Genomic DNA, 57,671 nt, shown 5'->3' with positions numbered 1-57,671 from the left:
ACAAGATATAATTTTGACATTTTCTACTAACCAAATCCTACAGACCTTACTAATAGTAATAGCTATATCTGTGGTTTCAATTGTGTTGGCCATTCTCCCTTTATTAAAAATGAATATCTCAAAAATTTTAAGTGATGAAAAATAATTTCCTTTACGCGCTATTTTTGCTCATTTCTACGAGTGCTATGGGTCAGGTAGACCTTACATGGGATGACCTAGCCAAAATAGATTACACCGAAAAATATTTTCCGGCCTATGAATCAGACTTTCTATACCCAGAATTCAGTAAAGAAATAGTTAATCTTCAGGGCAAGGAAGTATCAGTTTCAGGATATTATTTAGACATAGACCCAAACGGTGAATTGATTATTCTATCTAAAAACCCATTGGCCTCCTGTTTCTTTTGTGGCAATGGCGGACCGGAAACGGCAATAGAAATACAGTTTAAATCCAAACCCGACTTTGAAACAGATGATGTGGTGCTTATAACTGGCACGTTAAAACTGAATAAAGACGATGTAGAGCACTTTAATTACATACTTACTGATTGCTCCGGTTTTCAATTGAAATAATCAGCCTCTTTACAACTAATAAATATAAAAATGAACAGAAGAAAATTTTTCAGAAACGGATCACTGGCCACTTTAGGAACAGCTTTACTACACCCAATTAGTGGTGCGGCCAATACTATTAAATATGATAGTAAAAATAAAAAAGCTAAGAATATTATTGTAATCGTAAGTGATGGAATGAGCACTGGCACCTTAAATATGACTGACCTGTATCTATCCAGAAAGACAGGTAAATGCTCAAACTGGTTACAGCTTTACAAAGACAATAAAGTAAGTAGATCCCTTATGGATATGGCTTCCGCCAGTTCTATCGTTACAGACTCAGCAGCCGCTAGCTCTTCTTGGGGAGGTGGTGTTCGCATTGCCAACGGTTCGTTGAATGTAAGTCAAAATGGAGAAGAACATTTACCCATTTGGCAAAAATTTAAACAAGCAGGTAAGAAAGCAGGTTGTGTTACTACTGTGCCCATCACCCATGCTACTCCTGCAGGTTTTTGTATAAATTCTAAATCTAGAAATGCCCAGGAACAGATAGCGGAAAAGTATTTAGAGTATAAATTTGATGTAATGATGGGTGGCGGAAACAATTATTTTGCTCCCGAGAAGAGAAAAGATAAAAAAGACATGTATGAGGCTTTTGCATCAAACGGATATGAAGTAGTCAAAACAAGAAACGACATGTTTTCCGCTTCAATTGACAAGCCTATATTAGGGGTTTTTCATGATAACGGACTTCCATATACTATAGACAGACAAAATAGTAAAGAGCTACTTCAAAAAGTGCCTACGCTTGGCGAAATGACCCAAAAAGCTATTGAGGCAATGAAGGACCACCCTAAAGGCTTTGTACTACAGGTAGAAGCAGGAAAAGTAGACTGGGCTGCTCATGGTAATGATATTGCCGGACTTATTTATGACCAGACCGCTCATGATGAGGCCATTCAAATAGCAATGCATTTTGCGGAACAAGATGGAGAAACATTAATTATTATTACCACCGACCACGGTAATGCCAACCCTGGAGTTATCTATGGAACTGAAGCGAATGATAATTTTGATACCATTCAAAAATACAAACATACTAATGAATGGATTTTAAACGGAATAGGTAAAGAGACTTCCATATCCCAAGTAAAAGAAAGGGTTAACTATGCTAATAATTTTGCAATTACCAATGAAGAATGCGAACAGCTATTGAGCTATTATGCCAACCTAAAAACAGAAGATGGGCTTTACAACCCCAAACATCTTCCTTTTAAGATTTTGGCTAAAATACAAGAACAGCATAATTCTGTGGGTTGGATAAGTATGCAGCATTCTGCTGATTATGTAGAACTGGCTTTGTACGGTCCCGGAAACCATCTATTAAAACCTTTTATAAAGAACACAGACCTTCATTACCTAATGCTGGAAGCGGCAGAAATTGAAAATAAATTCTAAAAATCTTTTACTACGTCTCAAAAAATAGTGCGCAATCATTATACTGATTGTACTAATCTAGGGGTGTATTTTAAGTTATTAAAAACAAAAAACCTTTCTGATACATCAGAAGGGTTTTGTCGTTAAAAAGATTCGAACCTGCGAGCTCCGCGTTACAAATGTGGCGAAATAACCAGCCTACACTAGATCCTCTTAAAATTATTATCTTCTTTATTCAATACTTGAAAAAACTTACTACCACTATCCTTTAGTTGCAGCTTTTCTTTAGGCATTTCTAACAATACTTTCTTTAATTACTTTTTCAAGTAGAGAAGGTTTACTACCTGGACCAATACTGAGTAGTTTTGAACCCGTTATAGGAATTCCATTAAAAGGTCTTATATGTACTTCTCCATTTGGAATCCGTTCAAAATAAGTAAAATCGGTTGCGTCACCAATTTTAGTGCAACCTTTTACTCTAAGAATACTTTTAGGCAATGCTGAACAAATAGAATGGATGCACATTGCGTTGGGTAAATCTGGCAAATCAACGGAGCACGAAGCCCAATGCGCTTTTTGGTGGTCAAACTTTTGTGCTGTGTTTTTAGATGGTAATAATTCTGGAAGCAATAAAACGTCCAGACTGTCCATACTAACTACTTTTGCAAGAGGGTTCAATTTTTTTAATTCATTAATTACTTGAGCTTTTCGGTTTTCACTTACGTTTTTAAGATGTGTTAAAACCAATAATGAAGAAACCTGAATTTGATTCGCTTCAAGCTCATTATGTTCGCCTCGCTTTTGCCAGTTTTTAATATCTACAACTGAAATTTGAATAGGAGGTAAAAATCTATCATTTAATCCAACACCCAAAAACTCCATTAAAGAACACGCATCAGATGTTCCGTTAGCTTCAATTAATGTAATTCCGTTTTTTCTTTCAGGAATTCTATTTACCGTATTTCTAAGATCAACGATACCGCTACAACAAATACAACTACCGCTTAAAGGCTTAATACTATTTAATTCAATTAGTTTAGCAAATTGCTGAGCATCCATATTTGCATTTTCATAATCGTTTAGAATAACAAATGAATACCAGCCGTTGTTAGAAAAATTTTCTACCAAATGTTTTAGTAATGTAGTTTTACCTGCTCCTAAAAAACCAACAACGGTAATAATAGCTTCCATTTTTTTATGCTTTAAATCTATAAAATTTGATGCCTTATTATAAAGTTTTGTTGCTGTTTTAAAGTGCTTGTTGATTTATGATATTTAAAAATTCTTTTCGGGTTGATTTACTTAAAAAACAGCCTCCATATTCTAAAGTAGTTGTAAAACTATTTTTATCTTTTATTCCTCTTGAAGAAACACAAAGATGTTTTGCGTTTATAACTACAATCACATCCTTTGTTTCTAATACGTTTTGTAAATCATTTAAAATTTGAAGAGCAAGCCTTTCTTGAACCTGCGGGCGATGTGAATAATAATCTACTAAACGATTAATTTTAGACAGTCCAATTACTTTTTTCGTTGGAACATATCCTATATGGGCATGTCCAACAATAGGTAAAAAATGATGTTCACAAGTTGAGTCAATGGTTATATTATGTTCTACAAGCATTTTCTTGTAACCATACTTATTTTCAAATGTAGAAAGTTTTGGTTTGTTAACTGGATTCAGTCCATAAAACAGCTCTTTTACATACATTTTAGCAAAACGAAATGGAGTTCCAGATAAACTATCGTCAGTTAAATCAAGACCCATTTCCTGCATTATCATTTTAAAATGATGTTGTATATTTTTGATTTTTTCAATGTCTGATTTCTCAAAGGCATCAGCTCGTAAAGGGGTTTCTATATTTGCAGAAAAGTGATTGTCTCCTACTATTTCAATTTGTTCTTTATCCTTCATTTACACAACATTTACTAGTATTACAATTACAGTATTTTTTATTATAAAGGTGTAGAATCACTAAAGCAAATGCAGGAACATAAATAATAGTTTCTGCTAAGGAAAATAATTCTAATTTTTCATTAACTATCACCAGTAATAAGATGAACCAACTTAACCACAACATGGGTTTAATCCACCTAATTGTTGTTGTTTGTGTAGTCCAGTAGATTGCAAAAAAGGATATAATTAAGAAAATAGTATCCATTAATTTCCACCATGTAGGTGGTGTACTGCAACAAGATAATGAACTGGCTTGAGCAATAAATAAAAATGGAGTGGCAATGCAATGAACAAGACACAAGGTACTGGCTAGAGTTCCTAAGATATCTGATTTCTGTTTTATAAGTATCATTTGTAATTTTTAACACAACTGAGTTGCAAATATAGAAATAGCATTTGTTAATGCAACTCTGTTGCGTTATATTTGCTTTATGGGTATCATTAGAAAAACGAAATCGGTTGAAGTTTTACTTAATGAATTTAATGATAATGCTTCAGGAGCAATTTCTGCTATTGCTTTAGTAGATCGGTTAGATTCAAAATTTAATAAAACTACTATTTATCGTGTTTTAGATAAATTAGAGGAAGATGGCATTTTACACTCATTTTTAGGTAAGAATGGCTTAAAATGGTATGCAAAATGTAATGGTTGTTCGGCAGCTAAGCATAGTGATATTCATCCTCATTTTCAATGTCTAGAATGTGGAAAGGTAGATTGTTTACAAGCACTTCATATTACTATTCCCAAAATCCCCAACAGGAAAATAGAGGTTTCTCAATTATTAATACAGGGGAAATGCGAAGAATGTTTTGTATAAGGTTATTCTCTAGTAAATGAGACTTATTTTATTACTATTCCCATTCCACACACATTACACTCCCCTCCTACCGTCGCTTCGGGCAAAGAGTATTCCATTACCTTTTTGAAGAAAACTTTCATAAAGAAAAAAATCAATCAATCAATGAAGATGATAACAACCTTGCCCGCGCACCATCTCGCTCAAAAAAGAAAGATTCTCAATCTTTATTTTTATGCCGTAATCAAAGCTCAAGTTATCCCGAACTAAATGCGGGACAGGCAATAACGCTGAACAATGTTGTATTATGGCGAATAGCTAATAGGGTTCTCTTCTGTTGTTTTTCGGTGTAAATCGCCTATTTCTTTTTGCTTGACTTACTTGGTTTTAACGAAGGTTTATTACCAGGTGTATTCTTGTTGTCTCTTCTTCTTTTATCAAGGGTGCCATCTTTCTTTTTGGGCTTGGGTCCGGGTTTAATTGCTTCAACTTTCATTTCACGTAAACTTCAATGATTCATGTTTTACCCAAAAATAATTGAAACTACGGAGGGTATTTTACGGGATCCTGTAATTGATTAAAATTTAAGTGCTTAACATAGGATATACTCCCCTCCTATCCTTCGACTTGGCCCACGACAAGCTCGTCGGTCAGTTGACAAGGGGTTATTCGCAAGATTCTTATAGGTGCCCATGAATACCAGGCATTTCTCGCTGGCATTAGAACAATGGATATAGTCCCAATAGCGGCTATGGGGATACTCATAAAAAAGAGGCACCCTCTTTCTTTTTTGGTTTAAAAGGCCCCTTTACGGACCGCTTCGTGCCAAACAAAATCATCTAATTCGTATTCGCTACCGTCAATGGTTTGAATATTCATTTCTAAATAAAGTAGATAGTCATCACTTTTGCCGGGATGGCTGCAATCTACGTAGCCTTCCCGATCCGGAAAGTTCAGTATAGGGGCATAAGTAAAAACCTCTCCGGGGCCGGGAACAAATGCTGATCGTACTACCAGCCTTAGGGTCGTCTTTGTCGCCTCGACACTTTCGGTAATTTCCATGGCTTCCCCTGTACTCGAATCCGATGAAGTACTGCGTAAGACTACCTGCTCGAAATAACTCGCAGGTAAGTCGTTCATCGTCTTCGTTGCAAATTCTATGATCAGGTTTCCAGAGGCGTCTTTTTCCACTTTGTCGATATTTATCGAAATAAAGGTGTCGCCAAACTGGTCACAATTGTCTTTCCAACAACTAGATACTACAAAGGCAATTACTAACAAAATGAACATATTTTTGGTTCCCATACCTATTTTTTTTGATGATATATCCTTTTATGAAAATGAAGGAAGAAGGTTAACGACCGAGGGCTACCTATACGCGCATTTACCTGATTTGCCCCACCAATCAAAGCCCGACTTATCCCAAAACATATTCGTAACGGGCCATAGACGGCGCGACTTGTACGGCTGTAAAGCACAACATGGTAAGGCCTTTTGCCGTATGGCTTCGTCAAGTGGTTTGGAATGCCGCTTGTGTAACCAATGTTACCGAAATGACACACAATTACGCTTATATTTATGAAATTCCTAAAATCATACTACAAATGAGCACACATCATCAAATTCTTATCATTGGTGGCGGTACCGCCGGAATTATGGTAGCCGCACAGTTAATAGAACAAAAAAAGGCCAAGGATGTCGCCATTATCGAACCGTCGGACACCCACTATTATCAGCCCGCTTGGACTTTGGTAGGTGCCGGGACCTATGACTATGACAAAACGGCCCGGCCCATGTCGTCCGTCATGCCGAAAAAGGCCACTTGGATCAAGGACAGGGCAACGGGTTTCGACCCCGAAAACAATACGGTACATACAGCGAAGCAAGGTGATTTTACCTATGATTATCTGGTGGTGGCCCCGGGACTGGCCTATGATTTCAGTCTCGTCCCCGGTTTGGGGGATGCCATCGACAAAGGGGTGGTCTGTAGCAATTACACCGATCCAAAACACACTTGGGAGGTCATTAAAAACTTTAAAGGGGGTACCGCGCTCTTTACGCAGCCAACAACCCCCATTAAATGTGGCGGGGCGCCCCAAAAGATCATGTACCTGGCAGAAAGCTATTTTCGAAAGAGCGGTGTACGCCCGAAAACGGATGTGCTATTTGCCACCTCAGGTACGGTAATTTTCGGGGTCAAGCAGGTGGCCAAAACCTTAATGAAGGTGGTGGATAGAAAGGACATCAATTTAAGGTTCTACCATAAACTGGTTGCCGTAGATGGCGAAAAGCAAATTGCTTGGTACGAAATGGGAAAGGATATTACCGCGGGCGGATGTGTCGTCATGTCCGGTGAAGACGACAGCGAATGCCTGGACGAATCGTTTCAATACAATTACAAGGATGTAGAGGTAAGCCAAGACGGTGATCGGTACGGCATTCACTACGATATGCTGCATACCGCCCCTCCCTCCGTGGCGCCCCAATTCGTAAGGGAGTCCCCTTTGGTAAACGAAGCGGGTTGGGTCGACGTCGATCCCAAGACCATGCAGCACAAGAAATACCCTAATATTTTCAGTTTGGGGGATGTTTCTTCCCTACCAACGGCCAAAACGGGTGCCGCCATTCGCAAGCAGGCACCGATAGTCGTCGACAATATCGATACCTTGATCAAGACCAAGCACAAGGGCAATAAGTCTTACAATGGGTATTCTTCATGTCCCTTGGTAACCGACTATGGAAAAATGGTCTTGGCAGAATTTGACTACAATAACAATTTTACTCCAGACCCAAAACTCAAAAACCTGTTGATCAAGGACAGCTCAAAGGAACATTGGAGGCTTTGGATGCTCAAAAAATACGGTTTGCCCTATCTGTATTGGAACAAGATGATGAAAGGCAAGGATGTCTAATGGCACCCCATTTCTTGGAAAAAAGAACGGACTGGGTTAAAAAATCCCTTGGCGGCATTGACGAAGCCCTCCATAGGGATTTATGGATGCCCGGGTTGGGCCCTCCCCTCCTACCTTGTTCGCACCATAAGCCGGCCCGTACCGAAGCAGCCCGATAAATCGTTCCGGCAAGAAGGCTAGGTTCGGGCGGGCTGTGCCATACCCGATGAAAAACACTAGTCCAAAATTTCATCTATCGTCATGATATTGTCATCAGGAACACGGTCGATCATTTTGTTATAAGGATCGATCCCCGCTTTAAGGGGTTCCTTATCGGTTATAAAGGTATGCGTTGATTTTCCGGGTTTCACCCATGTCTGTGCTACTACCAAAGGCGATTTAACGGTCATGCCCTGATCGTTTTCAATATCATTGTCAAACACTGCTAAATCGAGTAAATTAGCTTTGTTGCCTTCTGATAGTAATTTACCATTTCCATCAAAATAATTCTTAGCACTTTCTACAGTTATAGTCACTTCATACTTATCATCAGCTAGTTTTTTATAGTTAGCATCAGTAACCTTATTGGAATACAATGTTATCTTTTCAAAACTGTCCTCCAAATAATATTTGAGCGAATCCGGAGTCACCGATTTCATATACCCATACCATTCTATGGTTGTTGTAAACGGGGCTTCAGCCCTAAAACGCGCTGCTTCGGTATAGGCTTTGAACCCTTTGTTTAAGTTGGCCTCACCTATTAAATCTTGAAGTCCGTACAGTATCAATCCTCCTTTTTGATACCAGACATAGGCTTGACTGTCATTGTCCAAAAGCGTTTTTTCAAATTTACTTTCATTGGCCCTGCCTCTTAAATAGGTATCCAATTCATCTTTAAGAAATTTTTGCATGGCATCATCACCATATGCTTCCTTCATTACCATAAGTGCCGCATATTCCGCCATGGATTCTGAAATTTGATTTGCACCTCGCGTCGCCGATGGAGAAATTTGATGCCCCCACCATTGGTGTGCCACCTCATGGGAGGTGACGAAATAGAGGTAATCGACATCATTGGGATCATTAAAATCGCCCACCCAGGCGAAACTCTCTGAAAAAGGAACGGTATTGGGAAACGATTGGGCAAAAAATTGATACCGGGGAAACTCCAGGATACGAAGTTGTTTATATTGATAAGCTCCAAAATTTTCTGAAAAATAATCCAAGGAGTGTTTTACGCTCTTTACGAAGCGATCAATATTGTAGGTATGCGTTGGATGGTGGAATATTTCAATAGTCACTTTTTCTCCGCCTTTACCTGTCCAAACTTCGCGATGTACCTTATACGCTGCAGAGGAAATATTATAGAAAAAATCCAGTTCTCCCGTCATTTTATACCGGTAATAGTTACGACCGTTTTCTTTCCATTCTTTTTGTAACTGGCCGGGCATTATGGCAATTTGATCGGGAGCGGTACTCACAGTGCCTTCAAAAGTTACATAATCCGCATCATCGGTAAAGAGCAAATTGCTTGTTCCCCATGCATCCGTTTGTTCCGGATACTGATAGTCTTTTATGGGCAAACCATACTTTTTACGATCTTGGTCACTGGTTAATTCCTCTTCCGGACTGTACCCGAAAGATGGAAAATAGTCATTATTTAAAAATGTACCATTATAGACAATATCCGAACCGTAACCTTCATTGGGAAAACCTTGGTAAGAGGCCGCTACCTCTAATGCCAATGTAAGGGTGTCCTTAGGTTGCAAGGGGGTGTCAAAGGCATAGATTTCATAGCCGTAATCGTCATAACGCTTTCCCAGTTTGGGGACCTTGCCGTCTATGGTAAATGACTTCACTTCTTTCTTAAGCAGGCCTTCCGTCCCCCAGTTTAAGTGGAGGGAGTCAATTACTTCCTCCGTTTTATTTACCATTACATACCTGGCTTTGATGGTGGCAGAACGTTCTTCGGGCACTAAATCCGCATCAACCGTAACATCGATAACTTTGGGTTGCGCTATTTTGTCATATTTACTTAGGTTTTTTTCATAATCGGCTGATTTGATGGTACCTGCCTTAACCGTTCTGTACTTATTGAGCGTTTTGGTATTGTAATTTATAAATGCGCCCGAACCAATAAATACGGCCAACAGGGCCAGGCCCATACCCATAGTCCTTAGGTTTAGTCGTTCCTTTACCAATTGCCACCTTGCTTTTATGCCTGAATCCGTGCCGCGTTTCCAAAAGAGGTAACCAATGACCGTTAAAACGCCCCCACAGGCCAACCAATACATCCTAAACCATAACAAGGCTTCTCCAAAATGCCCAAAACCGTTCATATCGGAGACGATATAACGTGGGGCGTAACTATAGAGGTATAGATTATTATCAACCTCGGCCAAACTATTTAAACCAAAAAGCAAGGCCCATATGGCAATGGCAATGACATGGCCCATAAACTTTTTTGTGACCAATGAATGCACAAAAAAGGCCAGCATAACAAATGTGATGTACTTTGGAAATTCTATTAAATACAAGTCGGTGAAGTACTTGTCAAATTCAAAATTGAAGTAGCCCTTTATAACCTGGTTGAGCATTCCACTGACCAAAACCATATTTACAAGAATAAAACTCACCATCACCAATGCCAAGAATTTTGAACCATAAACAATGCGATTGGGTATAGGTAATGAGCCGAAAATTTGATCGTAGTTGACATTGCGTTCCCGATGTAACACTTCGCCGGTCATAAACACGATAAGGATGAATATGAGAATGATATAGGTGAAGTCCTTGACTTCCAACATATAATAAGTAAGCGGCAAAGAGGGTGTTCCGTAGGTAGGGAAGCCAAACCAAGCATCAAAAAACAAGAATAAAACCGCGGCAATAAGTATGGCCCTGAAAAAATTATCCCTAATGATATTTTTAAACTCGATTCCCGCCAACCGAAACAACAATTTGAAGTTCAATGCTCCGGAAAACACCTTTGCCACACGAGGTATTTTCGTTAATGCAGCTGAGGCTTTGGGCGTATCTAAATTGTCGTTTTTCTTTTTGGAGGTATAATTCTTGTTCAAGAATCGCTGAAAGTCGAATCTAAACAAGGTGTAGAAAAGGGTCATTAATCCTACCCCGACCCAAATAATGCGATTCCATAACAACATGCCATTAAAAGGAACCGTCTGGGTATTTTGTTCTTCAGGCGTCCAATATTGAATGGTATTTTCGTAAGTCCCAAGGCCAAATGGATCTATTAAACTTACCAGATCCTTGTTTTCTATGTCTTGCGTAAGTGTTATGGTAACGAGGTAGACAATAAAAAGAATAGCGCCACCCGCATAGGCTAACATTACCTTTTTGGTTAGACTCACCAAGGCGAAAAAAATACAGCCTGCGAAGAAAAAGTTCGTCCAGTACAAGATCAAGGTAGGTTGCACATAATGCCACAGATTAAAATCGGTAAATCGCTCCGCTTCCTCATAGCCCGCATACGGGCCGATAAAAAAACCGATGATCAAGCCTAGGTGCAGCCCGAGACTGACGAAAAAAAGTACGGACATAGAGCCTAAAAAACGACCTAGCAAGTACCCCTTTTCGCTTACGGGAAAAGAGAAATAATAATTTTCCGTTTTGTGCTCAATATCCCTATAAACGGGGACTCCCATAATCGCACTTGAAAGCATAATACCAAAAACACTAATAGTGGACAGCACGGTTGCAATGGCCACTGGCGAGTTTACAAAAACCTTTTCCGATGCAGGGCCATTACCCCCGATAGCCACAAAAAGTCCGAAAATTATCAGGATTCCAAAATAGGCCCAAGTTGCCGGGCGACCTAATCTATATTTGATTTCGAATAGAAAAATTTCTTTAAGCATAATTGAATGATTTAAGTGAATGAATGAAGCAATTATGCAGAAACAGTCTCCATACGAGATGTAATTTCAGCAAAGTAAACGTCCTCTAAATTGGCCGGACTAGCTTCAAAGGAAGCATCTGGCTTATCATCACTTAAAACATGGATTATAGTTTGCCCCGCTTTTAGATGCGTAGAAATGACCTGCATCCCAGACTGGTAGCTTTCCAGTTCTACCTTCTCAATAGCTTTTTTCCAAACGCGACCTTTAACGGCTTCGGTCAAAACAGCCGGATTGCCCTTTGCAACAACTTCACCAAGACAAATAATGGCCATATTGTTGCATAAATTGGAAATGTCCTCAACGATATGTGTCGATAGAATTACAATGGTATTTTCACCAATTTCACTCAATAAATTATGAAACCGCACACGTTCCGCAGGGTCGAGGCCGGCCGTGGGTTCATCTACAATAATTAAACGGGGATCACCGATTAGGGCCTGGGCAATACCAAACCGCTGTTTCATACCCCCGGAATAGGTGCCTAAGCTTTTGTTCCGCACATGCCAAAGATTGGTTTTTGTCAGTAAGGATTCTACCAAGTCCTTACGCTCACCTTTACTTGACACCCCTTTTAAGGAAGCAATATGGTTTAACATGTTGTACGAACTCACTTTTGGGTATACCCCGAACTCTTGGGGAAGGTATCCAAGAATTTTTCGCACCTCGGACTTATCATTTAAAATGTCTATTTCGCCAAGTGTAACGGAGCCGGAATCGGCTTGTTGTAATGTTGCCAAGGTGCGCATTAAAGACGATTTACCTGCACCATTTGGGCCTAGTAGACCAAACATTCCTTGGGGAATGGTCAAGGTAACATCTTTTAAGGCTTGAACGCCATTGGAATACGTTTTACTTAAATTCTTGATTTCTAACTCCATGTTTTTCAATATTGGTTGGTTTATTATGGGTACTCGATGCATTGGTTTCAGGGGGTTGAAAAATTCATTCTTCGATTACGGAATGATTTTTCTAGTATGCACGAAAAAAACTATAAAGGGGGAGCTAAAACTACGTTTACCATCAGTGCTTTTAACCGATGTTAACGCGACTGATCGAATAGTTACTTTTTCTATTCGATTAAAATAAATATTTTAATTACAATAAACGCAAATGGAGTTAAGTTTTTCGCTCCACAAGAATGATTTACTTGAGGAGCATCGAATATCTATATCGATATTTTAGGTCAATTGTAGGTTTTTACCATGAAGTTAAAGATTATTAATCATTCCTTTAGCGAGGGTTTGACTATAAACCCGATCCACATAACTTGCCCTTCCCGCCTACCTTAGCATTTTGTTCACAAAAAAGCCACACCCGTATTTTGCAAGGACACATGTCGATAGTCGGCGTAATGCCTTGTTTGCCCCTTGTAACAAAAGTTACGCTCCAAAAAAAAGTTGGACGATACCTTTGCCTAAAATTTGGTACTTTTTGCAAAATCACTCTTTTTGAACAACACTAAAAAATTTTAAAAAATGAAAAAGCAATTTTTAATCATCGCCTTATTCGCCTTAAGTTTAACGACTTCAGTGTCGGTCAATGCCCAAGTGAAAAGTGTACAAGAGATAGAAAACTCGATCAAAAACGATGGTAAATATGCCTTATTGGTCCAAAATTCCAATCATTTTATGGCATCGGTAATGACGGGCGAGGAATATAAGAACAAGAGCAAGGCTATTCAATTTGAAATTGTATTGATCGGAAAGGTCGTAAAGGACCTGGCTACCAACAAGGAGTTGGCGCCTTTGGTCGAAAAAGCCCAAAAACTAGGAATCCGTATTGTAGTCTGTGAATTTGCCATGAATAAATTGGGCGTCAAAAAATCGGACTATCCTTCCTATGTGGAAACCACTTCCAATGGATTTACCTATTTCTTCGGCTTGCAGGAAAATGGGTTTAAAACGATAAGCCTATAAAACAAGTGCCGGGAAAACGTTTTTTTAAGTCCCCTTTCCCTTGGAAAGTAACCGTCCAATAAAGGCCAAAGACACTCCCCAAGACTCCGAGGCGGCCCGATTTATCATAAAAAAGGCCCACGAACAGCAGGAAGGCCGGAAATTGCAGTTGGTGATCCTGGGTTGCGGTAGATACGCCGGTGTCTAAACGCATTTTCGCCAAAAAAAGCAATCATCGACCGATTTGTCTCGGTTTAATAATACAACCTAAAATCAAGTAATTTACAGGTAGTGTAATGCCTTTGGTGGAGCTCTTCTACCACATCGAACATATTATCGTCTTCCTTAAACAAATTGAAGAAGGCCTTGTCTAGATTGACACTGCTTATTCCCTTATAAGCATTGCCATAGCCAGAAATTGCTTTGGCGTTGGTGATATCCAAGAAATACTGAGCTTCGTCTTCGTCCAGGTCTAGGATTTTTTCATTGGAGAAATGTAGAATCTTCCCTTTTAATCGGCCTTCAAACAGCTCTGCAATTTCCTGTAAACTGTAGTAGTAGCCATTCAGGCAAATACTATTGGCTTCCCCCGCCATGACCAAATAAATAATTTCGTAGTCTTTAAAATTATGGTCATCCAAGACCAGGGCATTTAAGCTCGATTCGAGCCCTTCAATGGTATCACATGTTTTATAAATGCTGGCTACCCCGTATTTCATGGCCAATTGCCCCAAGTTTTCCTGTGTTTCGGTAAGCTTGTCCGTTTCTATCTCTTGAACCGCTTCCAAACAATAGATGAAATAATCGGTATCTATATTTTGTTCTTGGGGTAATTGTCGTCTTTTCTCTAGCAAGTCTCTTTAATTATGTAAAGTGTATGAGGCACAAAATTAAGGGAACTCTTTTATTCCCTTTAGCGTTTTCAGATAAAATACATGCTAATTATGGTTAAACCTTTAAAGCGATTCCTTGTGCCTAAGATTCTGATATTCGGTAAAAACCACCATCTAAAGCATAAGCTTAGTTTACATTATCATTTTAATTCCTATAATAATAATCAGATTTTTCTGTTAAATTAGCATAAAAACTATCCTTATGGTTATATCTATTGTGCTAATTGGTATTGTATGTATCTTGGTTTTCTATGTCATTTCGGTGTATAATGGATTGGTTCGGAAGAAAGTAGAAATGGAAGAAGGCTGGAGCAGTATCGATGTTTTTCTAAAAAAACGATATGATTTGATTCCGGGTTTGATAGAAACCGTAAAAGGCTATGCCAGTCATGAAAAAGAAACCTTTGAAAACATAACCAAGGCTCGAAATCTAGCTCAAAGCGCTTCTTCGGTCGATGAGCTGGGTAAGGCGGAAAGTGTTTTGAAAAATTCTATGGTCAATCTTTTTGCCATCGCCGAAAATTATCCGGATTTAAAGGCCGATCGAAATTTCCGAGAACTACAAAACGAGCTGACCTCATTGGAAGATGATATTGAAATGGCACGTAGGTATTACAATGCCACGGTAAAAGAAAACAATATCGCCATAGATAGTTTTCCGTCAAATATCATTGCCAATATGTTCACTTTTAAAAAGGGTGAGTTTTTTGAAGTTGAAAACGCGGCAGAAAAAGAACCGGTTAAATTCTCTTTCTAATTTTGGAGAAAAGAAATATCTACGCTACCTACGATGTGTTTCCAAGCGCAAAAGGTGCTTCTACCCATATCAGGGAGATGATCTTGGTTTCGTCAGGGCAATGTGATCAATTACAACTATTCTGTTTACGGGGCAATAGCTCCTACCCTGCCGTACAGACGGAGGGCAATATTTTTATAAAGCGTTATTACAACGAAGAAAAGCTGAACTATCTAGAAAAGGCTTCCCTTTTTTCCCAGCAACTATTTATCGATATCCAAAAGCATAAGGAATCTATTCAAATAGGTCATTTTAGGGATGTTTGGAGCGGCATGGGATTGATCGCCGAACCGAGTATAAAAACCATCTTTGAGGTCAATGCCCTAACATCGGTGGAACTCCCTTATAGGTATCCTGATCTAACCCCTTCCTTTCTACGGAAATTAAAGGAGCTGGAGTTGCAATGTTTACACAAATCGACCGTAATCATTACCCCTTCCGAGGTTACCAAAACTTATTTGGAAACCAATTTTTCGGTCGATGCCGATAAGATAAAAGTGATACCGAACGGGGCACATATACCCGATTCCTTTGAAAGGCCAATCGATGCCCCAGATCAATACCTCATTTATTTTGGGGCCATACAACCTTGGCAAGGTTTAGAGGTTTTGCTTAAGGCAATGACTTACTTAGAAGATTTTAAAGACCTAAAACTGGTCATTTGTTTGGCCGTAAAGGAAAAAGCCTTTAAACCTTATAGAAAACTATTGGAAAAACTAGGTTTGGAAAACCGCGTTATTCTAAAGTCTCGATTGCCTAAAAAGGAGTTGTACAACTATATACATTACGCAGAGGCCTCCATAGCCCCATTAAAAGCATGTGACAGAAATATTACACAAGGTTGTTGTCCGCTTAAGATATTAGAGAGTATGGCTTGTAAAACAATGGTAATCGCTTCGGAATTACCTGTGGTTTCCGAGTTGGTCACCGAAGAAGAAGCCCTACTTTTTGAGCCCGATAGAGAACAAGATCTGGCCCGGTGTATCCGGTTTATATTGGATGAGCCGGAAAGAAAGGAAAGCTATATAGCCAGTGCCTTTAAAAAGGTTCAAGGTGATTTTTTATGGGAGGATCAAAAAGCTAAATTGAAAAAAGTTTACCAAGATTTAATGCTCTGATATGGACAGACAAGGCAATGAATTAAATAAGGAACAATATATAGGAGCCCCTATAGAAAGAGCCCATTTGCACAGAGGTTTTAATTCTAAAAAAACACCTGTTAAATGGATTCGGTTTTTTAGGGCTTGTGTATTGCAAAGGGAAATAGCCCAAGAGAAAAAGAAGAAAAAAATAAAAAAGATATGGTTTATCTTTTTGGGTATTTTCATAGGTACTTTTATAACCTCTCCGCTAACGAACATTTCCCCTGCTTTTAAAATACTACCCGTCACGCTGGGTATGCTGGTGTTTCCCGGTTTGATAGTGGCGATTATCATGACCTATAGAACGAACAAAAAATTCAAAAGGAATTTCGCGGAAGGTTTTGACTTTTTTGCCGATTACTTTTCGGCCCTGTTTACCTTAATCGAAGAAGATTTGCAGGTAGAATCAAAAATAGCCTTAGAGGCCAACTTAAAACATACGATAACAAAGGAAAACCTTATTAAAAACGAGGCCTATACTAGCGAAACTAGGGGATTTATTAAAGGGGAAGAAGAGCATTATGAACGGGTAATAAGTAAAGGGTCGTGTTTGTTGTATGACGAATCGTTAGTCTTCTTTCAATTTACCGAAAGAACGAGAAAACGGATTATCCTAAAAAGAGGTAGTAGCGGTAAAAGAAAAACCAAACACAAGTATAGGGCGGCATATCCGTTTACCATTAAAATGAAGATACCTAAACACAAATACCAATTGAACCCGTCTGTCGATACGAAAGAAATAAGTTTTGTTGAAGATGATGCCTATTATGTTTTTAAAGTAAGCCGAAAATTCGATGTTAAAAAGGAAAACCCTGAGCAATACAATCCCTATAAGCAAAGTAGTATTACTGCTTTTGCGGTAGATTATTTTTCCTTGGAAGTCATTAACCTCATTAATACTTGCTACAGTTGTGTAACCCCTAGCGCTTAATTTTTATGGAAGAAAAAACAACACGTTGCGAAGAATTTACAGGGCTTTTTGTGGTTCGAAACTGTGAAAGTTACGCAACCATAGTCTGTGATAAATGCAAAAAAAATGTGTGTAATACACATGCCTTTAAAGCCAACCAAATTGTCAACCCGGGAAAAGAACACGCGGTCTATAAAAAAAATAATTCCATTTTATGCATTAGTTGTTTTGTAGAGTTCGATGCACGACTTACCAATGATATAGAACTCTATTCCAAGGACAGGTCGGTTTGGAGAAGAAAAATGATACATCGATTCCATGCCGAATACCCATACATGGTATTTTTGGCCGAAGATTACGGTAGTTTATTCGATAGGAGCTCTACTATATTTTTACATGATGATTCTGATGATGGATCTTATTTTGACAGTTAATGAATGTACTGCTTATCACTCAAAATTACCCACCGAATAAAGGTGGTATGGCCGTTTCCTGTGATCGATTGGTGCGCAACTTCAAAAGAAACGGAATAAGGGTGCATATCATCCATTTTTCGAACAGAAAGAAGAAATTCAGCACACAAACCATTGTTAACGGCACCTATTCCGCCGTACCGATTGAAAGCTCGGAGGAGTTTACCTTATCTTTAGCTGCCGAATTCATTCAGCAACTCCCCTTTTTAGACACGCTTAGCTATATTGGCATATTTGGGGGAAACCTGCCTATTAATTTAGGGCCTGTTTTATCTAAATGGATACATAAACCTTTGATTACCTTTATTAGGGGCAATGATTTTGATGAAGGTATTTTTTCGAAAAAGAGAAGCCATTTATTATATGCCCTTGAAAACTCTAGGTATATATTTACGGTAACTAGGGAGAAAAGGGAAAAGATAGACAGCCTTGTATCGCATAACAACACCTATTTTACTCAAAACGGAATCAATACCGCGTATTGGAAACCCGCTAAAAGCCACTTAGAAGGTATTGAAGGTTTAAAAAAGTCGTTCAATTCTAAAATCCCGATTGCTTTTATAGGGCAATTGAAAGCCAAAAAGGGAATTGTCAATTTTGTAGAAACCTTCGCGAAATTCCCTTATAAAAATGATTTTGTACTGTGTTTAATAGGTGACGTAAGCGAAGAAACCAAAACCTATATCCTTAATTTAGACATCAACGTTCGGTTTTTTTCTTTCGCGAACCAGAATGAACTGATATTGTTTTACAATGCCATCAATATCGTGGCCGTACCCTCTTTTTATGATGGAATGCCGAACGTATTATTGGAAGCTGCCGCCACTAAAAATATTGTGATCGGTGCCAATGTCGGGGGGATAAAAGATGTAATCAGCCATAAGAAAGACGGGTTCTTATACGATCCTTTGCAGTCAAATGAACTGTTAGACGTTTTATTGCAAATACATAAAATGTCCCCTTCCGAAAAAGAACGGATGTGTGAGGCATTGTTCCAGAAGATTAATACGGACTACACCGAAGAAATAGAAATATCAAACTACATAAACATTTTAAAACCATGAGAAAAACACACCTACTTTTTGTACTGACCCTATTTTTGCTGGTAAGTTGTAAAACAGAAACCAAGAACCCAACCGAAGCGACCATAGACAGCACTACAAGCACGTCTGTCAGCGCAAGCACAGATAAGCTTGATATTACTATTACAACCGCTGACGGAGCTGTATTGGGCGGATTTGACCTGTCTCCCATAAAAATCGTTGCAGACAACACAAACTATACTTTTAAAAGTAAACCTGACAAGCATAAGTTCTATGCCAATGGAAGAATGAAGTATGAGGTAAAATTCAAGGAAGAAAGTTTAAAATTACGCGACGAGGATTCCGAATTACTGTGGAAGGTTAAAATATACCCGGACAAGGTGAAAATTTCAGATAATGAGGAGAATGAAAATGCCTTTGAAGTAAGACCTTATGATGATAAGATCAAGATAAAGCGTGATGGTGAGGAATTGTATAGGGTGAACCTAGAAGGAAATATTATTAAAGTAAATGACAAGGAAGCTTATCAACTTTCTTCGGCCCAAGAGAGTTATGTCTATGCTATTTTGGCCATAGAAGAGATACCTGCTGAGCATAAATTGTTCATCATAGCCGAATTATTAAATAAGATATAGTGTATTTATTTTATGTGTACGGTGCCGGCTTCGGGCATATAAACAGGGTCCTTAATTTTATATACACGCAAGAAATACCCTTGAGGAAATGTGTGCTATTGACGAATTCTGTTTTTAATGATCGGGTGCCAAAAGCCATACAAACCCTACACAAGGAAGATGGTTTTTTTAAAGACCAGGTGAATTTCACCCTTTTTTTACTTGACTGTATAAAATCGTATAAGATAAACACATTGGTGGTTGATGTTTTTCCCGCAGGTTTTTACGGAGAACTTGAAAAAAGCATTCCCCTTCTTAATTCAATACAGACCATATTACTGGCCCGAATTTTAAACGAGGGTTACTTTGAAAAATATTCGTGTCCGGTTTATGAAATTGTATACACACTTGAAAACGGAATTGCCTTAGCGGATTATCGTTACAAAGAGGTAATTCCGTTTACTTTGCAGATACGGCCGAGAGAAGGCTCAGAAGCCTTAAAGCTTAAACGGCCGTTTTTTTTGGTCATGCATTCTTCACCCCTCGAAGAGGTTTTGCTATTGTACAAACAGGCCTTGTTATATCGCACCGATGAATATATTTATATCCATTCATTTGCGGAAATCCCAAAAGATCGGATGGGTGAAAACACCAGTAGTATAAATGGCGTGGGTATTGATGAAAAGACTTTGGAAAACGCTGCCAAAATTTTTACGGGCTGTGGTTTTAACACTATCCTAGAAACCGAAAAGTATAGAAAAAAACAGCATATCCTCCCTTTTAAAAGAAGGTATGACAATCAGTTTAAGAGAAAACAACTGCTTTAAAAAACGGGCATTTGCCGTCCCGTTGAAACCATGTTTTATTTTTTGGCCTACCCTTACGGTATCGGTCATTGACAACAAAGGAGTTTTTCTTTCTTCCGGTACAGGGTCAATGGCCTTTTTTAATAAGCAGTAAACCAAGGCACATCAAAAATCGAGTATGGTAAAATAACACGTTCGGTCTACATAGCTATACGTCAAAAATGTACTTCCTTCCTTAATTATTGAAAAGCTAAATGTTGTTGTTGTCTGGGCCGTTACGTAGATGTTAATACGATCGGATCCTGTTTCTAAAAGACTTAATTGGATAGGATAGTCTGCGCTTGATCTGGGGGTAGACATCGTAAAAGTATATCTGCCCGTGCCATTTTTAACGGCACTGGAAATACCATTTGCGTTATATGTGTTTGAAGCGGGAATCAGTATTCCATATGCTTTAATCGGGCTATTGTAGTATGCCCCTCCATCTGAACCTACCGAAATACTGTTATTGGTGTTGGTGCTCACCAGGTTTACGGCTTGTGAGGTGCCGTCTTCACTATTGTGGGTAATAACCCCTGTGCCTGTATTCTGGGCTATTGACGTTTTTGTTTCCATACTGCTGATCGGTAATTTTTTTAAATTACCATTGGTATCTACCGTCACCAATTCATCTGATCCGGCACCTGCGGGCAGGGTCCGTATTCTTGTCGTGCCGTTTACATCTAATTTTGTAGATGGTGAGGCCGTTCCAATACCAATTCTGTCATCGTCTCCGCTGATCACTAACGTATTGGAATCGAAATTGAGGTCGAAATTACTCTGGGTAATATCTCTATTGTCATTTAATGTTCCGTTATCGGAATATATGTTTTTACCGGGGGCAGTTGCCAGTTCCGCCAAAGCGGCTTCTACATTTGTAGCGGTGTAATTTCCGGCCGTATCCTCAATGCTCACCTCAGCTGCATTCTGTAACTCGTTGGTAGCGCTCAAATCGTCGTCGGCAGCAATATGGTTGTTGATCAGGGCGGTGTTCGCGGTGATATCGGCAGACTCTTCCAATGCGGACAGGTTGGCGGAGAAGTTCGTTGTTCCTTCATCCACTCTCAAAAGGGTGCCATCAAAGGAAACATTGGTAATATCATCGTCGACCAGTGCTGCTAATTCCGTATCAACATAGGTTTTTACGGCCAGTTCTGTTGGGAACTTGGTATTCGTTACATCCGCCAAATTGATATCCGTGGATTTATTGGTGCTATCTTCCTTTTTTGCCAAGGCATCAAGGTTTATCGTTAACCAAATCGTACCATTATATACTTTTGTTACGTCGGCCACCGTATCGAACCAAATATCGTTTTGCAATGGATCGCTTGGAGCACTATCGGCGGTAGTAACAACGGTATTTCTTACGCTTACTTGAGTTCCCTTATGATTAATGGCCATAGTTTCTTGGGCATACACTGTGGTTTGTAGAACCAAAATGATGATAAGTGTACTCAAACGATATGTGATACGCGATATGATACCGATTTATTTATCCGTATAGGTTGATGACGAGTTATTGATTTTAGAGCCTTAAATCAGATGGTAAGACCCTGATCTTATCGAACGAACTGTACCTCTACAATATCACCTGCGTAAACAGACCAATCGTTTGGAACTGTAGTGTTTGGTACCAATGTAACGGTAGATGCCGCAATGGTGTAATCTACATTGGCAATTAATTTGGCTCCGTTTCTGTATACCCACACTTGACTGAAAGCAGGCAAAACGGGACTGCCGGTTAAAGGATACGCTACTTGGGCAGCTGTAGCCGTAAAACTCTCTTGTCCGCTTTGAAGTAAATCTGAAGCCAATAATTTTTTGGTTGCCCCTGTAGCTTCGTCCCTTACCAAAATAGTATACCCCGTACCTGTGCCATGGTCAGATTCTGTAGTGGCGTCCGTGGAAGCGGTTTCCGTGGTGATCAATTCTATGCCGTCAATGCCAAAAATAGTTCCGTTGGCGTCTATAAAAGTATCATCCGTAAGTGTTCCGCCCAATTGCCAGGTTGTTGTAGTTACGTCATCTGTAGTATTGGAAAGCATGGTTATACCGTTTTTGGATTGTAGGTACTTAATGGTTCCCTTATTGTCCACTACCCGTACGGCACCGCCGGTAACCGTAGTTCCGGGAACAATATCTCCCTGTTTGGCCGTGTCTCCGGTAGTTTGTTGTGCGTTAGTTAGCCCGAAGGTCATTAAAATAAGTGCAAACACCCCTGTTTTCAAGGCCTTGCGATACGTAGCGTTTTTCATAATGTTGATTTTTAAAAAGTGAATATTACTATTGAATTATACGTGTGTAAATAATTATCTAAAAGAATTGAACGATTCTAATTTCGTCGTTTTCATAGCATATAACATTAGCTTCCAGTTTTATAAGATTGACTCCTAAGGCGTCAAAATCGATTTTGATCCCGTTTCGGTAAACGGCAATCTTTTTTGAATCGGTAATCGCAAGTGGAGTGGTAAACTCTTGTTGCCCATCGACTGCGATGATCGTTAGCTCTTCCCTTTGTAGAAATGTATTGGACGCAGTGCTATGCAATACTCCCGTTGTCTCGTCTACGGTAAGAATTTTTACGTTGTTGTGGGCCGCCTCAGAAAGCCCTTCAATAGCCAAGGTGTTGCCCGTATTGGTTGTGATGACCGTCGGTCGCGTTAAGGTTCCGCCCAGTTCTATACTATTTGAAGAAGAAAGGGTAAGGCCATTTTCAACGCTGTAGATACCATTTTCTTTCCACAGGCTACCGTTATATGCAAATATATTTCCAGAGATACGGTCTACGTAAATATCCCCCGCTATAGGGGTGTTCATAGAGACACTACTTGGTGGCCCATCCCCGCTTGTGGGGTTCGTATTGGTTAAAATCCACTCTAAACCGTTCCATATGTGTACTTTATGTGACAATTCCTCGATCCAAATATCTCCCGCAAAATTATTTATGGGGCTTGAGGAAGCGGTAGTTACAAGCACTCCTGAATTACAAAGGTTCTTCCATATGACTCCGTCGAAAGCAAATATGCAATCATGATCGGTATTATAGACCAAAGCCCCTTTCAGTGGGGCCATTGCATTCATTTGGGCATCGGTAATGCGTGTAGGAACGAATGCCTTGGTCTGGCTATCCAATTCTAATATAGATGCTTCATCAATGGTGCTAATATTATCGCCTATTTTCACCTGCCCAAACGTGAGGAACGTATAAAATACCAGGGCTATGAAAATGACATATTTCATAAATGGAAGTGTTCTAGGGAGTTATATAAAGTGAAGGTAAAAACAAAACCGACCGCGTAGTATTTTTTGTTGCGATTTGGTAATAAATGGAGGTTAAACAGGGTAAATATGTTGTAAGAAATTCCCTAAAATGCTTCTAGGAGATAACTTCGACCTAGTTCAGTATGCTATCTTAGTCTATTGAATTTTATTCCTTTAGGCCCACTCTACCCTGTCTGAACCAAAGTTTTAGGCACTTCAATTGGTTGCCTATTGAATAAAAGTGTAACTTTGTTAACCAAATGGTTAAACTGGATAATTAAATGGCAAGAAAAAAAGACGAAAACACCGAAGCTAGAATTTTAGAGGCTGCTAAAACCGTGTTCCAGGCCAAGGGAATGGACGGCGCCCGCATGCAGGAAATAGCCGATAAGGCGGGAATCAACAAGGCGATGCTCCATTACTACTACAGAAATAAGCAACTGCTCTTCGAGGCCGTCTTTACCCATGCCTTCTCCTTATTGGCCCCACAATTGAAGGCCATCCTTGACGATGATTCCCCCATCGAGGAGAAGATCAGGCACTTTACCTCCAACTATATTTCCTTTATCGTCGACTATCCCTACATCCCCAACTTTATCATTCAGGAACTCAATAGGAATCCGGATTTTATCCTCAAACTCAAGGACAACCCGAGCTTTCCCAACATCGATAAATTTAAAAAACAGGTGGATGAGGAGGTCAAACAAGGCCTCCTAAAGCCCATTAATGCCGAACAATTGTTCATCAATATAATGGCTTTAAACGTCTTTCCCTTTGTGGCCAAACCCTTGCTCAAGGCTTTTACCAATACGGGGGAAGAGGCCTACCGGCAACTTTTGGAAGCCCGAAAGACCGAGGTGGCGGACTTTATCATCCATTCCATTAAGACTTCCTAACATGAGACACCTTATAATCCTCTTCGCCATTTTAAGCACCGTGCCCAGCGTGGCGCAACAAAGCATATCGCTCGAGGAATGTTATCGGTTGGTAGACCGCAATTATCCCTTGGCCCAACAAACCGGCTTGCTCGAGGTGCAAAATCAATTGGAATCGGAGGCAGTGGCTACGGCCCAATTGCCCCAGATCGCCCTGGATGCTTATGCGACCTACCTGTCGGACGTAATCGAGTTTCCCTTGGCCATGTCGGGCATAGAACCCCTGAACAACGACCAATACCGGGCTACGGTTTCGGTCAACCAATTGATCTACAACGGTGGGGCCACAAAGGCTTCGCTCGACCTCAAGTCGGTACAGCTAAAGGCCAAACAGAAAGAAGTGGAAGTCGGCCTGTACCAACTCAAAAAACAAATCAACCAGCTTTACTTTTCCGTTTTGTTGGCGCAGGAGTCCAAGGCCTTGTTACAGGCAAAGGAAAAGCAATTACGGGCCAAACTCAAGGAAGTGCGATCGGGTATCAAATACGGAGTGCTCTTACCGGCCTCGGACAAGGTGTTGGAAGCCGAACTGTTAAAGCTGAAGCAGCAGTTTCAAGAGACGGAAAGCAATAAAAGGGCCTTGGTCGAAACCCTTTCGAGCCTCATCGGGAAGCCCTTGAATAGGGAAACGGTATTTGAAAGTCCCCTTGTAAAAACGGACCTACAAACCGATGTAAACCGGCCGGAACTCGAATTGTTCGAACTTAAAAAGAAGGAAATCGAAACCTCCGAAAACGTGCTTTCCAAGCAAAATGCGCCTAAACTATTGGGCTTTGCCACTGGTGGCTATGGGAACCCCGGACTGAACATGCTCGATAATTCCTTTCAGGAATTTTATACGGTCGGCGTTAAATTGAATTGGAAGGTCTTCGATTGGAATGCCAACAAAAGGCAACGGGAGGCCTTGGCCATTAATAGGGATATTGTAGAAACGGAAAGCGAAACCTTTAAACTGAACACCTCCATCGAACTGAACCGACAACAAAGGGAAATCGAAAAAATCGAAAGTTTTATAGCCTCGGATCAAGAGATCATACAGCTTAGAAAGGAAGTGCTTGAATCGGCCGATTCGCAACTTAAAAACGGGGTGATCACCGCATCGGCATACATTACGGAGCTAACCCATCTATACGAAGACGAAAACACCTTGATACGGCATAAGATCCAATTGGAACTGGCCAAGGCCAATTACAAGGTCATTAAAGGATAATACATACAGAAATGAAAAAGTTCAATTACATACTCGGCCTGGGCCTTGCGGCCACTACCCTATTCTCCTGTGGCGATTCCAACGGAAAGGCAGACGGTTACGGCAATTTTGAGGCTACCGAAATTACCATTTCGGCCGAAAACAACGGCAAACTGATGGCCTTTGATATCGATGAGGGCGATGTGCTTCAAAAAGGACAGTTGATCGGTTATATCGATACCATTCCGCTTGCCTTAAAGCGGGAGCAACTGGAAGTGTCCAAGGCCGTGGTCGCCTCAAAGTCGAAGGGCGTACTCTCGCAAATAGCGGTTTTGCGTTCCCGATTAAAAACGGCACACACCAACAAGGCACGAATTGAAAACCTGATCAAGGACAATGCGGGTACCCAAAAGCAGTTGGACGATGTTACCGGGGAAATCGACGTGATCCAAAACCAGATCCGGAGCATCGAGATCCAGAACGCCCCCGTAGTCAACGAACTGAAGTCCATTGACGTACAGTTAAAGCAAATCGATGACCAAATTGAGAAAAGTAAGATCGTCAACCCCATCAACGGCACGGTCTTGACCAAATATGCAGAACCCAATGAAATTACGGCATTCGGCAAGCCCCTCTATAAAATTGCGGACCTAAGCACCATGCAATTGCGGGTCTATATCGGCGAGCCCCAATTGGAAAGCGTAAGGATAGGACAAAAGGTGACCGTTAAAATTGATGCCGAAGATACCATGAAGTCCTACGACGGTACCATTAGCTGGATCGCCTCGGAAGCGGAATTTACCCCCAAGATCATCCAGACCAAGGAAGAACGGGTGGCCTTGGTCTATGCCGTTAAAGTAGACGTCGCCAATGACGGTAGCCTAAAAATAGGCATGCCTGCCGAAATGTGGATATCCGATAAACCATGAGCATTAGCCTTTCCCACATATCAAAATCGTACAAGGGACTAAAGGCCTTGGAGGCCATTTCCTTTGAAGTGAAGGCGGGCGAGCTGTTCGGACTCATTGGTCCCGACGGCGCCGGAAAGACGACCTTGTTTAGAATCCTGACCACGCTTTTGCTCGCCGATGAAGGCAGGGCAAGGGTCGCCGGCTTTGACGTGGTTTCAGATTATAAAAAGATCCGGAACAGCGTCGGCTATATGCCGGGGAAGTTTTCGCTTTACCAAGATTTGACGGTCGAGGAAAACCTGACTTTCTTCGCTACCATCTTCGGAACGACCATAGCGGAGAACTACGACCTGATCAAGGAAATCTACGTGCAAATAGAACCTTTTAAAGACCGTAGGGCCGGAAAGCTTTCCGGGGGAATGAAACAAAAATTGGCCCTGTGCTGTGCGCTGATCCACAAACCCGAGGTGTTGTTCTTGGATGAACCTACTACGGGGGTGGACCCGGTTTCGAGAAAGGAGTTTTGGGAGATGCTAAAGCGGCTGCAGCAAAAAGGCATTACCATTTTGGTGTCGACCCCGTATATGGACGAGGCCGCCCTTTGCGATCGGATCGCACTGATCCAAGGCGGGAAAATTTTGCAGATCGACACGCCCCGGGCCATTGTAAGGCACTACCCCAAATCCATTTATAACGTTAAGGCGAACAAGACCTATCAACTTATAAAGGCCTTAAAGGCCTATGAAAACAAGCACAGCGTCTACCCTTTTGGGGAGTTTGTGCATTACACGGACAAACGGGACGATTTCAATCCCTCGGAATTGAAGGAATACCTGGAATCCAAATCCCTATCGGACGTGGTCATAGAAAAGACCGAGGCCACGATTGAGGACACCTTTATGGAACTAGCGAAATGAAGCAGGAAAAAGTCATACAAGTAACGGACTTGACCAAGATGTTCGGCGATTTTGCCGCGGTAGACGCCATCAGTTTTGACGTGTACAAGGGGGAGATATTCGGTTTTCTGGGGGCGAACGGCGCGGGAAAGACCACGGCCATGAAGATGTTGATCGGTATTTCAAATCCCACATCGGGCCAGGCCAAGGTGGCGGGATTCGACGTGTTTACCCATGCCGAGGACATCAAGAAGAACATCGGCTATATGAGCCAAAAGTTTGCTTTGTACGACGATTTGACGGTTAGGGAAAACATTCGGTTTTTCGGAGGCATTTACGGCTTGTCGAGAGAGCGGATCAAACAAAAATCAAATGCCCTGATCGAGGAATTGGGATTGCAAGGGGCGGCCAATAAGTTGGTGGGTGCCCTACCCTTGGGATGGAAGCAAAAACTATCCTTTTCTGTGGCCCTGATCCACGACCCCAAAATCGTGTTCTTGGACGAACCTACCGGAGGCGTAGACCCCATTACCCGGCGCCAGTTTTGGGAAATGATCTACAAGGCGGCCCATGAAGGAACCACCGTTTTTGTAACCACACATTATATGGACGAGGCCGAATATTGCGATCGGGTGTCGATTATGGTCAATGGAAAAATAGAGGCCTTGGACAGTCCGAAGCAACTAAAGAAACAGTTTCAGGCGGCGAACATGAACGATGTATTTTTAAAACTGGCCAGGGGATGAAACGGTTCATAGGCTTTATAAAAAAGGAATTCTACCATATTTTCAGGGATAGGCGCTCCCTGTTCATCCTCTTCGGTATGCCCATTGCCCAGATTTTACTGTTCGGTTTCGCCATCACCAATGAGATCAACAATGTCGACATCGCCATTCTCGATTATTCAAAAGATGCCGTTACGGAAGAGATCATTAATAAGATATCCGCTTCAAAATACTTTAGTATCAAACAGCTTATTGAAAAGGAATCGGATATTGAAAGTATCTTCAAGCAGGGCAAGGTAAAGGCCATCTTGAATTTTGAAAAGGATTTTAGCAAGAACCTGATCAAAGACCATAAGGCCACGATACAGATCATAACCGACGCCACCGACCCCAATACGGCAAACACCATTACTAATTTTGTAAATGCCATTCTTCAGAAGTACCAAAAATCCTTGAACAAGGATGCGGTGATCGCCTATCAGATCGTACCTCGGTCACGCATGGTCTATAACCCCGAATTAAAAAGCGTGTACATGTTCGTGCCCGGGGTCATGACCATTATCTTGATGCTGGTCTCGGCGATGATGACATCGATTTCCATTACCAGGGAAAAGGAATTGGGTACTATGGAAATCCTCCTCGTTTCCCCCCTCAAGCCCATTCAGGTGATTGTGGGCAAGGTGTTTCCCTATATTTTCCTTTCCGTAATCAACGCGGTCGTAATCGTGGTACTGAGCATTTTTATTTTTAACATGCCGGTACAGGGAAGCCTGTTTTTATTGGCCATGGAGAGCATCCTGTTCATTATTTCGGCCCTGGCCCTGGGCATATTGATTTCAACGATTTCGGCCACCCAACAGACGGCCATGATGATTTCCTTAATGGGACTCATGCTTCCGGTAATCCTGCTATCGGGCTTTATCTTTCCCATTTCCAGTATGCCCGTGCCCCTTCAAATCATCAGCAATATCATTCCCGCCAAATGGTTCATCATCATCATTAAGGGCATCATGCTCAAAGGGGTCGGCCTTGAGTTTATATGGAAGGAAACTTTGATCTTATTGGGGATGACGGTGTTCTTCATCGCCTTGAGCGTAAGGAAATATAAAATCAGGCTAGAGTAATGAAGACCATCCTATACATCATACAAAAGGAGTTCAAGCAGATCTTTAGAAACAAGGGGATGCTTCCGATTATTTTTGTAATGCCCGTATTACAACTCGTCATTTTATCGAATGCCGCCACTTTTGAAGTCAAGAACATCAAATTCGGGTATATCGATGGCGACCACAGTATTACATCCCGGGCCTTGGTCGAAAAGTTCAATGCATCGACCTATTTTGAGGTATTGACCGATTTTCCTTCGGAAGCCCGGGCCAGTGCCGCCATGCTAAAGGGAGAGGTCGATGTCGTGCTAAACATTCCCCCACATTTCGAACGGGATCTGCAAAACGAAAAGTACAAGGCCCTGGGCGTCACTATAAATGCCATCGACGGTGCCGCGGCCGGTGTCGAGAACGTATACCTTACCCAGGTCATCCAAACCTTTAATCAAGGGCTAAGGGTCGATTTGCGGCAAATTACGGACCAACAGGTGCAGGCTATGGCCATAGAAACCATTCCCCTGTTCTGGTATAACGAGACCTTGAACTACAAAACCTTTATGGTACCGGGCATATTGGTCCTCCTGGTCACCATGATTACCCTCTTTCTCTCGGGAATGAACATTGTACGGGAAAAGGAAATCGGCACTTTGGAGCAGATCAATGTAACCCCGATCAAAAAAAGACAGTTTATCGTTGGCAAACTCTTTCCCTTTTGGGTGATAGGCATGGGCCTGCTGACCGTAGGCTTGCTTATTGCCAAACTCATTTTTGATGTGCCCATGTTGGGGAGTTTACCCCTTATGTACCTCTACACCTCCATTTATATTTTGGTAGTGCTGGGCATTGGACTCTTCATTTCAAATTTTACGGATACCCAACAACAGGCCATGTTCATCGCTTGGTTCTTTACGGTGATCTTTATTTTGATGAGCGGATTGTTTACGCCCATTGAAAGCATGCCGAAATGGGCCCAGGCCCTTACCGAATTCAATCCCATAAAATACTTTGTGGAAGTCATGCGTATGGTGATGCTGAAGGGCTCGGGATTTATGGATATTCTTCCCCAGCTATTAAAAACCCTGCTCTATGCCGTAATTATGAACGGATTGGCGGTTTGGAGTTATAGGAAAACATCGTGATTGGGCCGTATGTCTAAGCTAGAGCACTGTCTCTTGGTCCAGCCAACGTTGCAAAAGGCTTTCGTTATGGGAAATAGGCACAAGGTAAAAGGTGTCGAATTTTTTAAAGACCCGTGATTCTTGGAGGGTCTCCATACAAACCGATACCGGGGCCAGATAGTTGGAATGGATCAGAAACAATTCGCCCTCCCTTTTTAAGAGGTAGCCTACGTGTCCCTCATCAAAACCTATAAAATAGAGTCCCTCTTGGGTCAGCCTATCGATCTCTTCATGGGCTTTTTCCGGGGTATTCTGTACCACCTTGTTGATCGCCGAGCCACAACTGATCATTTTGGCCTCGTCAATAGGTGATTTTTGGGCCAGTTTATAGCGATCGAGGTTTAGGCCCATATCGCGTAAGGTGGTGGATATAAAATAACCACAGGCAATCTTTCCTTCCTTGGGTATGGTCGTATGTCCCCCAAAACTCCAGGGCGTGCCGTACCAATGGGGAATGATCTTGTCTACCAACTGATCGGTAAAGGCGGTTTTTATGGTTTCTAGGGAAACCGTGCCCTGACGAAGTCCTTCCTTTAAACGCAGACGAAGCTGGCCTGCACTTATCTTGGTATGGGTATACGAGGCGACGATACTGTCCGAAGCTGTTTTATCAAGCTTCCTAAAATTCTTTGTATTCGCAGTGGACAAGACCGTTTCGACGGTAAATCCGTAGCTCGACACCTTTTCCGCCGTAGGGGGCATTTCGGAGGCAAGTCCTAAACCAAGAAGTAGGGAAAAAAGGAACATGTTCTTATATTGTTTTTAGGTGTCGGGGCTTATTAAGATAACGTATTAATTGGTAGTACATTACACCTGGGGTGTTAATTTTTTCCCCCTATGATGCGGAATACTTAGACATTGAGGTTTACGGCCCACCAAACATCGTAATCCCTGGGGATCAAGGGTCGATAGCTTTGAAAGCCCTGATCGGCTATTTTAAGTCCGACAATTTTATTGTTTTCGTCGCGTACATAGTCGATAAAGATAAAGGAATGGCCGTATGGGTCCAGTTTTTTCACGTCCGTACCTTTGACCACTTGCTCGTAGTCTTCCTTGTACCGCCATACCTGCATGGGCGCCCCGGGTCTTAACTCCCCGTCCCAGATACCGGTCGAATCGACCAAAGTTCCCATGCCCGCATAGGCAAGGGCCCCTGCGTTGCCCTTGCCCCGATAGGCTTCCGGAAGGCTTTTCCAATCCCTATCGGTATCCGAGGCCGAGACATACAGTAGGTCGAATACCTGTTTCGGACGATACATTTTTGTAGCCATACGCTCGGGCAGGTCTTGGTAAAGGGAATGGCCGTGGACTTGCCTATAGGCTTCTTCAATACGTCGCTTGCTGACGGCAAGGCAATGCCCTCCGGGCTCCTTGTTCTTGCTGGCCAGGTAATTTTCCACGATTTTTTGGGCAACGGGACTCGCACTTTCAAAAAAAGCCTTCCAGGCGGCCTCCTTTAATTTTTCGGTAATGTTGTCCTTTGGGAGCAGGGAATCGAGCTCGGAGGGTGTTGGCCTTGTTTCTAAGCTAATATACTCGTGAACATGAAAGCCATAGTCTTGTGCCACATCCGCCCCGGGATTGGCATGCACCTCCACGGTTTTTTCCATGGGCTCTTGGGGGGCGGGCTCTTGCCCATGCCGTTTGGTCGATGTACAGCCCCATCCCACAAGGCCGGCACACATTAAACCTATCAGGCGAACACTGAAATTATTCCCTAAGGTCTTTCTGGGTATTTCCTTCATTTTCAAGCTTCTGTTCACGTTGGCAATCACCGTATCGAGCACTTCCTCCCCTTGGTCAAGAAAGGGATTTTTTGTCCTGTCATTCCCACTGTAAAGGTAGCACATTTGCCTTGGAAAGGATAATCATAATTTAAATCGATTACCTTGAAAACAGCTCTATTCGGCAATACCTGCAAAAACCAGCACCGTCTCTTTTCGACGGTACCCTTTACTTGTTTTCGTCCAAACCTTGTTATTCTCGGCCAGACCTGCTTTCCTGCCCCAGTTTCTTTTGTAGTGCCTTAACGTTCAAGTCCTTGAGCAGGGTGATCAAGTTGGGAAATCGGGACTTGTGGTAGCCGAAGCGGTCTTCGGTAAATTCGGCAATGGCCCGTTCCTTGCTCCAGTTGTCGAAAACCATCCTATAGGCCGCAACGATGGCCCCGGTTCTATCGGAACCGTGCCAGCAATGGACAAGAAGGGGTTTCTCCGCTCGGTCTATGAGGGATAAGGCCGTAAAGACATCTTCTTCGTTCAAGAGGGCGGCTTTTAAGGGGATACGGTCTAAATGCAGGTCGCTGTCCTTTAGTTTCTTTTCGTTCGTTTTGTGGCGCCTGAGGTTCAGTATTGATTTTATGCCCAGGGCCTCCACCTCCTTCATCCCTTTTTTTGAGGGTTGCTCCGAGCGGTATAAACCATCACTTACTTGGTATAAGTTATGAAAGTGATTGGAATCTATTTTTTCTGACACTCCCTCTTGAAGTGCTTTGTTGGGCAAGGAAAATGCCAAGGATATCAGTGAAAGGAAGATAAAAGCGGATACTTTATGCATTGTACTGTACTACAAGAATAACAAAGATAGGCAAGCTAGGAGAATTTTATTTAAACCCACCCGCCTATTTTTGATGCTCCCATGGTGTTTTATAAAAAATCCAGTTCCAATATTTCTTTAGGGCCGGATTTCAATATGCCTATTATATGGCCTCTTTGGCTGCAGGACTTCCGAGCAAATTATTGGCCTTTTTGGACTTTTCCATCCGTAGTCCGAACAAGGGGCGTAAAACCGCAATTCTCCGGATCAAAAACTCGTAGAGGACAAAGCAGACCGTAAACGTAAAGACGGTAACGGCAATGAACTGTACTATCGGATGTATATCCAAGGGCAGTATCAACCAAGCCCCCAAATACAGCACGAACATATGGATGATATATACCGGGTAGGCCGCCGGGCCCAAATAGGCCAACAGTCGGCCGGGCCTGTTAAGGTAGTGGAAGAAGAGTCCGAAAATGCCGAATATCCAACAGATCGATTCCAAGGCCATTAAATAGCCTGGGGCTTCCATAGCATATTCGATATAGCGTAGGGCATAGAGTGCACTCGCGATGGCCAAATAGGTCCATTTCCATTTTTTCAAGGTAGTCCAGAACGGACTGCCGATATAAACGAACAGGTACCCGAAAAAGAAGGCCAGAGCCCCTAAAAAGAAACCGTGCCAAGTTTCGGCATAGAGGGAGTAAATCTGCGGCTTTACCCAAATAGCCTCCAGCACAAAGAAAAGGGAAACGGTCAAAGGTCCGACCGCGGTACCCATCAATTTTTCCAATAGTTTTTTAAGTCTTGCCCCACGATGTTTCAATACAAGAAAAACAGGTAGAAAAATAAGGACATAGACAAAAATATGGCCCAAAAACCACAGGTGGCCCGTATGGGGATAGTAACTCAAAGGCTGCTTGTAGAAGGTTTGAAAAAGATACATGTGCAGGGGCGAAATGGCGATAATGCCGAACAGGAAGGGCACAAGGATTCGTTGGCTACGTTCCCCGATCAGTTGTTTCCAGTTGCGCTTCCGCATGGCGAAAAAGAGTCCCATTCCCGATACAAAAAACAGAATCGGAATGCGCCACACATTGAGCATGGTCATGGGAATCCACAATCCCTCAAGTGCATTTTCGCTGCGCACGAAGCCAACGAACATGGCCCAGGGCTGAAAAACGATGGCGATATGGTAGATCAATAGCAAGGCTATGGCGATGACCCGTAGCCAGTCTATATCGTAACGTCGAAGGGTTTTCATGACTGTCGTTTTTTGAATTGTTATTTCTTATTGTAGCATTATAGCGATAACGGGACGTGCCTTTTCAACCTCGGCCAAGTTTAAATCCAATCCAATAGGCCCCAGTTGCTGTTGCATCATTTCATAGATGGGCTTCATGTCCTCAAAAGGTCCGGAGACGGATTCCTGGGCGGTGGCCCCATAGTTGTTCTTTACCGTTTTGTCGGCCTTGGCATCTATAAGTAATTGTACTAGTTCTACCCTGCCGAAAAATGCGGCTACGTGAAGGGCGGTGGAGCCGTCATTATTTTTTATTTCCAGATCGGCACCGGCATCGATAAGAACCGTGGCGATTTCCGTCTTATCAAAAGTAATGGCCGACATCAATGGGGTGGCACCACTTAGGGCATCCTTTTCATCAAGATTGGTGCCGGCTTCGATATGTTGTTTAACGGCTTCGAGGTTGCCGGTTACCACGGCCTGTGTTAGGGGAATCTCGGGTGCACTTATTTCGGTCTTGCCCATGGCTTTGTCGTTGGTCTTCTGCTTTTGTTGTCCACAGGCGGAAAAGCACAAAGCTATAATAAGTAGTATATAGCTCATTTGTTTTTCGGGTTTGTTCATTGATGTTTTCATGATTTCAATTTTTAGTGATTTATAATTTATTTGATATTCCAAAGGTCCCCCGAACGTTGACGCAGCACTAATTACCTATGGGGCAATGTATATAAGCCTTGCGGAAGTGATAAAAATTATGGCGCAGACATATAAATTATGACGCACCCCCCTTATTTTTATCTTGGGGAGTATTCATTTATATTTGTTAAAACCAGTGGCCAGCCACCAAAAAAATATCATGCCGAACCCGTCAAAAGGAAGTCCGTTTACCGAGCAGGCCGAAGCCTTGATTCTAGCCCATTTAAGCGATGAGCATTTTGGGGTATCGGAACTGGCCGGGGCCATGCACATGAGTCGCTCCAACCTTTTGCGAAAATGTAAAAAGCAGACCCAACTTTCCGCCAGTCAGTTTATTCGGCAGGTTCGCCTAAAGCAGGCCATGGAGCTTTTAAAGGATTCCGATCTTACGGTTTCGGAGGTTTCCCATCAGGTAGGTTTTGGTAGTACCTCCTATTTTATTAAATGTTTTAGGGAGCATTACGGCCATCCGCCCGGCGAAACGGGAAAACAGGTTGAGAAAGAGATGGAGGAAAATAAGCCCATTGTTCCCAAGGAAGCCACAGTAGAAACCCTTCCTTTTCCAAAACGCTACCAATGGCCCTTGGCGGTGGTGTTCTTGTTGTTGCTAATAGGGGTTTTTATTTGGAAGCCCTTCTCCCCTACTTCAAAGGCTCCCGTGAAAACCGATATTGAAAAGTCTATAGCCGTGCTTCCTTTTAAAAATGAAAGCAATGACGCCACCAACTTATATTTTGTAAACGGTTTGATGGAAGCGGCCTTGGGCAACCTTCAAAAAATTGAGGATTTAAGGGTTATCAGCCGTACTTCTGTAGAAAAATACAGGAACTCCGACAAGAACATTGGAGAGATAGCCCACGACCTAGGTGTCAATTATATTGTGGAGGGAAGCGGACAGAAAGTGGGCGACCAAGTGCTGTTGAACATACAGTTGATAGATGCCGCCACCGATTCGCGTATTTGGGGACAGCAATATACCCACGAGGTGTTGGATATCTTTGCCCTACAAAACGAAGTGGCAAAAAAGATAGCCCATGCCGTTGAGGCCAATGTGACTCCCTCCGAATTGGAGCGGATAGACAAAAAACCTACCGATAACCTAGTAGCCTATGATTACTACCTCAAGGCACAAGGGCCATTTTTGTCGAGAACGGAAGAAGGATTGCAAGAAGCTATTCCCTTATTTGAAAAAGCCCTGGAAGAAGATGCCGAATTTGCCTTGGTCTATGCCGATCTGGCCATTGCCTATTATTATTTGGACCTGTTCAAAAAGGAGAAAAAATACACGGAACAAATTAACAATTATGCCGACAAGGCCCTACTCTACGACCCTAAGCTTGCCGAGAGCCTTATGGCTAAAGCCCTTTACTACCAACATACGGGCGATTATCGATTGGCCGTGCCCCACCTTCAAAAAGCCTTGGAATACAATCCGAATTCTTCATCGGTTGTACAAATGCTGGCCCTCCTATATTCCAATTTCATTCCCGATACCGGCAAATACCTGGAGTATGCCTTAAAGGGAATTCAATTGGATATTGCCGCCAATGACTCCGTAGCCAAGAGTTATATCTATTTAAATTTGGGCAATGCCTTTGTTCAATCGGGTTTTGTGGATGAAGCCTTGGACTATATTGACAAGTCCCTTGAATTTGATCCACAGAATTACTATGCTCCGTACTTAAAGGCCTATATTCTGTATGCAAGGGATAAGGATTTGCGACAGACGTTGACCCGAATTAAAAGGGAATTGCAAAAAGATACTGCCCGTCTTGATATCCTACAGGAAACCGCCAAATTGCATTACTTTAAAAGGGAATACGACAGTGCCTACCACTATTACAGACAATTTGATGAAATTAGAAGGATGAAGGGCTTGGAGGTCTATCCCCAAGAAGATATCAAACTTGCCTTCGTATACGAAAAGAAGGGATTTTTTAAAGAGGCGGACCGCTTGTTCGCGTCGTATGCGGATTATTGCGAACACGATCAATCCATATATAAACCGGCCAGTATGGCGGTAAAGTACGCCCATGAGGGAAAATTGGATCTGGCCATCGAACAACTCAAGGAATTTGCTGCCAAAAACCATTTTCAGTATTGGATCCTCTTGTTCATGCAATTGGATCCGGCCATTGCGCCGCTAAAAAAGCATCCGGAATTTGAAGGGGTGATGCAAAATATCGAAGATCGGTTCTGGGAAAACCATGAGCGACTAAAAAGCTCCCTAAAAACGAAGGAATTGCTTTAAACCATAATTAGGGTTTCCCATTGTGCCAATCATTAACCTTTAATGAAAAAATATCGCAAAAAAGGATGGCAACTTGGTCTCTCAATCCGCCCTTGTTTGCTTTTAGCCGATATTTTTTTCTACGGAGATCTTAAATTGCTAGGTAAGGAAGAAAAAAAACAATGAGACCGATGAAAGAAGGATCAAAACGGGTACTCTACACATTGAGCCGTACTATAAATACAGAGATAGGCAAGACGGAGGGTTTTTATTTGGGATGCTTCTTTGTGTTTAGTAAATAGGAACTTTTTAAAGTGGGATAAAACTGTTGGGTAAGTCAACATAGTTTTTTTATATGACTACTCATTTTGGGATAAACGTAGAGCCCCTGATGGGGCTCTGTTTTTTAATATACTTTAGCTTAGATGGAAAAAGTTACCCTAATGTTGTATCTACTTAGGGCTTCTTCTGAATTATAGGTCATCGAAGCCAATAAGCGGTTTGCTGCAGGCCTACTGAAGTCAACACGACGGGTCAATTTGATAGGGACTCTACGGACTCCCGTTACGGGAACGGTCCCGCCTGATGCCGATATAGTGGTTCCACCTTCAGAAAAGACCCTTGCAAATGGGGAGGCCTCCTCGCTTACATTATCAATAGGCCTAGACCCCGATATCTGCTCTCGAGTTACGATAACCTCATCGTAGGCCAAAAGATCGGCATCGGCGATATGCCTAAAGGCCGCAATCAAAAAAGGAGATCCAAAACCTAAGCCAATCGCAGTGTTGTCTTGGTTGCCTTCACTGTGAAAAGCAATGGATTGATTGCCTTCCCACGTCTTGTAATTTTTATCCGTGATTTTTTTTAATTGACGGACTCCATCAATTTCTAAAAGCATTATTCGGAGTTTTACCTCTAGGGAACTGTTTTCCGTGGTACTTAAAAACAACTCATCAGGACGGAATACATCTCCACTGTCTACCTCTCCCCTTACGTAATTGAAGGTGTCGATTAATTCTCCGGAAGCATTATCTATCACCGCAATCAATAATTGAATTTCGTCTGAGTGACGCTTTCTTCTTAGCCTTCGCCTCCTTTTTGAAAATCCGGAAGTACTTTCTTCCTCACATCGTAATTCGCTTAATCTGATTCCAATTCCCATAACATATGATTTAGTTAAACATTATTTAGAGGTTTTATGGGAGGAAAGAAGAAAGGTTAACGTTGATTTGTAAGAATATTCTTTTGTGTGTTTAAAAGATAAAACTATTGTCTGAGGGAACGGGCTTCAATGAAGGCAAGCTTCGATATTCAGGGCTATACGATTATTTGTCTGTGTAATAAGCCTTGACGTTGCCCACTTCTCTGTATAAATAAGTAGTAGAGGCATTCCTTTTGTTTATGTAAATGTCTATATGTTTTTGCCATATCTTGTTCATAGTCTATAATATTATTTATTTTTACGGCTTGCAATGAAAAACATTAAGCACATTATTGCCCTATTTTATGTAACCTTGATTCTTCTATTCAAGGTAGCGGGCTTGCATGCGCTTACCCATCACATTGATGATTCCGATGCCCAACATTGTGAGGTGTGTCATATCACCTCGGCGGTCAATTTTACGCCTCTTATAGAAGCTGAAACCCCAGTTTTACCGCAGACGGAATTCTATCTGTTTGAAAAGAAACTTACGAACAAGGCTCCGGACCTTGTTTTTAAAGACAGGCTCTTAGCCAGTAATCGCTTTACCAGGCCTCCCCCACGATTCTAGTCGTCCTTATTTTTTTAGCACTATACTGTTTATAGGATACTTATGTCCTGTTGCTATGTCGTTTCCGTTTTTATGCAATACATCATTTGCAGAAGAAAAGGTGGTACATGACTCCGAAATAGTCCTTTAAGAATATGGGCCCCACCCCCTATTCTAGGGTGGTTCTTCAACTATTATAACAATGTTTGTTCACTGTATCGATTACGGTAGAATACACGTGTGCGATAAATTTCAGCATCAATTTTTAATTCATATATCACTTATGTTAAAAGCATTGAACATTACCAAATCCTACAACGGAAAAATGGCTTTAAAAGATGTTTCTTTTGAAGTTTCCAAAGGAGAAATATTCTGTCTCTTAGGTCAAAATGGCGCAGGAAAGACCACGACCATCAATATCTTTTTGGGCTTTATTAAAAAGGATGGCGGCAAGGCCTTTGTGGCCGATAAGGAGGTCGGCAAGGACGACACCAATCAACTCACGGCCTATATCCCCGAAACGGTACAGTTGTACGGTAACCTCAGCGGGGTAGAAAACCTGGATTTCTTTAGTCGTTTGGCCGGTTTTGAGTATACCATGGCCAAATTGGAAGCCTTTTTGTCCAAAACGGGATTACAGGAAGATGCGCAGCATAAACGGCTATCGTCTTACTCCAAAGGAATGCGGCAAAAAGTGGGTATTGCCATTGCACTGGCCAAAAATGCAGAGGTCATTTTTATGGACGAACCCACTTCAGGCCTAGACCCCAAAGCCACTGCGGAATTCACCAAAATCTGTAAGGAACTTGCCGATATGGGCAAGGTCATCTTTATGGCGACCCATGATATTTTTAATGCCGTTGAATTGGGTAACACCATTGGCATTATGAAAGAAGGGGTCTTGGCCCAAAAATTAAAGGCCAGTGAAATCGACGCGAATGAATTAAAACAACTTTACCTAGAAACAATTTAGAATAGATGAACCACTATATAAGAATTATACTAACACTATTGCTGTGTAACACAACATTTGCCCAAATCTCCGTTAAGGGCAAGGTTATCGATAGCCAGGGGATACCCGTTTACGGGGCCTCCATTTCATATACCAATAGCATCGCGGCAAACAAGGGAGGTGTTATCACCGAAGAAGAAGGGAATTTTGCTTTTGAACTAAAGGAAACCGGCCACTATCAATTTACGGTAAGTTATATTGGTATGGAATCCATCACTTTTCAGAAATACCTCGATCAGCTAAAAGACTACGATTTAGGCGTGCTAAAATTGCAAGAGAAAGTAGAGCGACTACAATCGGTCGAAGTTGTCGGTAGGGCGAGAACCGATTACAATAGCGACTATTCCTTTTCCGCGACTAAAATCGCTATTCTGAATAAGGAACTGACCCAAGCTATTTCTACGGTAACCAAAGAGCTTATTGCCGACAGACAGGCTTTTAAACTAGCGGACGCCGTTAAAGTGGTGAGCGGGGTAACCCCTTCCAGTATCTACAACCAATACAACATTAGGGGGATTAGCCAGAATGAAGAAGGACAGATCATTAACGGACTACGGACCAGGCAGTTCTATTTTTTACAGCCATTGACTTCAAATATTGAAAAGGTAGAGGTCATAAAAGGACCGGCAAGTGCCAGCTTTGCCAGTGTAGACCCGGGCGGAAGTATAAACATGGTAACTAAAAAACCATTGAAAGAAAACAAAAAAGAGGTGTCTTTTGCCGTAAGCAGTTTTAGTACCCTTCGTGGGGCCTTGGATTTTACGGGGCCGTTAAATGGAGACAAGACATTGCTCTACCGCTTTAACGCGGCTTATGAAGAAGCCGGCTCTTACAGGGACTTGATAAAGAACAAGTCTATTTTAATTTCACCTTCTTTTAGCTATTTGCCCAACGATAAGACCGCCATCAACGTAGAGATGATCTACAATGATATGAACGGCTTTTTAGATCGTGGACAACCTATTTTTGGTGCGATTGATGGGGTTACTTCCTTGACCAGTACCCCTATTGGGCTCAACCTTGGCGCTACCAATGATTTTTTCAATTCAAAAGAATTGATCCTGACCGGAAATCTATCCCATAAATTCTCCGATGCCATTAGTTTCAATACTTCCTACATGAAACAGACGTGGAAGGAAGATTTGGAGGAACACCGTACGATTTCAACCTTTGCCGTAGATATCGACAATAATACCATTCCCAGTTTGGCCGCCATGCGCTTTGTGCAGCGAAAACAAGACTGGATGGTAGATAACCTGAACGCTTATTTCAATTTTGATTTTAAGACAGGGGACTTATCGCACAAATTGCTGGTTGGATACGATTTACATTACTGGAAAAAACAAGTGGGCGGGGGACAAAATTCCGCAAGGGGCTACCTCTTGAAAGACGGTACGATTACCAATTCTTTTGATGCGAGCAATGCCGAAGCCTACCAAACTATTACCTATAACGGACTGACCTTGCCAAAACCCAACGTAGCTCATTTTAATCTGGAAAACCCTGATTATGCTATCAAAATTACCGAGGATTACACGTTCAATTCCCGCTTTGCCATTCCTCCTGCGCTGACTACCAGTAATGCCGTTTATATTCAAGAGCAGCTGAAATGGAAAAGAATCAGCCTGATTCTTGGCTTACGGCACGAGTGGTTCGAAGATATTACCAATTACAATACGAATAAGGAACTGTCTTTTACCAACAATAAACTCATCCCTAGAATAGGACTGACCTACGAAGTAAACGATAATGTGAATGTGTACGGTACCTATTTGGAAGGGTTTCAGCCCCAATCCAATACGGTTTCCCTACTACCCAGTACGGGGCAGTTCTTTTGGGCGGATGAATCCGCTTCCCAATTCGACCCGTTACTTTCCGACCTGACCGAATTTGGGATAAAGGCAGATTTGTTCAAAAAGCGGATAAAGGTGAATATGGCGGTGTATGAAATCAACCAAAAGAATATTTTAATGAGCGCCAACGACCCTGAAAACCCGGATCTACTTACCCAACGTGGTGCGGACCGTAGCCGGGGATTTGAAATGGATATTGCCGGATATCTTTTGCCCAATTGGCAGATAAATGCTTCATATAGCTATATAGATGCGGAAATTGTTAGTGATGCCAATGAAGCGTTAATTGGTGAACGAAAGGAAAATACACCAAGAAACAGCGCCAACCTATGGACGCGCTACAACTTCAATCAAGGTAGCTTTTTTAATGATTGGGGCGTCGGTTTTGGCGTGCAGTCCCAAGGCAGTAAAATACCGTGGTTTACCAGGGCTTTTGAAGTTCCGGGCTTTACCATTTTTGATGCGGCCATTTACTACACTCCCGCGGCAAGCAACCTACAGATTGCCCTGAATGCCGGAAATATTCTTGATAAGACGTATTGGCTGGGGGCGCAAACCTACTTAAGATTGTTTCCCGGGGCACCCAGAAATTTCACTTTGTCGGCAACTTATAAATTTTAAGTATGAGAAAAAATGTAATCTATTTATTGGCAGGCCAATTATGGAAAGATGCCTTTAGGTCAAAAGTGATGTTGATAGCATCGGTTTTAATAGGGGTTCTGTTATTCTTTTCGGCCTATAGCGGTTGGGAAAATTATCACGACCAAAACGATACACGCGGCTCCATGCAACACGAGGTTCAGGAAAGTTGGGAAAACAATCCTGACAAGCACCCCCACAGAATGGCCCATTACGGTTCGTTTGCCTTTAGGGTCAAACATATACTTAGCGTTTTCGATCTAGGCATGGAGAATTTTGTGGGCAATGCCGTGTTCTTGGAGGCCCACAAACAAAATACCGTGAATTTTTCGGAAGCGAGTATGTCTACCGGGCTTTTACGCTTCGGGGAAGTCAGTATGGCCATGTTGTTAAAGATAATCGTGCCGCTGTTAATTTTTTATTTGGGTTTTAATACTATAGCCCAAGAACGCGAAAATGGCACCTTAAAACTACTGATCGGCCAAGGTATTGGCAGAAAGGAAATTGTCTTTGGCAAATGGTTGGGCCTTTGGAGCCTGTCCATGATTTTTCTTATGGCCGTTTTTCTGGTACTGTTGTTTTTCGTCGTGTTGGAATCGCACGGTGGTCTATCGGGCGATAGTTTGTACCGGTATCTCGTGCTCCTAGTTTCCTATTTGTTGTTTTTCGCCATATTGTGCGCTATTACCATTTTGGTTTCCGCCTTTAGCAAGACGGCCAAGGGGGCATTGATAAAGCTCTTGGGGATTTGGTTGCTTTTTGTGATCATTGTTCCCAAATCTTTACAGGCCATGGGGTATTACCTCTACCCCACTCCTTCTAAAATAGAAATGGAAACGGCCGTAGAACACGATTTAATAGAACTAGGGGATAGTCATAATCCTGACGACCCGCATTTTAAGGCCTTAAAGGATTCTGTGCTCCTGGCCAATAAGGTAGACGATGTAGCGGATCTTCCCTTTAACTATGGAGGTTTTGTAATGGCCAAGGGTGAGGCCTTGAGCGCTGCAGTGTATCAAAAGCATCAAAGACAACTGTATTGGGTGTACGGTAAACAGAACAACGTAGAACGATATTCCGCCTTCGTAAACCCGTACACCGCTATAAAAAACTTGTCCATGGCCTTTTCGGGAACCGATTTTCAATCCTTTCTTCATTTTAAGGGGCAAGCGGAAGTATATCGGTACAAATTGGCCCAAGAGATGAACCGTTTGCAGATGGATTTAATTCCCAATAAGGGCAAAGCAGGGCCCGATACCATTTCCAGCGATTATTGGAAAAGTTTTCCTCCTTTCGAATATGATTCCTTAAGTATTCCCGAAGTGTTCAAAAATGAATTGACTTCCTTGATGGCGCTACTATTGTGGGGTATTTTGGCCATTTTCGGACTGTTAAGATTATCCTCTAACTTAAAAGCCATCTAGATGTATAGTTTATTGTTTAAATCATTCTTTAGAACGAAAATATTCTTGGTAAGTCTGGTTTTGTTGATGACCGTAGGGCTCATCGGCATTTCGATAGGCAAGCAGTACCTGGTAAAACAAGAAAAAACCATTATTGCCGCCCAAAAATTTCAAGAAGAAAGTATTGCGAAAAATGTAGCTTACCATAGTGATGATCTTGGATTGCTCTTGTATTACCTGCGATTTACCTTGGTGAAGAAACCCGAGAATATAAATGCCATTTCCATTGGACAGAGCGATGTGAATCCGCTTTTGCAGGCAGTAACCATTCGTGCTTTGGAAGGGCAGAAATACGATACCGATTTTGAAAACCCGTCCTTATTGATGTCGGGTAACCTGGATCTGGGATTTGTTATTATTTACCTCTTTCCCTTGGTTTTGATCGCTATGACCTTCAATTTATACTCGGAAGAAAAAGAATTGGGGACATGGCGTATTTTAGCGGCACAAACTTCGGGAAAAGCGAGGTTTCTATTTAAAAAGCTCTTTGTAAGGGTGCTCTTTGTTTTTGCTATTTTAATACTTCTTATGTTTATGGCGAGCGCTATCTTACAAATACCTATGGACCAATATTTTTGGGCCCTATTTCTACAAAGCACCTTGTATTTGTTGTTTTGGAGTGCGTTGTGTTTTTGGATGGTTTCCCTTTTAAAAAACTCTAGCTTCAATGCCCTGGCCTTAGTTTCCGTTTGGGTGGTGCTTACCATTTTGTTTCCCGCGGTGGTCAACAATTATGTGATCAATAAATATCAGGTGCCGGAAGCATTGGATGCCATGGTGGAACAGCGCGATGGGTATCACGAAAAATGGGATTTGGAAAAAAGCGCTACTATGGACGGTTTTTTTGAAGCCTATCCGCAGTTTGAGCAATATCCGGTTCCCGAAGATGAATTTTCGTGGCTTTGGTATTATGGCATGCAGCATATGGGCGATATGGCCGCAGGGGAAACCAGCAAGGAAATGACGGAAAAGGTGATGCTCCGTAACACTGTGAGCGAGAAGTTTGCTCTTTTCGTACCCACCATGCATGCCCAGTTAAGTTTCAATACTTTGGCAGGAACGGATATGGTTGGCCATTTGGGCTTCTTAAAAGAACTGACCAAGTTTCACGAAAACCTGCGTTTGGATTTTTACCCCAAAATCTTTGGGAAGAAATCCGCCGACAGGGTCGACTGGAAAAATTACAAGGCGAAGTTTTACACCTTGGAACGGGAAGTGGACTGGACTTACCTAATGCTTCCTACCCTACTGATTACCTTGCTAATCGGGGGCTTTGGAGTTTTGAACCTTCGGAAACTTTAAAAAAAAAGGGCTGGAATTCACTTCCGGCCCTTCTTTTTTTACAGAGGTCTATTTCCTTATGGAAAGGCATTGTAGCCAACACTTTAAGGTCAAACTTTATAAATCATCTTGGTAATCTTCCTCTTATTCGATTCAATGACCATGATGTATGTTCCCGTATCGAGTTGGCCTAGGTCAATGCTCGGTGTTTTTGTACTGGTATCCGGCACCCAACTTTTAACCCGATACCCCATCATACTGTATATGGAAATGTTCTTGGTGTCCGCATCAATTCCTTCGAGGTATAAAATGCCGTCTAGTACCGGATTTGGATATATTTTAACCTCAGTATCGCTAGTATCACTAGGGTTTTGAAGGCTTTGCTGTGCTTCGTTTGCCGACGCGCCGATCTGTAGTTCATTTCCTGTTCGGGATGGCGGACCTATTCGGTGGGTCGATACTTTAAAATCGTCAAAATAGGCGTAGACATCCTTTGTGGGCTGAAAGCTTTCGTCAGAGCCCCCAAAGAAAGAAGACAAATAGAAGGAATTTAAGCCTATATCGCCTTCCCCTACTTGTCGGAAATCTTCAACATTGGTTATCTCTAAAGCTAACTGTCCGTTTAACCAGCCTCGCATAATACCATCTTGCTTTCCGGGCGTATTTAATTTGTAATACATTTCTATATGCTGCCAAGTGCCCTTCGTAAACTTGACCTGATCGGCTTGCGGCCCTCCATTGGCTTCCTCTATAGGGTCTGTTAGGCTCCAGTTGATGGAAGCCTTGTAATCAGGTCGCGTCGGTTTTGTATTGTAGTGCACATAGGTTTCAACGAGTCCGTTTTTTCGCCACATTAGCCGTAATGACATATTCCTGTCACTTGTCTGATACGATAGTCCCGGTAATTTCCCCCCGGCCCTAAATTCAAAATCCGACGGAAAATAGACCTTGTAACTCATATATAGTTCATCGTGAAACTGTCCGTCGTTAAAATAGACCTTGGTATGGATACCGCTTTCACCGGTTTTCACCTGTCCTTTAGGATATTTTACCTTTAGCGTTTTTCCCTGGTCGGGAAAACTTTCTATGGAAACACGACCCTCATCTGCACCTTTGCAAAATGAAACCCCTAAGGCATCCTTAATTTGGTCTTTGTCATATGGCCCGGTGGGCAGTTCGTCAAAATTGAAATGATATACATCTGCTGTTTGGGCCTTTGTTTTTGTTACGGTGAATAGCACAAGAACAAAGCATAGTGATACTATCGATAATTTTCTTTTCATAAGAATGTCGTTATTATTTTAAGATTGGGGTTTATTTAATACTGAAGGGAATCGTTTTTACGGTCGACCCATTCTCTACACGTAAGAAATAGATACCTTGGTCGATACCGTCCACAATAAATTGAAAGGTACTTCCCTCGATGCTAACCTCTTCCCTTTTAAGGATAGTGCCTTGGAGGTCCATTAGCGATATTACCGTTTGCTCGGAGTATAGATTGGCAAGCGTCAATTCCCCATGGGTAACGGGGTTGGGATAGAGCTTTATGCTATGCGCTATATGTTCGGTCTTATTGGCGTCAACCTGATTTGCCGCATCACAACTTGGGGCCTGGTCTTCATTGCTACAGTATACGGTATAGCTTCCGGATTTTGAGACCATCACAAAATTGCCCTGGTCATCGGCTACCCAATATTCCCCGTCGAGTCCGGGAAAGCCGGAGCCTGAAATGCTAAGCTCGGGCCGCTCGCTGTTAAAGCTTGCCTTGCTCTTGCCCCTAAGGTCGATGTAAGAGGATGGCTGCCCGTTATGGGTATTGATTGAAAAAACATAGAGCCCGTTGGCACTGGGGATCCATTTGATCTTAAGCTTTTTAATGTTCGAGGCGTCGGGGCCGCCCGAGCCTAGAACATAAACCTTGTTAAAGGTCACACCATCGTATTGGGGCAGGGCATTGCTACTTGGGGTTCCAAAAGCGCAGTCGGCAGGACCGTCGGTATCACCGTCAATCACCACGAGCCGTACCGTTGACGATCTTGTGCTATTGTTCTCGTTATCGATCGCCACGGCCGTAAGATCATAGGTTCCCACGGCTATTTGGTTTATGGTGTAGTTGTAGGGAAAGGAAAGGGCTTCCCCTAGTTTAACGCTACCGTTGTAAAACTCCACCTTGCTAATGGAGCCATCGGGGTCATTTGCCGACGCGCTGATCTGTAGATTACTTCCCGCATTTACTTGGGAATTATTATTGGGAGAAGTGATGCTTACGGAAGGAGAGGTATTGCCTCCATCATCAGAACAGGGAAGAATATTCCAGCTCGGACAAGATTGGCTTACAAATGCGAGTGTACCATCCGAAACGGGAAAATCATCCGTGTTGGGGTTTCGGGTATTATTCCATACGTGGATTTCCGAAGGGGCGCCTTGTTTCTTTCTAACGGTATTGATACTATTGCCCCTACTTCCTAAATTAAAAGTATTATTAAAAACGGCGTTTCTAAAACCTGTATTGTAGTCGGTACCTCGATCTAGAAAATCAATACAGGCATTGATAAGCTCGGAGCCGTCTAGGTTGAAGGTGTTGTTATATACGAAGGCATAAGCGCCTTTTAAATCGATAAAGGCATCGGCACTATTACTGTCCTCCCCTGCTATTCCTTCCGCAGAAAAGGTGTTGTTTCGAATGATGGTGTTTTTTGTGCCTTCTTTTACGTCTACCCCTTCTGCCGCTACGTTTGGGCCTACGGTACAGAATTCTATGGTATTGTTGTTACAATTGGGACTATAGGGGTTGTTGGGTTGGTCCTCGGTTTGATGTTGGCTTTTGTCCGAACCGACATAAAGGCCTTCCCCGAAGCCCGGTTTGTTAAGTCCGGTATTATAGACTTGACAGCCCGTGACCAAATTATTGCTCGAGCCGTCCCTCAGGTGAATACCTTCTTCCCCGATATCGTGCACCGATACGTTTTCGATTCTGCTATGGCTTGAGTGATCGAGGACCAATCCCTTGGAACCCTCTTCAAGTTCCAAATCCTTGATAATCCAATGGTCGCCTAAAATCCGCATGACATAGCCATCGTAAATACCGTTAGGTCCTTTGAGCACCGGCCTATTGCTGGTACTTGCCCCTCGAATGATTATAGGTTGTGAAGCGGTACCGTTGCGATTCGATGAAAACCTTGCGGCCCTTCCATCGCTATTTAAGTCGAGTTTCTCTAAGGCGGTATAAGTACCTGCGGCTATGACAATTTCATCTCCGGGCGAGGCGTTTATCATCGCATTTAGAATACAGTCGACCGTATTACAGTTTATCACTTTAGAGGCCGTTTCAGGCGTGTTAAAGGAGTAGCTTGTTTGAGTAAAGAATGCCGTTAAAAGGCAAAGTGCTTTAAAAATATTGGAATAATATACATAAGTGTTCATAGAATGTAGATTTGGGATAAAAACTAGTAGTGAATTTTTACAATAGGAGTGTTAAATTAAATTAATACGTAATATAAAACCTACAAATATAAAAGTTATCTTTTGTTTAGGGGTGTCCCAGTAGGAAAATCTAAAGGAGTTGCTACTTTATCCATCCGTACCAAGACATCCTAAAAAACATCTAAAGGCTTTTTCTTGATATCCGCCTTAGGAAGCGTGGAAATTCGGTTTTAGGGGAAAGGACCAGTATGTAGTAAAAAGCAGGGAAAACGCTTGAACTATCTGTGTTTGCTATCAACGAAAAAAGGCACAATAATGTGCCTTTGGAGTTTTTTTTGAAGTTATCTTAAAATAGGGTGCGCTTCTATTTCATTACATTACAGAAAATAGCGTAAGATGCCGTTTTCGATTTTGGCAACGACCACGTTGTCTTTGATATCTATTCGGTCTACACGGCTTTCGGCTTTTAGGTCTTCATTCCAGGTAAGTCCACCGTCAGTGGTCATATAAATGGTATTGCCTGAAAATGACCATCCAGTTTTAGTGTCTAAAAACACAAAGTTTGTGTTGGGCAGTAAAGTCTCTACGGTATCCCAAGTGAATCCGCCATCGGTTGTTTTATATACTGTTTTCGAGCCTGTAATAAGCATTCCGGTCTTTAGGTCGTCGCTCACGCTGATTGCCGCTATATTGCTGTTTGAGTTGTCGGTAGTGGTAAAGAGGATCTCTTCCTTTTCATTGACACTTCCGCCAGCGGGTATTTTCAACAGGCGTAGGCTTTCGGCCCATCCTTCATCGGTTGAGGTCGCTTGAAAGACATTGGAAAACCCTTGGTAGGCCCAGCGTTTAAATGTGAGTCCCCCATCAAGACTTCGCCATGTGGTTCTTGTATTGCCGTTAGAGCCACTAACGAGTCCGTAATACAATCTTTCGGGAGAAACCAATTGTGAGGTCCATATGGTTGCATTTGGCAAGGCTCCTTCTAATTTGGTCAGGGCCCATTCTCCGGGCACTTTGGCCAGTACGCCAATATTCCCTTCATAGGCATTGGCTACTTCCGAAACGACCTTGCGGTCTTTCATGTTGATCTCTAGCTTGGGAATGCCATTTTCGACCAAAGGCAATTTGACCTGAATGGAGGTTTTACCGGCGGATATGATTTCTAAAGCTACACCATCAAAAAGAACTTCGACATCACTACTGCTTTCAACAAAATTGCTTCCGGTGATCTCTACGATGTCGCCGTTATAACCAAAGTCTTGGGAATAAGATTGAACATTGGCTACTTCTAGCTCGGTATCGGTAGTCGGTTCATCTGTTGGCGACTCGTTTTCAGAGCAGGCTACAAGTGAAAAAAACAGGCTTACGGAAAAGAATAATTTGAAAGAATTATAATTCATAGTACGGTGTTTAAGAGGGCTTAACGTATTTCGTATGCCTTCACATTCGAAATTGCAGCCTTCCTTAAAACTAAAGGGAGGGCGCGCTAAGATTTTGATATAGGTTTTTTTGAACAGACTTGGTTTTCAAATAAAAAAGCAATTACCCCTCCAGTAGTTGCTTTTTTAGGTAGAATCTACAGACGGCTGTTATTTTTTCTTTTTCTTCTTTTTCTTGTCTGGGCTTAAGGTTTCTTGGCAAAGGGCGGTATCTACCTTTTCCCCGCTAGGTTTGTAGCAATGAACGGGTTTCTTGCGCTTTCCATAGCTATCGTAGAAAAACAAGATTCCCTTTTGGTATCCGGCCTTGCCCATATATTTTCCTGGAGGTATAATTGTTTTTCCTTCCATATCTATGATAGAATTGGTGCCGTCGACATGACGTATCTTTCCGAATTTAGTCTCGTGCAATACGTAATAATCCCTAAAACCGGAGGCAATCACTTTTTTATACTTAATAGAGAATAGCGCCATATCGTCTTTGCCTTCGGCATCTTTACGTTTTAGCAAATGATTCTGGTTTCTATTGACGCTGTTATAGGTTTTGTATCCTTCCGATGGATCTACAATAAATGATTTATTGGCATAATCATAGATTCCGACCGACCCGTTGGAAACCAATACGGCCAATTCAGGATGGTCGTTATCAAAGTTTATTTGATCGTAGAAATGGTCAAAAAGTTCTGTTTGTGTGGCTATATCAAAAAGATTCATATGGCCATTTTCGTCATATACGATAAAGCTGGCGCCATTGTAATCCATTTTAGAATACTTAAAGGGAATAACGGTGGTGTTATTGGAATCTACGGCGCCCCATTTCCCTTCTTTTTTAACAAAGAAAGTATCGGTAAACAAGATGTGTTTCATGTGTTCTCCCAATTGCCTGAAGGTGTTGAATGGTTTTAGCTCTTCATACGTTGCGGGTATACTCCATTTTTTGTTTGCCATATCGTAAACTCCCCATTTGTCGGTATCGCCATCGGTAGCAATGATTTTATCGTTAAAAGAGACAAAGGTGTTTACCTGTTGTACATTGGGCACTTCGTTAAAAAGTAAAATACGACCAATTTTTACGGGCAAGGTAACCCTATCCATCACATTCATTATTTCAGAAGCCCCATCCTCCGTTTTAATAAGGAAATAATCGTTTGCTATTTGTCTTACGCTCTTATATTTCGCTTTGAGCACAATAGCTCCCTTTCCGTTAATCAAACCTTCTTGTAAGGAGTATCCGCCACTTTTACTGGCATCGGGCTTGTCGTAATGAACGGTAAAATAGTCCGTATCGGTACTTAGGTAGTGATCGTAGACACTGGCCATGTTCGAAGAAAAGTAGTAATCGCCCGTGGCGCCGATTTCTGTTTGTACGGGCTCACCCATGGCATTAAAGGCCTTAATGTTGATATACCTTTGTTCTTCTTTTTTACCGATATCGTTTATACCGGTCACGGGTTGGCCTGTAAAGAATATTTTGGCCGAAGACATATCGGTTTTAAAATCGTATAGCTGATTCAGTATATTCCCAGAGGTGTCCATGAAGGTAGACAGGTCATTTTTATTGACGTTCAAATAGCCATTTATAAAATAGATTCCGGAGCTTTCAAAACCATTGTCCTTGACTTTTTGAAGCAATTCATCTGGTACTCTATCGTACGTTTTATCTATATTAATGTATTCCTCTTGAGAGAAAACTGAGTTGAAGAAGAGAAAGGAGGCAATAATGGGGAATAATCTCATTTGTTGTTATTTAAAATTGATTTTCTTGTTTTTATAATAGATCAAGGTCTTTGGCCGGGATATTTATACGGTATTGGCGGTTAAGGCGATTTACGGAGCATGCCCTTTGTGGCGTTGCCCTTAAATTCGGTCAAGGGATAAAACTGGGAATTACGGCCTATATCGGTAAGCTATGCGTAGGGGTGTTTTAAAAAAGGGAACACTTGTTGTTAAAAACACTGGTTTTCTCATAATGTAAAGAGATAAAGGTTAGGTTCCCAAGGCTTCAATTGAGAAATAGCATAACGCAAATGATAAGACTATAGTATGGTCGAGCGAGCCAGGGCTATCTAAGTGCTATCCATAGGATATGAAGATAGGTTTGTAAGTGGTTGGTTATCTAATTTTTATGAGTGGTTCCGGTATTTGTGGTCGCTGTTAAGGGCTTAATAAAAAAACAGGAAGAAGATCCGGAAATTAACTTTTTTTTAGAGGCCCAACAGCTTTTATGTCCTACTTTTGCGGGCTTAAATTTATTATCAAGAATCTCAAGAACGGAGATAGCAACCTGCATTAACGAGCAAGGTGCTAAAGAGATAAGCCAATTAGTTGGAACCAATGTTAGCCCATACTTCTGCTTATCCACAGCTGTTTCCTTTTTGAAAAGAATAAAGAGAAATGGCACATTCGAATAAGCTTAGCCCCCAATTTTCGGCTTTGATCCCCTTGTTGGTCTTCGTTTTTACATTTTTGGGCGTTGGTATCTATCAAAACGATTTCTATGCCTTACCGGCCCCTATAGCGGTTATTGTGGGCATTATCGTGGCGTTTCTTATGTTCGGCCCATCGGTAAAATCAAAAATAGCTACCTTGTTAAAAGGCTGTGGCGATGAAAAAATACTGACCATGTGCCTGATCTATTTACTGGCCGGGGCTTTTGCCGCCCTTACCAAACAAACGGGCAGTGTAGAGGCGATCGTAAACTTGGGATTGGATTTTATCGCCCTTCAATATATCTATGTGGGCATCTTTATCATTGCCGGGTTTTTATCGATCTCTACCGGTACTTCGGTCGGTTCCATCGTGGCCTTGGCCCCTATCGTAGTCGGTTTTGCCGAGGAGAGCAGTGCCGATCTGGCCCTTTTGTGCGGCGCCTTGTTAGGGGGCAGTATGTTCGGTGACAATTTATCGGTGATTTCGGATACGACCATTGCCGCCACACAATCCTTGGGCTGTAAGATGAGCGATAAGTTTAAGGAGAACATTAAAATCGCCGTGCCCGCGGCCTTGTTCACTATCGGTATCTTACTCTTTCAGGGATGGGACCTAGGGTCTATAGAAACCGAAACGGCAGTGTACAGCTATTCGGTGGTTAAGATAGTGCCCTATGTTTTGGTTATTCTCCTTTCCGTTGCGGGCGTCAATGTGTTCGTGACCCTGCTCTTGGGGGCGATTGCAGCGGGACTTCTAGGGATAGCTTTTGGGGATTTCACCCTTATGGAATCGACCAAAATCGCCTATACCGGATTTACGAATATGACGGAAATTTTTCTATTGTCTTTGCTCACGGGAGGCTTGGCGGCCTTGGTCCAAAAAAACGGGGGAATCGATTTTATATTGGTCCATATCAAAAGGCGGATCAAAAACCAGAAAAGCGCCCAGTTGGGTATGGCGTCCCTGGTGGGTACGATCAATACGGCGATTGCCAATAATACCGTAGCCATTATCATTGCCGGACCTATAGCCAAATCGATCAACGATGAATACGGTTTAGACAAGAAAAAGACCGCTTCCATTTTAGATATTTTTGCCTGTATCTCACAAGGCTTCCTACCTTATGGTGCGCAAGTCTTGATGATTTTGAGCTTTGCAAAAGGACAGATCGATTACCTAGACTTGGTCTTTAATACGTGGTATTTGTTACTCTTACTGATCTATACCCTACTGTTCATCGGGCTTCAACCTACAAGACCGAGCTAGTTTTGGGCTATATTGGGGTATCTTCATTGTAGATTCTCTTCCTATTTTCCATTAAACTGACTTTTCATTATCATTTTCCAAGAAATCGTTAGCAATAAAGAGGCATAGGTGTTAAAACCCGTACTCAATAGCGAGAAATTTCTTTTAAAAAAGAATCTTTGTAGTACAGTTTGATTTGTACTCTGCATGACTATGGAATGTTTTACCGTGTCGGGAAGTGAAATTCCCATAAGCGGTAAAGAGAGATTCCAAAATATAGCTTCTGTAAGTCGGGGTTTTGTAATTCTATTTTAAAAACTTAAATCATTTCGTATGAAACATTTGATCACAGTATGTACAGCTGTTTTAACTAGCGCCTTATCTTTCGGACAGATGGAAGTTTCCTTAAGTTCCGGGTATGCCATCGGGAGTGCCACAATGAAACTGGGGGAAAGGGTGAGCTTGTCGGAAACGGAAAACTCTTATGGAAGTTATGGTGAAGGTGCCAACGTTCAGATAAGGGGGACTTACTTCTTTGACGATTCCTTTGGTGTGGATCTCGGTATTGGGTACTTGCAAGGAAGCGATCAAGACATTTCCGTTGTCAATTTACCCAATTTGCAAGTGGATGCGGTTGCCAGGGCCCGTGCCTTTGGTGCCTCGGCGTCGGTAGTATACAAATTCACCAATAACGTTTACGGGCGTTTCGGGGCTTTGTTGAAATTAGGGGGAAAGACGGAAGGTGTGGTGTATCAAAAATCGGTTTTTAATGAAGAGGAAGCCAGTGCCCTAGGTGTGCCGGAAGGTTCTTATTCCGAGACCAACTATAAAGAGGATTTTCATGGAAAATTTCCTTTAGGCTTTGTCGGTGCCCTTGGTTATAAGTTTAACTTAAGCTCCCATTTTAGCATTTTTGCAGAGGCCGAGTTCTATGGAATAAGCTTAAAACGAAAAGATTCTGAAATTGCGGAATTCAATACGAACATTGTCCTTCCCGATGGTACCGTAGCCGTAGAAGGATTGTATACCTTAGACAACTTGCCCGAGGACTATAGCCGTAAAACGACCTACGTAGATAATCTATCGAACACCAATACCGATACTTCAAAAGAGTTGTCGCAAAAAGTACCGTATTCTTCATTCGGACTTAATTTTGGAATCACCTATAAATTTAAAGGCGGTGGGAAAAAGGAATAGCCTTGCCCTATCTTGATTTCACGTCATTAGAATACAAGGGTCCCGTTGAAATACCACTATTTTAACGGGACTTTTTGTTTTTCGGGCAAAGCAAAGTGGTCAGAAAAGGAGTTGCTTCCCGCTTAAAAATCCTTAACCATCTCACGCTCCGAAACATACAAAACCGGATGTAAAATTGTGGATATCTATTCGATTTTTTGACTTTTCGGGCCGATGCTAAACCCTATATTTGGCCTCTTTAAAACAAAAAGATATGAGTGCAACCTGGTACGAATGCAAGATTAAATACAAAAAAATAGATGAAGCTTCAGGCATGTTAAAGATAAAAACGGAACCGTTTTTAGTGGATGCCATTTCGTATACCGAAGCCGAAAGTAGGATAACCGAAGAAATGTCGGCCTATTTGAGCGATAGCGAAGAAATCAAGATCACGAATATCAAGGTGGCCAATTATGCCGAAATACACCCTTTCGAAAATTCTGACCGTTGGTTTAAGTCCAAGGTATCTTTGGTAGCCTTTGACGAGGAAAGCGGTAAGGAGCGCAAAACCAATATGTATCTCTTGGTACAGGCCAACGATGTAAAGGAAGCCTATGACAATACCGTTACGGTAATGAAGGATACTATGGGCGATTACACCATTCCCGCTATCTCAGAATCCCCTATTATGGACGTATTCCCATATTTCTCGGGGGAAGAGGATGAAATGGACCGATTAGAGAAATTTACCCAGTTGAAAAATTCCGTACCTGCATCCAATGAAATGGACGAGGAACTGGAAATGGCCGATGTGCTATCGAGCGAGGAAGAATAAGCCTCTATATACAATGCAAAAAAAGACCGCCTAAAGCTTTAGGACGGTCTTTTTTTGTAGATACAGCCTACTCAAGGCCCTTTCTTTTTAAAAAAGAGGGTCAAAAAATTATAGGTCCTTCCCCATAACAATAGACCGTAGTAGAGCAGAATGGTCAAGGACATTAAGATAAAGGCGATTATCACGCTCCATTTAAGTCGTACTGCCCAATAATAGGTGCAGAACTTCGGGGTGGTCATGTGGTCGTCCAGCATATATAAAAGCAGGAAATTTTCCAACATATCGGCTAGGCCGGGAACAAGGCACAAGGCATAGTAGTACCATTTGAACTCGGCCTCTAGGGAAAGCTCGAAAATCTTCACGGAAAACAAAAAGAGGAAGGAATAGAGCAGGATAAAGAAAAACTCCAACAGCGTATGGCGACGGAGTACCGTGCTATTTTCCCCGATAAGGTGGGTAAAGGTTTCCATATTGGCACTGAACTGTATGTTCAACGGGTTCGGTATATAATAGGTGCTATCAAAGTAGAAGACAAGAAGAACCATGGCCACGGCAAGGAGGGAAATGGCCCAAAGTCCACTATACAGATTTAATTTCCTTTTCATGTGGATGGATTTTGGGTTTTCTTTTTTTCCGGGGTTCGGGTCGGGGCATACTCGTGCCATTGAAATTTATCGATTTGTGCTATGGCGGCATCGACGCCTGCTAAAAACAGTTCGGTTTTCGTCGGGTCGTCCATCCAGAAATTGAGCCAGTTAAACTTCTCCGTATCGACCGTAACCACCCTTTGTTTGATTTCGTCGTTACTAAAGATGAATTCGTAATCGTAGAAATTCCTAAAGGTCTTAAAAAAGGACGTCAAATATTGCAAGAGGGTAGAATTGGGCAATTTATTCTTGTCGATATTGGCAATTTGCGTTCTATGGTTGAGTCCGATATCGCTGAGCAAAACACCGAACGTGGGAAACCTGGGGGGATTTCCATTGGTCTTGTGAAACTCCCGAATAGGAAAATTTGATAGCATGCCCCCATCAACAAAGCGGGCCTTGAGAAGAATCTGGTCGTCGTCGTCGGGTTGGTCGTAGTGCTTCCTTTCAGGAACAAAGGTCTTATAGATAAAGGGAATGGACATGGTGGCCCTCAAATAGGCCGCGGGCTTTACCTTTTGGGAATTCCCCCAATAATCAACGGCGCGCTCCGGAAATTTTACGATCCTATTATGGGTGAGATTCGATGAAATCAGTACCAAACGGGCCAGGTCGGTGGGTTCTGAAGGGCTGATCTTGGTTTCGCTCAAACGGGTGTCGAAATCTTCGGTGTTTCGGATCCCCACTAGGGCAAAGAGGGTATCGGCCCATCGGTAGAACTCATCCCCGGAATTTATACCGAAGGAAGGGCCCAATACTTTTACGAACAGTATATAGATCAAAAGCATCAGGGCAAAAATGTTCAAGGTACCGATGATAAAATCAAAATACCGGATCTCAAGACCACTTAAGCCGTTGCTGGTACTATAGATGATTCCAAATGCTCCGAAACAAATCACCAAGAAGAGCAACAATGTGGCCAATAGGGAGAAGCGAAGGACTTTCGATTTAAACCTTTTGAACAGACTGCGTTGAATACGGCCAATGATACCTTGGGTCCCCATAAAGCTACTGAAGTCGGTATGGGTAATGACATGGGTAAGCAACTCCGATTTCGTAGCCTGTCTAGGTACACCGGGTTCGGAGAAAATGGAATGACATTCGTAGATGCTATTGGGGATGGCCGCCAGAAAGGAGGCATTGATCGCCCCGGCACTGGTACCGCCATGACTGTAAAAGCGTATTCCGATTTTTTCCATGATATAGGTATAGCCGAGTAAGGCTATACCGTACATACCCCCGCCTTGTTGCACCAAGTCTATTACGGGCCGGGATTCGATCTTGTTGTTAAAGGTTTCCGTAATACGCCCCAGGGAGATGACATTGGGATCAATGGTTCCGTTTTTTATCTTGTCCTTAAGCTTTAAGTTTTGGTCTAAGATGGCCGCGTTTAGTTTGGCAT

Annotated in this window: 53 protein-coding genes and 1 riboswitch (2 of these 54 only partly in view); of the genes, 30 read left to right on the top strand and 23 right to left on the bottom strand. The window is 42.1% G+C overall.

All coding sequences use genetic code 11. The features are described from left to right. The 3 genes in view from ZOBGAL_RS20595 to ZOBGAL_RS20585 are tightly spaced (at most 30 nt apart) and all read left to right on the top strand, a layout consistent with a single transcriptional unit that may run on beyond the window. Positions 1 to 145, top strand: partial view of an ABC transporter permease gene (locus ZOBGAL_RS20595; RefSeq protein ID WP_013995696.1) — the final stretch only. Its footprint begins 1,097 nt before the window's first position; the window shows 145 of its 1,242 coding nt (coding positions 1,098–1,242); its start codon lies beyond the left edge, outside the window; the stop codon is at positions 143 to 145. Further along, positions 135 to 572 carry a hypothetical protein gene (locus ZOBGAL_RS20590; RefSeq protein WP_013995695.1) on the top strand — a complete coding sequence of 146 codons (438 nt, stop codon included), beginning with the start codon at positions 135 to 137 and terminating at the stop codon, positions 570 to 572. Before ZOBGAL_RS20595 ends, ZOBGAL_RS20590 begins: the two co-directional genes overlap by 11 nt. A gap of 30 nt (positions 573 to 602) precedes the next feature. Beyond that, positions 603 to 2,012: an alkaline phosphatase gene (locus tag ZOBGAL_RS20585; protein ID WP_013995694.1), complete on the top strand. Its 1,410-nt coding sequence runs from the start codon at positions 603 to 605 to the stop codon at positions 2,010 to 2,012. A gap of 264 nt (positions 2,013 to 2,276) precedes the next feature. Here the strand turns inward: ZOBGAL_RS20585 and ZOBGAL_RS20580 are convergent, their stop codons facing one another. The 3 genes from ZOBGAL_RS20580 to ZOBGAL_RS23230 are packed head-to-tail and all read right to left on the bottom strand — an operon-like array spanning position 2,277 to position 4,300. Then, entirely contained in the window at positions 2,277 to 3,182 is a 906-nt protein-coding gene (locus ZOBGAL_RS20580; RefSeq protein ID WP_013995693.1) for a GTP-binding protein, read from the bottom strand. A 58-nt stretch (positions 3,183 to 3,240) separates the two neighbouring features. Continuing rightward, a complete protein-coding gene (gene folE / locus ZOBGAL_RS20575) occupies positions 3,241 to 3,906 on the bottom strand; it encodes a GTP cyclohydrolase I FolE (protein WP_013995692.1) in 666 nt (221 codons plus the stop codon). After that, positions 3,896 to 4,300 (bottom strand): MerC domain-containing protein, encoded by a 405-nt coding sequence (locus ZOBGAL_RS23230; protein WP_013995691.1) that lies wholly within the window; start codon positions 4,298 to 4,300, stop codon positions 3,896 to 3,898. Before ZOBGAL_RS23230 ends, folE begins: the two co-directional genes overlap by 11 nt. A gap of 79 nt (positions 4,301 to 4,379) precedes the next feature. Here ZOBGAL_RS23230 and ZOBGAL_RS20570 point away from each other — a divergent pair, with 79 nt between their 5' ends. Further along, a complete protein-coding gene (locus tag ZOBGAL_RS20570; RefSeq protein WP_013995690.1) occupies positions 4,380 to 4,766 on the top strand; it encodes a Fur family transcriptional regulator in 387 nt (128 codons plus the stop codon). 337 nt (positions 4,767 to 5,103) lie between these two features. Here the strand turns inward: ZOBGAL_RS20570 and ZOBGAL_RS23705 are convergent, their stop codons facing one another. Together ZOBGAL_RS23705 and ZOBGAL_RS20565 are read right to left on the bottom strand one after the other, a co-directional pair. Continuing rightward, on the bottom strand, positions 5,104 to 5,241 hold the full coding sequence (locus ZOBGAL_RS23705) for a hypothetical protein (protein WP_013995688.1): 138 nt from the start codon (positions 5,239 to 5,241) through the stop codon (positions 5,104 to 5,106). A 299-nt stretch (positions 5,242 to 5,540) separates the two neighbouring features. Continuing rightward, the gene (locus ZOBGAL_RS20565; RefSeq protein WP_013995687.1) at positions 5,541 to 6,050 is read right to left on the bottom strand and encodes a hypothetical protein; all 510 of its coding nucleotides are present in this window, start codon (positions 6,048 to 6,050) and stop codon (positions 5,541 to 5,543) included. Between the two features lie 299 nt (positions 6,051 to 6,349). Here ZOBGAL_RS20565 and ZOBGAL_RS20560 point away from each other — a divergent pair, with 299 nt between their 5' ends. Beyond that, a complete protein-coding gene (locus ZOBGAL_RS20560) occupies positions 6,350 to 7,657 on the top strand; it encodes an NAD(P)/FAD-dependent oxidoreductase (protein ID WP_046288121.1) in 1,308 nt (435 codons plus the stop codon). Positions 7,658 to 7,872: 215 nt separating this feature from the next. Here the strand turns inward: ZOBGAL_RS20560 and ZOBGAL_RS20555 are convergent, their stop codons facing one another. Continuing rightward, positions 7,873 to 11,517, bottom strand: a complete 3,645-nt coding sequence (locus ZOBGAL_RS20555; RefSeq protein WP_013995685.1) for an ABC transporter permease/M1 family aminopeptidase — start codon at positions 11,515 to 11,517, stop codon at positions 7,873 to 7,875. 32 nt (positions 11,518 to 11,549) lie between these two features. Continuing rightward, positions 11,550 to 12,437, bottom strand: coding sequence for an ABC transporter ATP-binding protein (locus ZOBGAL_RS20550; RefSeq protein WP_013995684.1), 888 nt, complete (start codon positions 12,435 to 12,437; stop codon positions 11,550 to 11,552). A gap of 597 nt (positions 12,438 to 13,034) precedes the next feature. Here ZOBGAL_RS20550 and ZOBGAL_RS20545 point away from each other — a divergent pair. Both ZOBGAL_RS20545 and ZOBGAL_RS23630 read left to right on the top strand, forming a co-directional pair. Beyond that, positions 13,035 to 13,475 (top strand): DsrE family protein, encoded by a 441-nt coding sequence (locus ZOBGAL_RS20545; RefSeq protein WP_013995683.1) that lies wholly within the window; start codon positions 13,035 to 13,037, stop codon positions 13,473 to 13,475. 40 nt (positions 13,476 to 13,515) lie between these two features. Next, on the top strand, positions 13,516 to 13,662 hold the full coding sequence (locus ZOBGAL_RS23630; RefSeq protein ID WP_158499756.1) for a hypothetical protein: 147 nt from the start codon (positions 13,516 to 13,518) through the stop codon (positions 13,660 to 13,662). Positions 13,663 to 13,708: 46 nt separating this feature from the next. Here the strand turns inward: ZOBGAL_RS23630 and ZOBGAL_RS20535 are convergent, their stop codons facing one another. Beyond that, positions 13,709 to 14,308: a DUF6642 family protein gene (locus ZOBGAL_RS20535; RefSeq protein WP_013995681.1), complete on the bottom strand. Its 600-nt coding sequence runs from the start codon at positions 14,306 to 14,308 to the stop codon at positions 13,709 to 13,711. A gap of 241 nt (positions 14,309 to 14,549) precedes the next feature. On the opposite strand from ZOBGAL_RS20535, the gene ZOBGAL_RS20530 reads away from it, so the two are divergent. The 7 genes from ZOBGAL_RS20530 (at position 14,550) to ZOBGAL_RS20500 (ending at position 20,152) form a co-directional block, all read left to right on the top strand. Further along, positions 14,550 to 15,104, top strand: a complete 555-nt coding sequence (locus ZOBGAL_RS20530) for a LemA family protein (protein WP_013995680.1) — start codon at positions 14,550 to 14,552, stop codon at positions 15,102 to 15,104. A gap of 2 nt (positions 15,105 to 15,106) precedes the next feature. Beyond that, a complete protein-coding gene (locus ZOBGAL_RS20525) occupies positions 15,107 to 16,261 on the top strand; it encodes a glycosyltransferase (RefSeq protein WP_013995679.1) in 1,155 nt (384 codons plus the stop codon). 1 nt (position 16,262) lies between these two features. Then, on the top strand, positions 16,263 to 17,216 hold the full coding sequence (locus ZOBGAL_RS20520) for a hypothetical protein (RefSeq protein WP_013995678.1): 954 nt from the start codon (positions 16,263 to 16,265) through the stop codon (positions 17,214 to 17,216). Between the two features lie 107 nt (positions 17,217 to 17,323). Then, entirely contained in the window at positions 17,324 to 17,629 is a 306-nt protein-coding gene (locus ZOBGAL_RS20515) for a hypothetical protein (RefSeq protein ID WP_123772354.1), read from the top strand. Beyond that, positions 17,629 to 18,732: a glycosyltransferase family 4 protein gene (locus ZOBGAL_RS20510; RefSeq protein ID WP_013995676.1), complete on the top strand. Its 1,104-nt coding sequence runs from the start codon at positions 17,629 to 17,631 to the stop codon at positions 18,730 to 18,732. Before ZOBGAL_RS20515 ends, ZOBGAL_RS20510 begins: the two co-directional genes overlap by 1 nt. Then, complete coding sequence (locus ZOBGAL_RS20505) at positions 18,729 to 19,346, top strand: hypothetical protein (protein WP_013995675.1); 618 nt, start codon at positions 18,729 to 18,731, stop codon at positions 19,344 to 19,346. Before ZOBGAL_RS20510 ends, ZOBGAL_RS20505 begins: the two co-directional genes overlap by 4 nt. Next, positions 19,346 to 20,152 carry a hypothetical protein gene (locus tag ZOBGAL_RS20500; RefSeq protein WP_046287624.1) on the top strand — a complete coding sequence of 269 codons (807 nt, stop codon included), beginning with the start codon at positions 19,346 to 19,348 and terminating at the stop codon, positions 20,150 to 20,152. The genes ZOBGAL_RS20505 and ZOBGAL_RS20500 overlap by 1 nt, the downstream gene beginning before the upstream one ends. A gap of 144 nt (positions 20,153 to 20,296) precedes the next feature. Here the strand turns inward: ZOBGAL_RS20500 and ZOBGAL_RS20495 are convergent, their stop codons facing one another. The 3 genes from ZOBGAL_RS20495 to ZOBGAL_RS20485 form a co-directional block, all read right to left on the bottom strand. Continuing rightward, positions 20,297 to 21,628, bottom strand: coding sequence for a hypothetical protein (locus ZOBGAL_RS20495; protein ID WP_148560736.1), 1,332 nt, complete (start codon positions 21,626 to 21,628; stop codon positions 20,297 to 20,299). A 101-nt stretch (positions 21,629 to 21,729) separates the two neighbouring features. Beyond that, positions 21,730 to 22,425, bottom strand: coding sequence for a hypothetical protein (locus tag ZOBGAL_RS20490; RefSeq protein WP_013995672.1), 696 nt, complete (start codon positions 22,423 to 22,425; stop codon positions 21,730 to 21,732). 58 nt (positions 22,426 to 22,483) lie between these two features. Continuing rightward, positions 22,484 to 23,410 carry a hypothetical protein gene (locus ZOBGAL_RS20485; protein WP_013995671.1) on the bottom strand — a complete coding sequence of 309 codons (927 nt, stop codon included), beginning with the start codon at positions 23,408 to 23,410 and terminating at the stop codon, positions 22,484 to 22,486. 302 nt (positions 23,411 to 23,712) lie between these two features. Here ZOBGAL_RS20485 and ZOBGAL_RS20480 point away from each other — a divergent pair, with 302 nt between their 5' ends. Genes ZOBGAL_RS20480 through ZOBGAL_RS20450 form a run of 7 tightly spaced genes read left to right on the top strand, consistent with a single transcriptional unit; the run spans position 23,713 to position 30,332 of the window. Next, positions 23,713 to 24,327 carry a TetR/AcrR family transcriptional regulator gene (locus ZOBGAL_RS20480; protein ID WP_013995670.1) on the top strand — a complete coding sequence of 205 codons (615 nt, stop codon included), beginning with the start codon at positions 23,713 to 23,715 and terminating at the stop codon, positions 24,325 to 24,327. 1 nt (position 24,328) lies between these two features. Beyond that, entirely contained in the window at positions 24,329 to 25,576 is a 1,248-nt protein-coding gene (locus tag ZOBGAL_RS20475) for a TolC family protein (RefSeq protein ID WP_013995669.1), read from the top strand. Positions 25,577 to 25,587: 11 nt separating this feature from the next. Further along, positions 25,588 to 26,484: an HlyD family secretion protein gene (locus tag ZOBGAL_RS20470; RefSeq protein ID WP_013995668.1), complete on the top strand. Its 897-nt coding sequence runs from the start codon at positions 25,588 to 25,590 to the stop codon at positions 26,482 to 26,484. Further along, the gene (locus ZOBGAL_RS20465) at positions 26,481 to 27,383 is read left to right on the top strand and encodes an ABC transporter ATP-binding protein (protein WP_013995667.1); all 903 of its coding nucleotides are present in this window, start codon (positions 26,481 to 26,483) and stop codon (positions 27,381 to 27,383) included. The genes ZOBGAL_RS20470 and ZOBGAL_RS20465 overlap by 4 nt, the downstream gene beginning before the upstream one ends. After that, positions 27,380 to 28,108 carry an ABC transporter ATP-binding protein gene (locus tag ZOBGAL_RS20460; RefSeq protein ID WP_013995666.1) on the top strand — a complete coding sequence of 243 codons (729 nt, stop codon included), beginning with the start codon at positions 27,380 to 27,382 and terminating at the stop codon, positions 28,106 to 28,108. The genes ZOBGAL_RS20465 and ZOBGAL_RS20460 overlap by 4 nt, the downstream gene beginning before the upstream one ends. Then, positions 28,105 to 29,211: an ABC transporter permease gene (locus ZOBGAL_RS20455; RefSeq protein WP_013995665.1), complete on the top strand. Its 1,107-nt coding sequence runs from the start codon at positions 28,105 to 28,107 to the stop codon at positions 29,209 to 29,211. The genes ZOBGAL_RS20460 and ZOBGAL_RS20455 overlap by 4 nt, the downstream gene beginning before the upstream one ends. Continuing rightward, positions 29,211 to 30,332 carry an ABC transporter permease gene (locus ZOBGAL_RS20450; RefSeq protein ID WP_013995664.1) on the top strand — a complete coding sequence of 374 codons (1,122 nt, stop codon included), beginning with the start codon at positions 29,211 to 29,213 and terminating at the stop codon, positions 30,330 to 30,332. The genes ZOBGAL_RS20455 and ZOBGAL_RS20450 overlap by 1 nt, the downstream gene beginning before the upstream one ends. Positions 30,333 to 30,350: 18 nt before the next feature. Here ZOBGAL_RS20450 and ZOBGAL_RS20445 read toward each other — a convergent pair whose 3' ends face one another. The 5 genes from ZOBGAL_RS20445 to ZOBGAL_RS20425 all read right to left on the bottom strand — a co-directional run bounded on the left by ZOBGAL_RS20445 (position 30,351) and on the right by ZOBGAL_RS20425 (position 34,785). Beyond that, on the bottom strand, positions 30,351 to 31,118 hold the full coding sequence (locus ZOBGAL_RS20445; protein WP_013995663.1) for a hypothetical protein: 768 nt from the start codon (positions 31,116 to 31,118) through the stop codon (positions 30,351 to 30,353). Positions 31,119 to 31,222: 104 nt separating this feature from the next. Then, a complete protein-coding gene (locus tag ZOBGAL_RS20440; protein WP_013995662.1) occupies positions 31,223 to 32,221 on the bottom strand; it encodes a hypothetical protein in 999 nt (332 codons plus the stop codon). A gap of 127 nt (positions 32,222 to 32,348) precedes the next feature. Further along, complete coding sequence (locus tag ZOBGAL_RS20435) at positions 32,349 to 32,927, bottom strand: dual specificity protein phosphatase family protein (protein WP_013995661.1); 579 nt, start codon at positions 32,925 to 32,927, stop codon at positions 32,349 to 32,351. A gap of 142 nt (positions 32,928 to 33,069) precedes the next feature. Continuing rightward, entirely contained in the window at positions 33,070 to 34,170 is a 1,101-nt protein-coding gene (locus ZOBGAL_RS20430; RefSeq protein ID WP_013995660.1) for an acyltransferase family protein, read from the bottom strand. A 27-nt stretch (positions 34,171 to 34,197) separates the two neighbouring features. Then, entirely contained in the window at positions 34,198 to 34,785 is a 588-nt protein-coding gene (locus ZOBGAL_RS20425) for an ankyrin repeat domain-containing protein (RefSeq protein ID WP_013995659.1), read from the bottom strand. Positions 34,786 to 35,005: 220 nt separating this feature from the next. Here ZOBGAL_RS20425 and ZOBGAL_RS20420 point away from each other — a divergent pair, with 220 nt between their 5' ends. Further along, on the top strand, positions 35,006 to 37,096 hold the full coding sequence (locus tag ZOBGAL_RS20420; protein ID WP_013995658.1) for a helix-turn-helix domain-containing protein: 2,091 nt from the start codon (positions 35,006 to 35,008) through the stop codon (positions 37,094 to 37,096). A 400-nt stretch (positions 37,097 to 37,496) separates the two neighbouring features. Here the strand turns inward: ZOBGAL_RS20420 and ZOBGAL_RS20415 are convergent, their stop codons facing one another. Beyond that, entirely contained in the window at positions 37,497 to 38,237 is a 741-nt protein-coding gene (locus ZOBGAL_RS20415; protein ID WP_013995656.1) for a hypothetical protein, read from the bottom strand. Positions 38,238 to 38,547: 310 nt separating this feature from the next. Between ZOBGAL_RS20415 and ZOBGAL_RS20410 the strand changes: the two genes are divergently transcribed. The 5 genes from ZOBGAL_RS20410 to ZOBGAL_RS20390 all read left to right on the top strand — a co-directional run bounded on the left by ZOBGAL_RS20410 (position 38,548) and on the right by ZOBGAL_RS20390 (position 45,095). Further along, positions 38,548 to 38,847 (top strand): hypothetical protein, encoded by a 300-nt coding sequence (locus tag ZOBGAL_RS20410; protein ID WP_013995655.1) that lies wholly within the window; start codon positions 38,548 to 38,550, stop codon positions 38,845 to 38,847. A 262-nt stretch (positions 38,848 to 39,109) separates the two neighbouring features. Continuing rightward, positions 39,110 to 39,799, top strand: a complete 690-nt coding sequence (locus tag ZOBGAL_RS20405; RefSeq protein WP_046287623.1) for an ABC transporter ATP-binding protein — start codon at positions 39,110 to 39,112, stop codon at positions 39,797 to 39,799. Positions 39,800 to 39,804: 5 nt separating this feature from the next. Next, entirely contained in the window at positions 39,805 to 42,312 is a 2,508-nt protein-coding gene (locus tag ZOBGAL_RS20400) for a TonB-dependent receptor (RefSeq protein WP_013995653.1), read from the top strand. A 2-nt stretch (positions 42,313 to 42,314) separates the two neighbouring features. Then, positions 42,315 to 43,754, top strand: coding sequence for an ABC transporter permease (locus ZOBGAL_RS20395; RefSeq protein WP_013995652.1), 1,440 nt, complete (start codon positions 42,315 to 42,317; stop codon positions 43,752 to 43,754). After that, complete coding sequence (locus tag ZOBGAL_RS20390) at positions 43,755 to 45,095, top strand: DUF3526 domain-containing protein (protein ID WP_013995651.1); 1,341 nt, start codon at positions 43,755 to 43,757, stop codon at positions 45,093 to 45,095. It begins immediately after the preceding gene. Positions 45,096 to 45,184: 89 nt separating this feature from the next. Here ZOBGAL_RS20390 and ZOBGAL_RS20385 read toward each other — a convergent pair whose 3' ends face one another. The 4 genes from ZOBGAL_RS20385 to ZOBGAL_RS20370 all read right to left on the bottom strand — a co-directional run bounded on the left by ZOBGAL_RS20385 (position 45,185) and on the right by ZOBGAL_RS20370 (position 51,673). Further along, positions 45,185 to 46,357 carry a polysaccharide lyase gene (locus ZOBGAL_RS20385; RefSeq protein WP_013995650.1) on the bottom strand — a complete coding sequence of 391 codons (1,173 nt, stop codon included), beginning with the start codon at positions 46,355 to 46,357 and terminating at the stop codon, positions 45,185 to 45,187. A gap of 31 nt (positions 46,358 to 46,388) precedes the next feature. Further along, positions 46,389 to 48,497, bottom strand: coding sequence for an Ig-like domain-containing protein (locus tag ZOBGAL_RS22940; protein ID WP_013995649.1), 2,109 nt, complete (start codon positions 48,495 to 48,497; stop codon positions 46,389 to 46,391). A 377-nt stretch (positions 48,498 to 48,874) separates the two neighbouring features. Beyond that, positions 48,875 to 49,897, bottom strand: a complete 1,023-nt coding sequence (locus ZOBGAL_RS20375) for an IPT/TIG domain-containing protein (protein ID WP_013995648.1) — start codon at positions 49,895 to 49,897, stop codon at positions 48,875 to 48,877. 189 nt (positions 49,898 to 50,086) lie between these two features. Continuing rightward, complete coding sequence (locus ZOBGAL_RS20370; protein WP_013995647.1) at positions 50,087 to 51,673, bottom strand: WG repeat-containing protein; 1,587 nt, start codon at positions 51,671 to 51,673, stop codon at positions 50,087 to 50,089. A 510-nt stretch (positions 51,674 to 52,183) separates the two neighbouring features. Beyond that, positions 52,184 to 52,281, top strand: a riboswitch (SAM-I-IV-variant riboswitch). 49 nt (positions 52,282 to 52,330) lie between these two features. Between ZOBGAL_RS20370 and ZOBGAL_RS20360 the strand changes: the two genes are divergently transcribed. The 3 genes from ZOBGAL_RS20360 to ZOBGAL_RS20345 all read left to right on the top strand — a co-directional run bounded on the left by ZOBGAL_RS20360 (position 52,331) and on the right by ZOBGAL_RS20345 (position 55,622). Next, positions 52,331 to 53,632, top strand: a complete 1,302-nt coding sequence (locus tag ZOBGAL_RS20360; protein WP_013995644.1) for a Na+/H+ antiporter NhaC family protein — start codon at positions 52,331 to 52,333, stop codon at positions 53,630 to 53,632. 312 nt (positions 53,633 to 53,944) lie between these two features. Continuing rightward, positions 53,945 to 54,808 (top strand): outer membrane beta-barrel protein, encoded by an 864-nt coding sequence (locus ZOBGAL_RS20350; protein WP_013995642.1) that lies wholly within the window; start codon positions 53,945 to 53,947, stop codon positions 54,806 to 54,808. 253 nt (positions 54,809 to 55,061) lie between these two features. Beyond that, positions 55,062 to 55,622, top strand: a complete 561-nt coding sequence (locus ZOBGAL_RS20345) for a DUF4494 domain-containing protein (protein WP_013995641.1) — start codon at positions 55,062 to 55,064, stop codon at positions 55,620 to 55,622. Positions 55,623 to 55,693: 71 nt separating this feature from the next. Here the strand turns inward: ZOBGAL_RS20345 and ZOBGAL_RS20340 are convergent, their stop codons facing one another. Both ZOBGAL_RS20340 and ZOBGAL_RS20335 read right to left on the bottom strand, forming a co-directional pair. Continuing rightward, positions 55,694 to 56,227 carry a hypothetical protein gene (locus ZOBGAL_RS20340; RefSeq protein WP_013995640.1) on the bottom strand — a complete coding sequence of 178 codons (534 nt, stop codon included), beginning with the start codon at positions 56,225 to 56,227 and terminating at the stop codon, positions 55,694 to 55,696. Then, positions 56,224 to 57,671, bottom strand: the 3' portion of a protein-coding gene (locus ZOBGAL_RS20335) for a patatin-like phospholipase family protein (protein WP_013995639.1). 109 nt of this gene lie beyond the right edge of the window; the window shows 1,448 of its 1,557 coding nt (coding positions 110–1,557); its start codon lies beyond the right edge, outside the window; its stop codon occupies positions 56,224 to 56,226. The genes ZOBGAL_RS20340 and ZOBGAL_RS20335 overlap by 4 nt, the downstream gene beginning before the upstream one ends.

Origin of the sequence: Zobellia galactanivorans, from assembly GCF_000973105.1 — a bacterium.
GTDB classification, from domain to species: Bacteria; Bacteroidota; Bacteroidia; order Flavobacteriales; family Flavobacteriaceae; genus Zobellia; species Zobellia galactanivorans.
Note: the sequence above shows the minus strand (reverse complement) of the source record. Positions and strands in the feature narration are given on the sequence as shown.

Excerpts from the sequence above, each read along its gene's own strand:
- ZOBGAL_RS20340 (WP_013995640.1), bottom strand. The coding sequence starts at position 56,227 with ATGAAAAGGAAATTAAATCTGTATAGTGGACTTTGGGCCATTTCCCTC.
- ZOBGAL_RS20475 (WP_013995669.1), top strand. The coding sequence starts at position 24,329 with ATGAGACACCTTATAATCCTCTTCGCCATTTTAAGCACCGTGCCCAGC.
- ZOBGAL_RS20480 (WP_013995670.1), top strand. The coding sequence starts at position 23,713 with ATGGCAAGAAAAAAAGACGAAAACACCGAAGCTAGAATTTTAGAGGCT.
- ZOBGAL_RS20550 (WP_013995684.1), bottom strand. The coding sequence starts at position 12,437 with ATGGAGTTAGAAATCAAGAATTTAAGTAAAACGTATTCCAATGGCGTT.
- ZOBGAL_RS20390 (WP_013995651.1), top strand. The coding sequence starts at position 43,755 with ATGTATAGTTTATTGTTTAAATCATTCTTTAGAACGAAAATATTCTTG.
- ZOBGAL_RS20395 (WP_013995652.1), top strand. The coding sequence starts at position 42,315 with ATGAGAAAAAATGTAATCTATTTATTGGCAGGCCAATTATGGAAAGAT.
- ZOBGAL_RS20520 (WP_013995678.1), top strand. The coding sequence starts at position 16,263 with ATGGACAGACAAGGCAATGAATTAAATAAGGAACAATATATAGGAGCC.
- ZOBGAL_RS20485 (WP_013995671.1), bottom strand. The coding sequence starts at position 23,410 with ATGAAATATGTCATTTTCATAGCCCTGGTATTTTATACGTTCCTCACG.
- ZOBGAL_RS20560 (WP_046288121.1), top strand. The coding sequence starts at position 6,350 with ATGAGCACACATCATCAAATTCTTATCATTGGTGGCGGTACCGCCGGA.
- ZOBGAL_RS20455 (WP_013995665.1), top strand. The coding sequence starts at position 28,105 with ATGAAACGGTTCATAGGCTTTATAAAAAAGGAATTCTACCATATTTTC.
- ZOBGAL_RS20410 (WP_013995655.1), top strand. The coding sequence starts at position 38,548 with ATGAAAAACATTAAGCACATTATTGCCCTATTTTATGTAACCTTGATT.
- ZOBGAL_RS20580 (WP_013995693.1), bottom strand. The coding sequence starts at position 3,182 with ATGGAAGCTATTATTACCGTTGTTGGTTTTTTAGGAGCAGGTAAAACT.
- ZOBGAL_RS20425 (WP_013995659.1), bottom strand. The coding sequence starts at position 34,785 with ATGAAAACATCAATGAACAAACCCGAAAAACAAATGAGCTATATACTA.
- ZOBGAL_RS20360 (WP_013995644.1), top strand. The coding sequence starts at position 52,331 with ATGGCACATTCGAATAAGCTTAGCCCCCAATTTTCGGCTTTGATCCCC.
- ZOBGAL_RS23705 (WP_013995688.1), bottom strand. The coding sequence starts at position 5,241 with ATGAAAGTTGAAGCAATTAAACCCGGACCCAAGCCCAAAAAGAAAGAT.
- ZOBGAL_RS22940 (WP_013995649.1), bottom strand. The coding sequence starts at position 48,497 with ATGAACACTTATGTATATTATTCCAATATTTTTAAAGCACTTTGCCTT.
- ZOBGAL_RS20555 (WP_013995685.1), bottom strand. The coding sequence starts at position 11,517 with ATGCTTAAAGAAATTTTTCTATTCGAAATCAAATATAGATTAGGTCGC.
- ZOBGAL_RS20585 (WP_013995694.1), top strand. The coding sequence starts at position 603 with ATGAACAGAAGAAAATTTTTCAGAAACGGATCACTGGCCACTTTAGGA.
- ZOBGAL_RS20385 (WP_013995650.1), bottom strand. The coding sequence starts at position 46,357 with ATGAAAAGAAAATTATCGATAGTATCACTATGCTTTGTTCTTGTGCTA.
- ZOBGAL_RS20590 (WP_013995695.1), top strand. The coding sequence starts at position 135 with ATGAAAAATAATTTCCTTTACGCGCTATTTTTGCTCATTTCTACGAGT.
- ZOBGAL_RS20570 (WP_013995690.1), top strand. The coding sequence starts at position 4,380 with ATGGGTATCATTAGAAAAACGAAATCGGTTGAAGTTTTACTTAATGAA.
- ZOBGAL_RS20435 (WP_013995661.1), bottom strand. The coding sequence starts at position 32,927 with ATGCATAAAGTATCCGCTTTTATCTTCCTTTCACTGATATCCTTGGCA.
- ZOBGAL_RS20470 (WP_013995668.1), top strand. The coding sequence starts at position 25,588 with ATGAAAAAGTTCAATTACATACTCGGCCTGGGCCTTGCGGCCACTACC.
- ZOBGAL_RS20400 (WP_013995653.1), top strand. The coding sequence starts at position 39,805 with ATGAACCACTATATAAGAATTATACTAACACTATTGCTGTGTAACACA.
- ZOBGAL_RS23230 (WP_013995691.1), bottom strand. The coding sequence starts at position 4,300 with ATGATACTTATAAAACAGAAATCAGATATCTTAGGAACTCTAGCCAGT.
- ZOBGAL_RS20460 (WP_013995666.1), top strand. The coding sequence starts at position 27,380 with ATGAAGCAGGAAAAAGTCATACAAGTAACGGACTTGACCAAGATGTTC.
- ZOBGAL_RS20370 (WP_013995647.1), bottom strand. The coding sequence starts at position 51,673 with ATGAGATTATTCCCCATTATTGCCTCCTTTCTCTTCTTCAACTCAGTT.
- ZOBGAL_RS20445 (WP_013995663.1), bottom strand. The coding sequence starts at position 31,118 with ATGTTCCTTTTTTCCCTACTTCTTGGTTTAGGACTTGCCTCCGAAATG.
- ZOBGAL_RS20505 (WP_013995675.1), top strand. The coding sequence starts at position 18,729 with ATGAGAAAAACACACCTACTTTTTGTACTGACCCTATTTTTGCTGGTA.
- ZOBGAL_RS20530 (WP_013995680.1), top strand. The coding sequence starts at position 14,550 with ATGGTTATATCTATTGTGCTAATTGGTATTGTATGTATCTTGGTTTTC.
- ZOBGAL_RS20420 (WP_013995658.1), top strand. The coding sequence starts at position 35,006 with ATGCCGAACCCGTCAAAAGGAAGTCCGTTTACCGAGCAGGCCGAAGCC.
- ZOBGAL_RS20490 (WP_013995672.1), bottom strand. The coding sequence starts at position 22,425 with ATGAAAAACGCTACGTATCGCAAGGCCTTGAAAACAGGGGTGTTTGCA.
- ZOBGAL_RS20450 (WP_013995664.1), top strand. The coding sequence starts at position 29,211 with ATGAAGACCATCCTATACATCATACAAAAGGAGTTCAAGCAGATCTTT.
- folE (WP_013995692.1), bottom strand. The coding sequence starts at position 3,906 with ATGAAGGATAAAGAACAAATTGAAATAGTAGGAGACAATCACTTTTCT.
- ZOBGAL_RS20430 (WP_013995660.1), bottom strand. The coding sequence starts at position 34,170 with ATGAAAACCCTTCGACGTTACGATATAGACTGGCTACGGGTCATCGCC.
- ZOBGAL_RS20440 (WP_013995662.1), bottom strand. The coding sequence starts at position 32,221 with ATGTGCTACCTTTACAGTGGGAATGACAGGACAAAAAATCCCTTTCTT.
- ZOBGAL_RS20345 (WP_013995641.1), top strand. The coding sequence starts at position 55,062 with ATGAGTGCAACCTGGTACGAATGCAAGATTAAATACAAAAAAATAGAT.
- ZOBGAL_RS20415 (WP_013995656.1), bottom strand. The coding sequence starts at position 38,237 with ATGGGAATTGGAATCAGATTAAGCGAATTACGATGTGAGGAAGAAAGT.
- ZOBGAL_RS20510 (WP_013995676.1), top strand. The coding sequence starts at position 17,629 with ATGAATGTACTGCTTATCACTCAAAATTACCCACCGAATAAAGGTGGT.
- ZOBGAL_RS20465 (WP_013995667.1), top strand. The coding sequence starts at position 26,481 with ATGAGCATTAGCCTTTCCCACATATCAAAATCGTACAAGGGACTAAAG.
- ZOBGAL_RS20405 (WP_046287623.1), top strand. The coding sequence starts at position 39,110 with ATGTTAAAAGCATTGAACATTACCAAATCCTACAACGGAAAAATGGCT.
- ZOBGAL_RS20565 (WP_013995687.1), bottom strand. The coding sequence starts at position 6,050 with ATGGGAACCAAAAATATGTTCATTTTGTTAGTAATTGCCTTTGTAGTA.
- ZOBGAL_RS20375 (WP_013995648.1), bottom strand. The coding sequence starts at position 49,897 with ATGAATTATAATTCTTTCAAATTATTCTTTTCCGTAAGCCTGTTTTTT.
- ZOBGAL_RS20545 (WP_013995683.1), top strand. The coding sequence starts at position 13,035 with ATGAAAAAGCAATTTTTAATCATCGCCTTATTCGCCTTAAGTTTAACG.
- ZOBGAL_RS20350 (WP_013995642.1), top strand. The coding sequence starts at position 53,945 with ATGAAACATTTGATCACAGTATGTACAGCTGTTTTAACTAGCGCCTTA.